Source organism: Paracoccus sp. (in: a-proteobacteria) (genome assembly GCF_030538755.1).
Classification (GTDB): domain Bacteria; phylum Pseudomonadota; class Alphaproteobacteria; order Rhodobacterales; family Rhodobacteraceae; genus Paracoccus.
In genome coordinates, this window is the sequence record NZ_JAUNTJ010000009.1 from 1 (window position 1) to 54,411 (window position 54,411).

Annotated in this window: 61 protein-coding genes and 1 tRNA gene; 44 read left to right on the forward strand and 18 right to left on the reverse strand. The window is 65.0% G+C overall.

The genetic code is table 11. From position 1 onward, the window contains the following. From Q4G14_RS07165 to ccoP, 4 genes are all read left to right on the forward strand, one after another. Positions 1 to 629: cbb3-type cytochrome c oxidase subunit I (locus Q4G14_RS07165; RefSeq protein ID WP_303361053.1), on the forward strand; the 629-nt coding region annotated here is incomplete at its 5' end. Positions 630 to 644: 15 nt separating this feature from the next. After that, positions 645 to 1,370, forward strand: a complete 726-nt coding sequence (ccoO, locus tag Q4G14_RS07170) for a cytochrome-c oxidase, cbb3-type subunit II (RefSeq protein WP_303361054.1) — start codon at positions 645 to 647, stop codon at positions 1,368 to 1,370. Positions 1,371 to 1,379: 9 nt separating this feature from the next. After that, entirely contained in the window at positions 1,380 to 1,568 is a 189-nt protein-coding gene (locus tag Q4G14_RS07175) for a cbb3-type cytochrome c oxidase subunit 3 (protein ID WP_303361055.1), read from the forward strand. Next, positions 1,568 to 2,611, forward strand: a complete 1,044-nt coding sequence (gene ccoP / locus Q4G14_RS07180) for a cytochrome-c oxidase, cbb3-type subunit III (RefSeq protein WP_303361056.1) — start codon at positions 1,568 to 1,570, stop codon at positions 2,609 to 2,611. The genes Q4G14_RS07175 and ccoP overlap by 1 nt, the downstream gene beginning before the upstream one ends. A 198-nt stretch (positions 2,612 to 2,809) precedes the next feature. Here the strand turns inward: ccoP and Q4G14_RS07185 are convergent, their stop codons facing one another. Both Q4G14_RS07185 and Q4G14_RS07190 read right to left on the reverse strand, forming a co-directional pair. Next, positions 2,810 to 3,601, reverse strand: a complete 792-nt coding sequence (locus Q4G14_RS07185; protein WP_303361057.1) for a 23S rRNA (adenine(2030)-N(6))-methyltransferase RlmJ — start codon at positions 3,599 to 3,601, stop codon at positions 2,810 to 2,812. A gap of 600 nt (positions 3,602 to 4,201) precedes the next feature. Further along, positions 4,202 to 4,429: a DUF1127 domain-containing protein gene (locus Q4G14_RS07190; RefSeq protein ID WP_303361058.1), complete on the reverse strand. Its 228-nt coding sequence runs from the start codon at positions 4,427 to 4,429 to the stop codon at positions 4,202 to 4,204. 366 nt (positions 4,430 to 4,795) lie between these two features. Between Q4G14_RS07190 and Q4G14_RS07195 the strand changes: the two genes are divergently transcribed. Beyond that, the gene (locus tag Q4G14_RS07195; protein WP_303361059.1) at positions 4,796 to 5,890 is read left to right on the forward strand and encodes an Mrp/NBP35 family ATP-binding protein; all 1,095 of its coding nucleotides are present in this window, start codon (positions 4,796 to 4,798) and stop codon (positions 5,888 to 5,890) included. A 51-nt stretch (positions 5,891 to 5,941) separates the two neighbouring features. Here Q4G14_RS07195 and Q4G14_RS07200 read toward each other — a convergent pair whose 3' ends face one another. After that, positions 5,942 to 6,631: a ceramidase domain-containing protein gene (locus tag Q4G14_RS07200; protein ID WP_303361060.1), complete on the reverse strand. Its 690-nt coding sequence runs from the start codon at positions 6,629 to 6,631 to the stop codon at positions 5,942 to 5,944. Positions 6,632 to 7,282: 651 nt separating this feature from the next. Here Q4G14_RS07200 and Q4G14_RS07205 point away from each other — a divergent pair. From Q4G14_RS07205 to Q4G14_RS07315, 23 genes are all read left to right on the forward strand, one after another. Beyond that, positions 7,283 to 7,795: a division/cell wall cluster transcriptional repressor MraZ gene (locus Q4G14_RS07205; RefSeq protein WP_303361061.1), complete on the forward strand. Its 513-nt coding sequence runs from the start codon at positions 7,283 to 7,285 to the stop codon at positions 7,793 to 7,795. Positions 7,796 to 7,798: 3 nt separating this feature from the next. Further along, positions 7,799 to 8,767, forward strand: a complete 969-nt coding sequence (rsmH, locus tag Q4G14_RS07210; RefSeq protein WP_303361062.1) for a 16S rRNA (cytosine(1402)-N(4))-methyltransferase RsmH — start codon at positions 7,799 to 7,801, stop codon at positions 8,765 to 8,767. Further along, positions 8,764 to 9,138, forward strand: coding sequence for a cell division protein FtsL (locus tag Q4G14_RS07215; RefSeq protein WP_303361063.1), 375 nt, complete (start codon positions 8,764 to 8,766; stop codon positions 9,136 to 9,138). The genes rsmH and Q4G14_RS07215 overlap by 4 nt, the downstream gene beginning before the upstream one ends. Before the next feature lie 10 nt (positions 9,139 to 9,148). After that, the gene (locus Q4G14_RS07220; RefSeq protein ID WP_303361064.1) at positions 9,149 to 10,978 is read left to right on the forward strand and encodes a penicillin-binding protein 2; all 1,830 of its coding nucleotides are present in this window, start codon (positions 9,149 to 9,151) and stop codon (positions 10,976 to 10,978) included. 12 nt (positions 10,979 to 10,990) lie between these two features. Then, the gene (locus tag Q4G14_RS07225; protein WP_303361065.1) at positions 10,991 to 12,481 is read left to right on the forward strand and encodes a UDP-N-acetylmuramoyl-L-alanyl-D-glutamate--2,6-diaminopimelate ligase; all 1,491 of its coding nucleotides are present in this window, start codon (positions 10,991 to 10,993) and stop codon (positions 12,479 to 12,481) included. Then, positions 12,478 to 13,860, forward strand: a complete 1,383-nt coding sequence (gene murF, locus Q4G14_RS07230; protein WP_303361066.1) for a UDP-N-acetylmuramoyl-tripeptide--D-alanyl-D-alanine ligase — start codon at positions 12,478 to 12,480, stop codon at positions 13,858 to 13,860. The genes Q4G14_RS07225 and murF overlap by 4 nt, the downstream gene beginning before the upstream one ends. Positions 13,861 to 13,862: 2 nt before the next feature. Next, positions 13,863 to 14,945: a phospho-N-acetylmuramoyl-pentapeptide-transferase gene (gene mraY, locus Q4G14_RS07235; protein WP_303361067.1), complete on the forward strand. Its 1,083-nt coding sequence runs from the start codon at positions 13,863 to 13,865 to the stop codon at positions 14,943 to 14,945. A 9-nt stretch (positions 14,946 to 14,954) separates the two neighbouring features. Further along, entirely contained in the window at positions 14,955 to 15,302 is a 348-nt protein-coding gene (locus tag Q4G14_RS07240) for a hypothetical protein (RefSeq protein WP_303361068.1), read from the forward strand. 44 nt (positions 15,303 to 15,346) lie between these two features. Next, on the forward strand, positions 15,347 to 16,819 hold the full coding sequence (gene murD / locus Q4G14_RS07245; protein ID WP_303361069.1) for a UDP-N-acetylmuramoyl-L-alanine--D-glutamate ligase: 1,473 nt from the start codon (positions 15,347 to 15,349) through the stop codon (positions 16,817 to 16,819). 196 nt (positions 16,820 to 17,015) lie between these two features. Continuing rightward, complete coding sequence (locus Q4G14_RS07250; protein WP_303361070.1) at positions 17,016 to 18,176, forward strand: putative peptidoglycan glycosyltransferase FtsW; 1,161 nt, start codon at positions 17,016 to 17,018, stop codon at positions 18,174 to 18,176. Continuing rightward, positions 18,176 to 19,261 (forward strand): UDP-N-acetylglucosamine--N-acetylmuramyl-(pentapeptide) pyrophosphoryl-undecaprenol N-acetylglucosamine transferase, encoded by a 1,086-nt coding sequence (locus Q4G14_RS07255; RefSeq protein ID WP_303361071.1) that lies wholly within the window; start codon positions 18,176 to 18,178, stop codon positions 19,259 to 19,261. Before Q4G14_RS07250 ends, Q4G14_RS07255 begins: the two co-directional genes overlap by 1 nt. Then, positions 19,258 to 20,685, forward strand: coding sequence for a UDP-N-acetylmuramate--L-alanine ligase (murC, locus tag Q4G14_RS07260; RefSeq protein ID WP_303361072.1), 1,428 nt, complete (start codon positions 19,258 to 19,260; stop codon positions 20,683 to 20,685). The genes Q4G14_RS07255 and murC overlap by 4 nt, the downstream gene beginning before the upstream one ends. After that, positions 20,685 to 20,915 carry a DUF2484 family protein gene (locus Q4G14_RS07265; protein WP_303361073.1) on the forward strand — a complete coding sequence of 77 codons (231 nt, stop codon included), beginning with the start codon at positions 20,685 to 20,687 and terminating at the stop codon, positions 20,913 to 20,915. The genes murC and Q4G14_RS07265 overlap by 1 nt, the downstream gene beginning before the upstream one ends. Further along, entirely contained in the window at positions 20,908 to 21,351 is a 444-nt protein-coding gene (locus Q4G14_RS07270; protein WP_303361074.1) for a hypothetical protein, read from the forward strand. The genes Q4G14_RS07265 and Q4G14_RS07270 overlap by 8 nt, the downstream gene beginning before the upstream one ends. A 214-nt stretch (positions 21,352 to 21,565) precedes the next feature. After that, positions 21,566 to 21,895: a hypothetical protein gene (locus tag Q4G14_RS07275; RefSeq protein ID WP_303361075.1), complete on the forward strand. Its 330-nt coding sequence runs from the start codon at positions 21,566 to 21,568 to the stop codon at positions 21,893 to 21,895. Between the two features lie 31 nt (positions 21,896 to 21,926). After that, on the forward strand, positions 21,927 to 22,886 hold the full coding sequence (murB, locus tag Q4G14_RS07280; protein ID WP_303361076.1) for a UDP-N-acetylmuramate dehydrogenase: 960 nt from the start codon (positions 21,927 to 21,929) through the stop codon (positions 22,884 to 22,886). Between the two features lie 254 nt (positions 22,887 to 23,140). After that, the gene (locus Q4G14_RS07285; protein WP_303361077.1) at positions 23,141 to 23,707 is read left to right on the forward strand and encodes a F0F1 ATP synthase subunit delta; all 567 of its coding nucleotides are present in this window, start codon (positions 23,141 to 23,143) and stop codon (positions 23,705 to 23,707) included. Beyond that, on the forward strand, positions 23,707 to 25,242 hold the full coding sequence (gene atpA / locus Q4G14_RS07290; protein ID WP_303361078.1) for a F0F1 ATP synthase subunit alpha: 1,536 nt from the start codon (positions 23,707 to 23,709) through the stop codon (positions 25,240 to 25,242). Before Q4G14_RS07285 ends, atpA begins: the two co-directional genes overlap by 1 nt. Before the next feature lie 75 nt (positions 25,243 to 25,317). Further along, positions 25,318 to 25,536, forward strand: a complete 219-nt coding sequence (locus Q4G14_RS07295; protein WP_303361079.1) for a hypothetical protein — start codon at positions 25,318 to 25,320, stop codon at positions 25,534 to 25,536. Next, positions 25,536 to 26,411: a F0F1 ATP synthase subunit gamma gene (locus tag Q4G14_RS07300; protein ID WP_303361080.1), complete on the forward strand. Its 876-nt coding sequence runs from the start codon at positions 25,536 to 25,538 to the stop codon at positions 26,409 to 26,411. Before Q4G14_RS07295 ends, Q4G14_RS07300 begins: the two co-directional genes overlap by 1 nt. A 23-nt stretch (positions 26,412 to 26,434) precedes the next feature. Then, positions 26,435 to 27,859: a F0F1 ATP synthase subunit beta gene (gene atpD / locus Q4G14_RS07305; RefSeq protein ID WP_303361081.1), complete on the forward strand. Its 1,425-nt coding sequence runs from the start codon at positions 26,435 to 26,437 to the stop codon at positions 27,857 to 27,859. A 9-nt stretch (positions 27,860 to 27,868) separates the two neighbouring features. Beyond that, positions 27,869 to 28,318: an ATP synthase F1 subunit epsilon gene (atpC, locus tag Q4G14_RS07310; protein WP_303361082.1), complete on the forward strand. Its 450-nt coding sequence runs from the start codon at positions 27,869 to 27,871 to the stop codon at positions 28,316 to 28,318. 150 nt (positions 28,319 to 28,468) lie between these two features. Beyond that, positions 28,469 to 28,768 carry an H-type lectin domain-containing protein gene (locus Q4G14_RS07315; RefSeq protein WP_368661331.1) on the forward strand — a complete coding sequence of 100 codons (300 nt, stop codon included), beginning with the start codon at positions 28,469 to 28,471 and terminating at the stop codon, positions 28,766 to 28,768. Between the two features lie 57 nt (positions 28,769 to 28,825). Here Q4G14_RS07315 and Q4G14_RS07320 read toward each other — a convergent pair whose 3' ends face one another. Then, positions 28,826 to 29,578: an alpha/beta fold hydrolase gene (locus Q4G14_RS07320; RefSeq protein ID WP_303361084.1), complete on the reverse strand. Its 753-nt coding sequence runs from the start codon at positions 29,576 to 29,578 to the stop codon at positions 28,826 to 28,828. Further along, entirely contained in the window at positions 29,575 to 30,171 is a 597-nt protein-coding gene (locus Q4G14_RS07325) for a 2-hydroxychromene-2-carboxylate isomerase (RefSeq protein ID WP_303361085.1), read from the reverse strand. Before Q4G14_RS07325 ends, Q4G14_RS07320 begins: the two co-directional genes overlap by 4 nt. A gap of 84 nt (positions 30,172 to 30,255) precedes the next feature. On the opposite strand from Q4G14_RS07325, the gene Q4G14_RS07330 reads away from it, so the two are divergent. Further along, positions 30,256 to 31,275, forward strand: a complete 1,020-nt coding sequence (locus tag Q4G14_RS07330; protein WP_303361086.1) for a ribose-phosphate pyrophosphokinase — start codon at positions 30,256 to 30,258, stop codon at positions 31,273 to 31,275. Between the two features lie 9 nt (positions 31,276 to 31,284). Here the strand turns inward: Q4G14_RS07330 and xseA are convergent, their stop codons facing one another. Both xseA and Q4G14_RS07340 read right to left on the reverse strand, forming a co-directional pair. Next, the gene (gene xseA / locus Q4G14_RS07335) at positions 31,285 to 32,844 is read right to left on the reverse strand and encodes an exodeoxyribonuclease VII large subunit (protein WP_303361087.1); all 1,560 of its coding nucleotides are present in this window, start codon (positions 32,842 to 32,844) and stop codon (positions 31,285 to 31,287) included. 31 nt (positions 32,845 to 32,875) lie between these two features. Next, entirely contained in the window at positions 32,876 to 33,391 is a 516-nt protein-coding gene (locus tag Q4G14_RS07340; protein WP_303361088.1) for a VPLPA-CTERM sorting domain-containing protein, read from the reverse strand. A 317-nt stretch (positions 33,392 to 33,708) separates the two neighbouring features. Here Q4G14_RS07340 and purD point away from each other — a divergent pair, with 317 nt between their 5' ends. Continuing rightward, positions 33,709 to 34,992 carry a phosphoribosylamine--glycine ligase gene (purD, locus tag Q4G14_RS07345; protein ID WP_303361089.1) on the forward strand — a complete coding sequence of 428 codons (1,284 nt, stop codon included), beginning with the start codon at positions 33,709 to 33,711 and terminating at the stop codon, positions 34,990 to 34,992. Positions 34,993 to 35,603: 611 nt separating this feature from the next. On the opposite strand, the gene kdsA is transcribed toward purD, so the two are convergent. The 3 genes from kdsA to Q4G14_RS07360 are packed head-to-tail and all read right to left on the reverse strand — an operon-like array spanning position 35,604 to position 38,867. Then, positions 35,604 to 36,449: a 3-deoxy-8-phosphooctulonate synthase gene (gene kdsA / locus Q4G14_RS07350; RefSeq protein WP_303361090.1), complete on the reverse strand. Its 846-nt coding sequence runs from the start codon at positions 36,447 to 36,449 to the stop codon at positions 35,604 to 35,606. Beyond that, positions 36,446 to 38,230, reverse strand: coding sequence for a capsule biosynthesis protein (locus Q4G14_RS07355; RefSeq protein WP_303361091.1), 1,785 nt, complete (start codon positions 38,228 to 38,230; stop codon positions 36,446 to 36,448). Before Q4G14_RS07355 ends, kdsA begins: the two co-directional genes overlap by 4 nt. After that, on the reverse strand, positions 38,214 to 38,867 hold the full coding sequence (locus Q4G14_RS07360; RefSeq protein ID WP_303361092.1) for an ABC transporter ATP-binding protein: 654 nt from the start codon (positions 38,865 to 38,867) through the stop codon (positions 38,214 to 38,216). Before Q4G14_RS07360 ends, Q4G14_RS07355 begins: the two co-directional genes overlap by 17 nt. Positions 38,868 to 38,981: 114 nt before the next feature. Between Q4G14_RS07360 and Q4G14_RS07365 the strand changes: the two genes are divergently transcribed. The 4 genes from Q4G14_RS07365 to Q4G14_RS07380 are packed head-to-tail and all read left to right on the forward strand — an operon-like array spanning position 38,982 to position 42,543. After that, positions 38,982 to 39,560 (forward strand): uracil-DNA glycosylase family protein, encoded by a 579-nt coding sequence (locus Q4G14_RS07365; RefSeq protein ID WP_303361093.1) that lies wholly within the window; start codon positions 38,982 to 38,984, stop codon positions 39,558 to 39,560. Next, positions 39,557 to 40,285 (forward strand): hypothetical protein, encoded by a 729-nt coding sequence (locus Q4G14_RS07370; RefSeq protein WP_303361094.1) that lies wholly within the window; start codon positions 39,557 to 39,559, stop codon positions 40,283 to 40,285. Before Q4G14_RS07365 ends, Q4G14_RS07370 begins: the two co-directional genes overlap by 4 nt. A gap of 43 nt (positions 40,286 to 40,328) precedes the next feature. Further along, entirely contained in the window at positions 40,329 to 41,021 is a 693-nt protein-coding gene (locus Q4G14_RS07375) for a phosphatidylcholine/phosphatidylserine synthase (protein WP_303361095.1), read from the forward strand. Positions 41,022 to 41,070: 49 nt separating this feature from the next. Continuing rightward, entirely contained in the window at positions 41,071 to 42,543 is a 1,473-nt protein-coding gene (locus Q4G14_RS07380) for an ABC transporter substrate-binding protein (protein WP_303361096.1), read from the forward strand. 177 nt (positions 42,544 to 42,720) lie between these two features. Here the strand turns inward: Q4G14_RS07380 and Q4G14_RS07385 are convergent, their stop codons facing one another. Genes Q4G14_RS07385 through Q4G14_RS07395 form a run of 3 tightly spaced genes read right to left on the reverse strand, consistent with a single transcriptional unit; the run spans position 42,721 to position 44,880 of the window. Then, positions 42,721 to 43,914 (reverse strand): UbiH/UbiF family hydroxylase, encoded by a 1,194-nt coding sequence (locus tag Q4G14_RS07385; RefSeq protein ID WP_303361097.1) that lies wholly within the window; start codon positions 43,912 to 43,914, stop codon positions 42,721 to 42,723. Positions 43,915 to 43,940: 26 nt separating this feature from the next. Further along, entirely contained in the window at positions 43,941 to 44,159 is a 219-nt protein-coding gene (locus Q4G14_RS07390; protein WP_303361098.1) for a hypothetical protein, read from the reverse strand. Between the two features lie 40 nt (positions 44,160 to 44,199). After that, positions 44,200 to 44,880, reverse strand: coding sequence for a pyrimidine 5'-nucleotidase (locus tag Q4G14_RS07395; protein WP_303361099.1), 681 nt, complete (start codon positions 44,878 to 44,880; stop codon positions 44,200 to 44,202). Between the two features lie 64 nt (positions 44,881 to 44,944). On the opposite strand from Q4G14_RS07395, the gene Q4G14_RS07400 reads away from it, so the two are divergent. The 6 genes from Q4G14_RS07400 to Q4G14_RS07425 all read left to right on the forward strand — a co-directional run bounded on the left by Q4G14_RS07400 (position 44,945) and on the right by Q4G14_RS07425 (position 49,629). Beyond that, positions 44,945 to 45,571, forward strand: coding sequence for a GntR family transcriptional regulator (locus tag Q4G14_RS07400; protein WP_303361100.1), 627 nt, complete (start codon positions 44,945 to 44,947; stop codon positions 45,569 to 45,571). Then, positions 45,564 to 45,860 carry a hypothetical protein gene (locus Q4G14_RS07405; RefSeq protein WP_303361101.1) on the forward strand — a complete coding sequence of 99 codons (297 nt, stop codon included), beginning with the start codon at positions 45,564 to 45,566 and terminating at the stop codon, positions 45,858 to 45,860. The genes Q4G14_RS07400 and Q4G14_RS07405 overlap by 8 nt, the downstream gene beginning before the upstream one ends. After that, positions 45,857 to 46,480, forward strand: a complete 624-nt coding sequence (locus Q4G14_RS07410) for a DNA-3-methyladenine glycosylase (RefSeq protein ID WP_303361102.1) — start codon at positions 45,857 to 45,859, stop codon at positions 46,478 to 46,480. The genes Q4G14_RS07405 and Q4G14_RS07410 overlap by 4 nt, the downstream gene beginning before the upstream one ends. Continuing rightward, a complete protein-coding gene (locus Q4G14_RS07415) occupies positions 46,477 to 47,130 on the forward strand; it encodes an alpha/beta hydrolase (RefSeq protein WP_303361103.1) in 654 nt (217 codons plus the stop codon). Before Q4G14_RS07410 ends, Q4G14_RS07415 begins: the two co-directional genes overlap by 4 nt. 122 nt (positions 47,131 to 47,252) lie before the next feature. Next, on the forward strand, positions 47,253 to 49,439 hold the full coding sequence (gene uvrB, locus Q4G14_RS07420) for an excinuclease ABC subunit UvrB (RefSeq protein WP_303361104.1): 2,187 nt from the start codon (positions 47,253 to 47,255) through the stop codon (positions 49,437 to 49,439). A 43-nt stretch (positions 49,440 to 49,482) separates the two neighbouring features. Beyond that, positions 49,483 to 49,629, forward strand: a complete 147-nt coding sequence (locus tag Q4G14_RS07425; protein WP_303361105.1) for a hypothetical protein — start codon at positions 49,483 to 49,485, stop codon at positions 49,627 to 49,629. Between the two features lie 65 nt (positions 49,630 to 49,694). Here Q4G14_RS07425 and Q4G14_RS07430 read toward each other — a convergent pair whose 3' ends face one another. The 3 genes from Q4G14_RS07430 to Q4G14_RS07440 form a co-directional block, all read right to left on the reverse strand. Further along, on the reverse strand, positions 49,695 to 49,970 hold the full coding sequence (locus Q4G14_RS07430) for a hypothetical protein (protein WP_303361106.1): 276 nt from the start codon (positions 49,968 to 49,970) through the stop codon (positions 49,695 to 49,697). A gap of 62 nt (positions 49,971 to 50,032) precedes the next feature. Beyond that, positions 50,033 to 50,332: an I78 family peptidase inhibitor gene (locus Q4G14_RS07435; RefSeq protein ID WP_303361107.1), complete on the reverse strand. Its 300-nt coding sequence runs from the start codon at positions 50,330 to 50,332 to the stop codon at positions 50,033 to 50,035. Positions 50,333 to 50,388: 56 nt separating this feature from the next. Beyond that, positions 50,389 to 50,916, reverse strand: coding sequence for a superoxide dismutase family protein (locus Q4G14_RS07440; protein WP_303361108.1), 528 nt, complete (start codon positions 50,914 to 50,916; stop codon positions 50,389 to 50,391). 128 nt (positions 50,917 to 51,044) lie between these two features. On the opposite strand from Q4G14_RS07440, the gene Q4G14_RS07445 reads away from it, so the two are divergent. From Q4G14_RS07445 to Q4G14_RS07460, 4 genes are all read left to right on the forward strand, one after another. Then, positions 51,045 to 51,356, forward strand: a complete 312-nt coding sequence (locus Q4G14_RS07445) for an ETC complex I subunit (RefSeq protein WP_303361109.1) — start codon at positions 51,045 to 51,047, stop codon at positions 51,354 to 51,356. A gap of 20 nt (positions 51,357 to 51,376) precedes the next feature. Then, the gene (locus Q4G14_RS07450) at positions 51,377 to 51,808 is read left to right on the forward strand and encodes a GNAT family N-acetyltransferase (protein WP_303361165.1); all 432 of its coding nucleotides are present in this window, start codon (positions 51,377 to 51,379) and stop codon (positions 51,806 to 51,808) included. 33 nt (positions 51,809 to 51,841) lie between these two features. Next, entirely contained in the window at positions 51,842 to 52,207 is a 366-nt protein-coding gene (locus Q4G14_RS07455; RefSeq protein WP_303361110.1) for an MliC family protein, read from the forward strand. Positions 52,208 to 52,241: 34 nt separating this feature from the next. Continuing rightward, positions 52,242 to 52,318 (forward strand) — tRNA-Arg (locus Q4G14_RS07460). Positions 52,319 to 52,423: 105 nt separating this feature from the next. Here Q4G14_RS07460 and Q4G14_RS07465 read toward each other — a convergent pair. Then, entirely contained in the window at positions 52,424 to 53,170 is a 747-nt protein-coding gene (locus tag Q4G14_RS07465) for a Bax inhibitor-1/YccA family protein (protein WP_303361111.1), read from the reverse strand. A gap of 113 nt (positions 53,171 to 53,283) precedes the next feature. Beyond that, entirely contained in the window at positions 53,284 to 54,243 is a 960-nt protein-coding gene (locus Q4G14_RS07470) for an NADPH:quinone oxidoreductase family protein (RefSeq protein ID WP_303361112.1), read from the reverse strand. Positions 54,244 to 54,411: the final 168 nt, after the last annotated feature.

A 54,411-nucleotide genomic window follows, 5' to 3' on the forward strand; every position in this document is an offset into this window, starting at 1 on the left:
GGGCCGCGACGCTGGGCATGGTGTTCTCGATCATGCTGTGGATGCCGTCCTGGGGCGGGATGATTAACGGTCTGATGACGCTTTCGGGCGCATGGGACAAGCTGCGCACCGACCCGATCATCCGCATGATGGTGGTGGCCGTCGGCTTCTACGGTATGGCCACGTTCGAAGGGCCGATGATGTCGATCAAGGCCGTGAACAGCCTGTCTCATTACACCGACTGGACCATCGGGCACGTCCATTCCGGTGCGCTTGGCTGGAACGGGATGATTACCTTTGGCGCGCTGTATTACCTGACGCCGCGCCTGTGGGGCCGTGACCGGCTGTATTCGCTGTCGCTGGTGTCGTGGCACTTCTGGCTGGCGACCATCGGGATCGTGCTTTACGCCGCGTCGATGTGGGTCACCGGCATCATGGAGGGCCTGATGTGGCGCGAGGTGGATTCGCAGGGCTATCTGGTCAATGCGTTCATCGACGCGGTTGCGGCCAAACACCCCATGAACGTGGTGCGTGCGCTGGGTGGTGCGCTGTATCTGACCGGCGGCATCATCATGTGCTATAACTTGTGGGCCACTGTCGCCAAACAGCCCAAAGTCAACTCGACGGCCGTTGCCGTCCCGGCCGAGTGACGGGGGGATTGAAAAATGGGTATCCTTGACAAGCACAAGATCATTGAAAAGAACGCGACCCTGCTGCTGGTCGGGTCGTTTCTGGTGGTGACAATCGGCGGCATCGTCGAAATCGCTCCGCTGTTCTATCTGCAAAACACCATCGAGCAGGTGGACGGCGTTCGTCCCTACACGCCGCTGGAGCTGACCGGGCGCGACATCTATGTGCGCGAGGGGTGCTATGTCTGCCACAGCCAGATGATCCGCCCCATGCGCGACGAGGTGGAACGTTACGGTCACTATTCGCTGGCGGCGGAATCCATGTATGACCACCCGTTCCAGTGGGGGTCGAAACGCACCGGGCCGGATCTGGCCCGCGTGGGGGGGCGCTATTCGGACGAATGGCACTATGACCATCTGGTTAACCCGCAGTCGGTGGTGCCGGAATCGATCATGCCGGCCTATGGCTTTCTGGCCAATCGCGTGATCGGCCCGGAACATGTCGCGCAGCGTCTGACCGCAGATTCCCGCGTCGGTGTCCCCTATACCGAGGAAATGATCGCCTCGGCCGCGATGGATTTCCGGGCGCAGGCAGACCCGGATCAGGACGCCAGCGGTTTGCAGGAACGCTATCCGGGGGCGCAGCAGCGCAACTTTGACCGTCAGCCGGAACTGACGGAAATGGACGCGCTGATCGCCTATTTGCAGGTGCTGGGCACGATGGTCGATTTCTCGACCTTCGAACCGGACCCGACGCGGTAAGGGGGCGTCATGGAACGCTATACCTTTCTGCGCCAACTGGCTGACAGCTGGGTGCTGCTGGCACTGACGCTGTTCTTTGTTGGCGTGATCCTGTTCGTGTTCCGTCCCGGCGCGCGGCGGCTGCAACGCGATGCGGCGGAAAGCATCTTCCGTAATGAGAAAAGACCCGCCACGGCGGACAGCAAGGAGGTCAACTGATGGCCGGCGAAAAAGACGACGATCACGAAAGCCCGGCGAACCCGGACAACCAGATCTCGCTGGAGCGTCAGGCTGCCGACGCGGAACACGCCGACAAGATCACCGGCGATCTGCCCCCGCGCCCCGCGCCAGATCATCCCGTGGCCCCCGAACGGGCGCGGCATCAGCGCCGCGCGCCGGGTGGTGCCAGCGTGGCCCGGCTGGAAACGCCCTCGACCGGGCATTCCTGGGACGGGATCACCGAATACGATAACCCGATGCCGCGCTGGTGGCTGTGGACCTTCTATGTCACCATCATCTGGGCCATCGGCTATATGATCGCCTATCCGGCGATTCCGCTGATTAACGGGGCAACGCAGGGTCTGCTGGGCTGGACCGCCCGCAAGGAAGTCGCGGTCGAGATCGAGCGTTTCAATCAGCAGAACGCCGTGATCCAGCAGGAACTGGCCAGCGTCGATCTGTTGTCCATTCCGCAGAACCCCGAATTGCTGGCCTATGCGACCAATGCGGGCGGCGCCGTGTTCCGCACCTGGTGCGCGCAGTGCCATGGTTCGGGCGCGTCGGGTGCGGTTGGCTATCCCAGCCTGATCGACGACAGTTGGCTGTGGGGCGGCTCGCTGGAGGAAATCCACACCACCGTCCAGCACGGTATCCGTGACCCGCAAGACCCCGACACCCGCTATTCGGAAATGCCGCGCTTTGGTGCCGATGGGATGCTGGACAACCAGCAGATCGACGAGGTGGTGCAATATGTGCTGTCTCTGTCGGGGGCCGAACATGATGCGGAACTGGCACAGGCCGGTGAGACGGTTTACGTCGACAACTGCGTGGCCTGCCACATGGAAGACGGCTCGGGCGACCGGATGCAGGGTGCCCCGGCGCTGAACGACCAGATCTGGCTGTATGGCGGCGATGCTGCGACGATTCGCCGGATTACCCATGATGGCCCGTTCGGCGTAATGCCGTCGTGGAACAACCGCCTGTCCGAGGCGGACATCCGTGCGGTTGCCACCTATGTCCATAGTCTGGGCGGCGGTGAATAAACCGCAGCTTTAACCCAAATTCCGCGCCGGTCATGCTGGCGCGGGATGGCACCGGCCCCCCTTCCTGTTCGCGCGTTTCCATGGGGGGCCGGTGATCCGATCTTGCTGCGCAATCGCGGCCAAGACCAGCACAAGAAACGTGCATCAGCCATGCCCAACCGGGCATAAGCTGTGCCGTATTTCCTGCCAATACCTGTGTTACTGCCGCTTTTGTGCGTGCTTGTCAAAGATCGCCCGCAACTGTGACGCGTGGTCAGACAGGCCAAAGGGCGGGTTCACGATGAACATGCCTGACCCGACCATCCCGTGCCCCGCACGCGCCGGGGCAAAGCGAACCTCGGACCGCAGGGCGTCGGGATGGGCGGCGGACAGGGCCTCGGCCATGGCGTGCTGGCGGTTGTCGCTTAGCAGCGGATACCACAGCGCCAGAACGCCGACATTCCACTTGCGCGCGATCCCGGCGATAAAGCCGGGCAGGGCGGTGTAATCGGATTTGACCTCATAGCTGGGGTCGATCAGCATCAGGCCCCGGCGCGGCTCGGGCGGGCAAAGGGCGTGGGCCATGGTCAGCCCGTCTTGCCGGTGAATTTTGGCAAAACCGGCAACCTGCGTCAGCGCGGCATGTTCGGCGGGGTGAAGCTCGGCCAGATGGGCGCGGTCGCCGGGGCGCAGGAAATGGGCCGCCACCAGCGGGCTGCCCGGATAGGCCGTGTCGCCATATTGCCGCCGCACTGCCTGCAAGGCGGCCAGCAGCGGGTGCCCCTTGTCCAGCCAGCCCTGCGCCGTTGCGCGGGTGATGCCTGCCGCAGCCTCGCCCGTGCGCGTCGCTTCGGCGCTGTCCAGCCGATACAGCCCGCGCCCGGCATGGGTTTCCAGATAAGTCAGCGGCTTGTCCTTGCGGGTCAGGTAATCCATCGCCGTCGCAAGCAGCGCGTGCTTGTGCAGATCGGCAAGGTTTCCGGCGTGATAAGCGTGCTGATAGCTGAGCATTGGCGTGGCATAGCGCGCCCGCGCCAAAAATAAAAGCGGCGACGCCCGAGGGGGGAGGAAGGGCGCCGCCGCAATACGCTGGCCCAAAGGGAGGAGGAGGGGCCGCGTTAAAAGTGCAATGGCCCTTGGGAGGAGGACGGGCGCATTGCGATCACGGAAGGCCAGGGGAGGAGGAGAGGCCCGCCGAACTGTTTGCCGGTTTCCCGGCGGAATTCCGGGCGGCGGTCCCCTGGGAGGAGGAGCGGGGACCGCCGCGGGTGATACCGGCCGGGAGGAGGAGGCCGTGTATCGGGTTGCAGCGCGCCCAAGGAGGAGGTGGGGCTGCGCCGCAGGAACGGAGGGCCAGGGGAGGAGGAAGGCCCGCCGATGTCGTTGCCGGTATGCCCGGCGAAATCTCTGGCGACGGCCCCCTAGGGAGGAGGAAAGGGACCGTCGCCGATGCGTTTGCCCGAGGGAGGAGGCCGGGCGCACACGTTTTCGGTAACATCCCCAGGGAGGAGGAAGAGGCTGTTACCAAGACCCGGATCAGAGGGAGGAGGTCGATCCGGTATTCCATGCCGGCGAACCGGCGGTCGCAAACCGGGCCTGTGGCCCCGCCGCTTAGTTCTGCTTGCCGTAGGCCGCTTCGTTCGCGATGTTTTTAATCATCGAACGATGGATGCCCAGATCTTCCAGATCGCGGTTGGTCAGCGCATTCAGCTCGCGCAGGGTCTGCCGGTAAACGGCGGCGCGGGCGCGGTTTTCCTGCATCCGCTCAATCGCGGTCATCAGACGCGCGCCGATGCCGTTCTGGCGGGCGCCGTTCTGGACGTGGTCGATAGCAGACATTTTCATATTCCTTACATTCTTTGCGTCGGGCGGGCCGTATTGCCCTTTCCGAACTGGCAGGGCGTCATGTTGTGCCCGTTGCTGCCTTCGAGACCAAAGATGGGGGAAATGCTGCACTTGCACAATGGCGGGTTTGGTCACGCTGCCTTGCGGCAGATGCATAACTGATGCTGACCTATTTGTGACAAGGCCTCGCAAACTGACGCTCAAATTTGTGATGTGCGGGCTGTTATCGGTAACGGTTTTGTAACGGTTATGCGTTTGACGCAGGGTCACAAGACTTGATCTATGTCAAATTGCGGCTGCGGTTGCCGTTTGTGACGGTTTTCTTATGTTTGAGGGCAAATAGATCACAAAGGTGAAAAAATGAGTTTGTCTCGCGAAGTTGCCCTTAGGGAACTTTCCGAAATCACCAGTCCGCGCGGCGGCACGCTGGTGTCTGACGATCTGATCCGGGCGCTGACGGTCGAAAACGGAACGGTTCGATTCGTCATCGAGGTGGCCGATGCCGCCGAAGCCGCCGCCATGAAACCGGCCGAGGCCGAGGCGCGCCAGCGGCTGGAGGCATTGCCCGGCGTGGACTCGGTGCAGATCGTGATGACGGCGCAGGCCGGGGCGGGCGGCCAGGTGGCACGATCTTCGGGCGGCGGGCAGCCGCCCAGTCTCAAGATCGGGGGGCACCCCACGCCTCAGGCCGGGCCGCAGGCGATCCCCGGTGTGCGCCATATTCTTGCCATCGGTTCGGGCAAAGGCGGGGTCGGCAAATCCACCGTGACTTCGAATCTGGCGGTGGCCCTGGCGCGGGCCGGGCGGCGGGTCGGGGTGCTGGACGCCGATATTCACGGCCCCAGCCAGCCGCGGATGCTGGGTGTCTCGGGCCGCCCCGCCAGCCCCGACGGTCAGCGCATCGACCCGCCGCAGGCGCATGGCGTTACTGTCATGTCGCTGGGGCTGATGATGAAGGAAGGCGAGGCTGTCATCTGGCGCGGCCCGATGCTGATGGGCGCTTTGCAGCAGATGTTGCAGCAGGTGAACTGGGGCGAACTGGACGTTCTGCTGATCGACCTGCCGCCGGGCACGGGCGATGTGCAACTGTCGCTGTGTCAAAAAGCGCCGGTCACGGGGGCGATCATCGTGTCGACCCCTCAGGATGTGGCGCTGATCGACGCCCGCCGCGCGATTGACATGTTCGACAAGCTGAAGACTCCGGTTCTGGGGCTGATCGAGAACATGTCTGTCTATATCTGCCCCAACTGCGGGCATCAGGCGCATCTGTTCGGCCAAGGTGGCGTCCGCGCCGAAGCCGACAAGCTGGGCCTGCCGTTCCTTGGCGAGATCCCGCTGGAGCTGGAGGTTCGGATCGCCGGTGACGAGGGGCGCCCGGTCGCCATGGGGCAGGGGGCGGTGGCTGATGCTTATGCGCGTCTGGCGCAGCGGCTGGTTTCGGGCGGCATGGCCTGATGTTGCGGTGCGGCTGTGCCCGAAGATGCGTATTTGGGCAAACAGGAAGCCCTATGCCGTGTTCGGGCGCGGGCTGCGCAGCAGGATTTGCAGCACGATGCCGATCATCAGCCCGTTCAGCGCGTGCCATATGAAGTGAGTGCCAAGCGGGATCGCGGTGCAGATGTCGCGATCCAGCGTCCGGGCGGTCAGGGATACAAGGAAGACGACAAAGCCGGTCAGCGCCCAGTTGCGCATCGGGTGGCGGCGGATTTGCATCAGCACCACAAAGAACAGGAAGGCGATGACCGCAGGCAGGTATTGCAGCGAGCCGTTGAACGGGTCGGGTTGCGCGGGCTGTGCCGGGCTGGCGGGGCCGCTGTCGCCCATGGCGTTCCAGATCGTGACAGCGGCGATGATGGCGGCGGTGCCAAGTGCGATGCGCCCCGGCCGAAAGCCGCCCAGCCGGTTCAGCGCCACCAGAACGTAAAGTGCCACGAAAATCCAGATCGGCAGCACATCGGCTAAAGCCGACCAGCGGTTGGCGAGTGTGTGGAACAGGAACGACCCCACCCCGATCGCTGCCGCCAGTGCGATCAGCACCCAGATCAGCGGGTTCTGTTCGTTGCGGCGGCGTGCCTCGGACCAGCCCCAGATCGCGGCGAGGATGAAGGAGAGGTTGGTGATCGCGTTTACCGGCTCGGCCCAGAAATGCGGGCCGAGGCGTTCGCAATAGATATTGACGGGGGCGGTCCAGTCCATCGGCGGTCTCCGGCTGTGTGGGGGCAGGTTAGGCGCAGCGGGCTTTTCGGGAAAGAGTGGGTGGTATGGGAATGCACGGGAACGCGGTGCGGGATTTCGTGGGAATGGCGATGACAGCGGTGTGATTCGCTGTGATCTGTGGCTGAATCGGCGTGATATTGCGCCGGGATTGCGTGGGTGCCTTGGCTGGATGCGTTGTCAGGTGGTGGATTGTGGGGAAATTGGCGTTTTTTTGCCGCAGAGCCAGCAGCCCCATATGCGGTGGTTAATGGCCCGTTAACCACCATATAAGTTTTCGTTGTGATACTGTTCTGCGCATGTTCCCGTCGGGTTGGGGTGTGGTAGAGCGGCGGGGGGCAGGTTGGCCCGAATATTTCCGTTGCTTCCCGTGTTTTCCCATGTCACAACCGAATCACGGAAACGGGCAGTGACAGGGGCGACAAGACCCCGACGAAGGCGAAGCAGGCTTCATACAGGCACCCGTTTTCCAACAACGATCCGGCGCGGCGCGGGCAGCACCTTCCCCAGGTGGCGCCAGAGTCGGACGACCCCAAAGTGGGAACGAGGGCGGCGGATCGGGCGTGGCAGCGGCCCGATCCGCCCTTTCTCTTTCGGGCGGGCCGAAAGAGACGGACAGTGAGGACGGGCCGCGTGGCGCGAAAGTTCAGGGGCACAGAGACCGTCAAGGTCGATGGAAAGGGGCGGATGTCCGTTCCCGCCCGGCTGCGCCGTGTGTTCGACGCAGGCGACCCGCAATTCGCCGCCAACACCGCCGGGCGCACCCAGATCGTGGCTGTTTACGGCCCCGACGACTGGAACTGGATCGAGCTTTACACCATCGAGGCCATCGACGAAATCGACGACCAGATCGACCGCCTGGTGCGCGGCAGCCCGGAACGGCGCTGGCTGGAAACGCTGATGAACGGGCAGTCCACCGATCTGGAAATCGACAAGGAAGGCCGTCTGGTGCTGCCGCAAAAGCTGCGGGAAAAGCTGGGCCTGACCGAAAACACCGAAACCATTTTTGAAAGCCGGGGCGATTACGTTCAGGTCTATCACCCCGATTCCCGCCCGCATGATTCGCTGGCGCTGGAGGAATTCACCCATCAGCATGGGTCGGGCTTTGATCCGCGCGCCTTCCTTGCGCAGGCGGCCGAGGGCTAGGCCGTGGCCGGGGCGCCTCATATCCCCGTGCTGCTGGACCCGCTGTTGCGCGCGGTTCAGCCGGTGCGGGGCGTCTGGATCGACGGCACCTTTGGCGCGGGCGGCTATGCCCGCGGTCTGCTGGAGGCCGGGGCGGATCAGGTGATCGGGATCGACCGCGATCCGTCGGTCTTTGACATGGCCGCAGGCTGGGCTGGTGCCTATGGCGACCGGTTGCGGCTGGTTCAGGGGACGTTTTCCGATATGGACGCGCTGGCCGGGCAGGCCGTGGATGGCGTGGTTCTGGATCTGGGCGTGTCCTCGATGCAGCTGGATCAGGCGGATCGCGGCTTTTCCTTTCTGCGCGACGGCCCGCTGGACATGCGGATGAGCGGGCAGGGCGACAGCGCCGCCGATCTGCTGAACAGCGCGCCCGAAGGCCGGATCGCCGATGTGCTGTATCATTACGGCGAGGAACGCGCCTCGCGCCGGATCGCCCGTGCCATCGTTGCCGCGCGCCCGCTGACCCGCACCGCGCAACTGGCCGAGGTGGTGGCATCCCGCCTGCCGCGCCCGAAACCGGGGCAGAGCCACCCGGCCACCCGCGCCTTTCAGGCGATCCGCATCTGGGTGAACGACGAATTCGGTCAGCTTGTCGCCGGGCTGTCTGCCGCCGAACGTGCCTTGCGCCCCGGCGGGCGGCTGGCCGTGGTCAGCTTTCATTCGCTGGAAGATCGCATCGTCAAGCGGTTCCTGCAATCGCGCGCGGGCGGGCAGGGCGGCAGCCGTTACGCCCCCGAGGTGGTGCAGGCCGCGCCCGCCTTTACCCTGCCGTTCCGCCGCGCCATCGGTGCCGATGATGCCGAACTGGCAGCCAATCCGCGCGCGCGTTCGGCCTTTTTGCGGGTGGGGGTTCGCACCGATGCCCCGGCGGCTGCGGTCGATCCGCGTGAGCTGGCGATGCCGTCCTTGCCGCAGGGGGGCGCGCGATGAAAACGCTGTTGTATGTCGTCTGTCTGGCGCTGGTGATGACACTGGCCTTTTGGGCTTATCGCGAAAACTATCGCACGCAATCAGCCATTTCGGAAAAGAACCGCACCGAACGCGAGATCGCGCAACTGCGCGAGGATCTGGGTGTTCTGCGCGCCGAATGGGCGTTTCTGAACCGGCCCGAGCGGTTGCGCGAACTGGTGGCGCTGAATTTCGATCAGCTTGGGCTGGTGCCGCTGCAATCGGAGCAGTTTCTGGACCTGAACCAGATCGACTATCCCGTAAACCCGCCGCCCGCCGCCGCCTCTGGCGCGGATGCGCTGGACCCGACCGCCGACCGCACCGGCCGCCCGCCGCTGCGCCCTGACCGTTAAAGAGGCCGCCATGATCCGCACGCCCCTTCGCCCCTTGGCCCGTATCCTGAACGCCCGTGAAAAGGGCGAAAACCCCGACGCGATCGAGGCCGAAAACCGCGCGCGCCGACATGCCGAAATTCAGGATGGCGCGCGGCGGCGGGCCGAAGGGCGGCTGGTGGTGATGGCGGCCTGCTTTGTCATCGCCTTTGGCACTGTCGGGGTGCGCATGGGGATGCTGGCCGCCTCGCAACCGACCGAGCCGGTTTCGGCGGTCACGGGCACCGACATCATTTCGCAGCGCGCCGATATTACCGACCGCAAGGGGCGGATTCTGGCGACGAACCTGCTGACCCATGCGCTGTATGCCCACCCTCAGCAGATGATCGACCCGATCCGCGCCGCTGACGGGCTGGCCCGCATCTTCCCCGATCTCGACCGCGACAAACTGCGTGCCGATTTCACCGGCGAGCGTAAATTCCTGTGGATTCGCAAGCGGTTGTCACCCGAACAGATGCAGGCGGTTCACGACATCGGCGAACCCGGCCTGCTGTTCGGCCCGCGCGAGATGCGGCTTTACCCGAACGGGCATCTGGCCAGCCATATCCTTGGCGGTTCCGGCTTTGGTCAGGAAGGCGTTGCCAGTGCCGAGGTTCTGGGTGTGGCGGGCGTGGAAAAGGCGTTCGACGGCTGGCTGCGCGATCCGGCCCGCGACGGCGCGCCGCTGCAACTGTCCATCGACCTGACCGCGCAGCAGGCGATGGAGGAAGTGCTGGCATCCGGCATGAAGGTGATGAACGCCAAGGGTGCCACCGCCGTTCTGCTGGAGGTCCAGACCGGCGAGATCGTCGCCATGGCCAGCCTGCCCGACTTTGACCCGAACGACCGCCCGCGCCCGCTGCTGACGGGCGATCCCTCGGACAGCCCGATCTTTAACCGGGCGGTGCAGGGCCAGTATGAGCTGGGGTCCACCTTCAAGATCTTTCCGGTGGCGCAGGCGCTGGATCTGCAACTGATTAACCCCAATTCGGGCATCAACACCACCAGCCCGATGCAGATCGGCAAATATCGCATCCGCGATTTCCACAGCTATGGCCGCGAATTGTCGGCGACCGATGTGATCGTAAAGTCCTCGAACGTCGGCACGGTGCGGATCGCGCAGATTCTGGGGGTCGAACGGCAGCGGGATTTTCTGCAAGATCTGGGCCTGTTCGAGCCGACCCCGATTGAAATGGTCGAGGCGCCGACCGGACGCCCCTTGGTGCCAAGCCGCTGGCCTGCGGTGACGGCGGCGACGGTTTCCTTTGGCCACGGCCTTGCCGCCAGCCCGCTGCATTTGGCAGCCGCCTATGCGACGATTGCCAATGACGGCAAGCGGGTGACGCCGACTCTGGTGCATGGCCGCGCCCGCCCCGAAGGCGAACAGGTGATGTCGCCGCGCGCCGCCAAGATGGCCGTCTCCATGCTGCGTCAGGTGGTGACGCGCGGCACCGCCCGTCAGGCCGAGGTGCCGGGCTATGAAATCGCCGGCAAGACCGGCACCGCCGACAAGCCGCGCCCCGGCGGCGGCTATTACGATAACAAGGTGGTGGCCACCTTTGCTTCGGTTTTCCCGGCAAGCGCGCCGAAATATGTGCTGGTGGTGACGCTGGATGAACCCTCGGTCGGGCGCATGGGCGGCGAAAGCCGCACGGCGGGGGCGACGGCGGTGCCGGTGGCGGCCGAAATGGTGCGGCGTCTGGCCCCTCTGGTCGGGCTGGCCCCGGTGACGGGCGACAAGCTGCCCACGATCGAGCCGCGCCGCGAAGCGCGTGTTGAACCCGGCCCCGCAGGCGGGCTACAGCGCGTGGCAAGCAACTGACGGGGGCACGGGATGGCGGCGCAGCAGATGGAACGTAAACTGTCGGCACTGGGGCTGCGCGCCGCAGGCGGGCGTGATCCGGCTGTCACCGGCCTTGCGCTGGACAGCCGCGCCGTGCGCGATGGCTTTTTGTTTGCCGCGCTGCCCGGTTCGGCGGTTCATGGCGGCGAATTCATCCAATACGCGCTGCGGCAGGGCGCGGCGGCGGTGCTGACCGACCGCACGGGCGCCGATCTGGCCTCTGATGCGCTGGCGGGCTGGGATGGTGCGCTGATCGTGGCCGAAGACCCGCGCGCCGCGCTGGCCGGGGCGGCGGCGCTGTGGTTCGGCGCGCAGCCGGAAACCATGGTGGGCGTCACGGGGACTTCGGGCAAGACTTCGGTCGTCAACTTTACCCGGCAGTTGTGGCAGGCGATGGGGGTTCCGGCGATCAGCCTTGGCACCATGGGCGTTCAGGGTGATTTTCAGGCCAAGCTGGCGCATACCACCCCCGACCCGCTGACCCTGCACCGCCTTTTGGCCGAGGCCGCGGCGGCGGGCGTCACCCATGCCGCGATGGAGGCATCCAGCCACGGCCTTGACCAGCGCCGTCTGGACGGGGTGCGGCTGGTGGCGGGGGCGTTTACCAACTTCAGCCAGGACCATCTGGATTACCACGCAAATTTCGATGAATATTTCGCGGCCAAGGCGCTGTTGTTCACCCGGATTCTGGACGAAGGCGCGGGGGCCGTCATCAACACCGACGACCCGCGCGGCCAGCAGATGGCCGCCATTGCGCTGGAGCGCGGGCTGCGCCTGACCACCGTGGGCCGGGGCGAGGGCGCTGACCTGCGCATTCTGGGCCAGCGGTTTGATGCCACCGGGCAGGATCTGCGCTTTTCCGTCGATGGGCAGGCGCATCTGGCCCGCCTGCCGCTGATCGGCGGCTTTCAGGCCGAAAACGTGCTGGCGGCGCTGGGGCTGGTGATGGCGTCCGGCACGGCTTCGGATGATGTCATCCCGCATCTGCCCGCGATCACCACCGTGCGCGGCCGGATGGAGTTGGCCGCCCTGCGCGACAACGGCGCGGCGGTGTTCGTCGATTACGCGCATAAACCCGGCGCGGTGATCGCGGCGCTGCAAAGCCTGCGCCCGCATGTGCTGGGCCGCATCGTTGTCGTGCTGGGTGCAGGTGGCGACCGCGACAAGGGCAAGCGTCCGCTGATGGGCGAGGCCGCGCGCCAGTTCGCCGATGTGGTCATCATCACCGACGACAACCCCCGCACCGAAGACCCCGCCGCCATCCGCGCCGAGGTGCTGGCCGCTGCCGGTTCCGACGCGACCGAGGTTCCCGACCGGGCCGAGGCGATCCTGCGCGGCGTTGACGCCTTGCAGCCGGGCGACGCGCTGTTGATCGCGGGCAAGGGGCACGAAACCGGGCAGATCATCGGCACCGATGTTTACCCCTTTGACGATGCGGAACAGGCGTCGGTCGCCGTTGCCGCGCTGGATGGCAAGATATGACGCTGTGGACCGCATCCGACGCCGCTGCCGCCACCGGCGGGCGGGTGACTGCTGACTGGGCCGCCACCGGCATCAGCATCGACACCCGCACCATCCGCCCCGGCGATCTGTTCGTCGCCCTGTCCGCCGCGCGCGACGGCCATGATTTCGTCACCGCCGCCCTTGCGCGCGGGGCCGCTGCGGCGCTGGTGTCGCGCGTGCCCGACGGGGTGCCCGCCGATGCGCCGCTGCTGATCGTCGATGACGTCACGGCCGCGCTGGAATCCCTGGGCCGCGCGGGCCGTGCCCGGCTGCGCGGGCGGGTGCTGGCGATCACCGGATCGGTCGGCAAGACCTCGACCAAGGATATGGCCGCCGCCGCTCTGGCCGGGCAGGGCCGTGTTCACGCGGCCGAGGCATCGCTGAACAACCATTGGGGCGTGCCGCTGACGCTGGCGCGGATGCCCGCCGACACCGACTTTGCCATCATCGAGATCGGCATGAACCACCCCGGCGAAATCGCGCCGCTGGCCCGCATCGCCCGCCCACATGTGGCGATGATTACCACCGTAGCCGCCGCCCATCTTGAGGCATTTGCCGATATTCAGGGCATTGCCCGCGAAAAAGCCGCGATCTTTGCCGGGCTGGAGCCTATGGGAAGCGCCATCCTGCCCGAGGATCTGGACGTCACCCCGATCCTGCGCGACGGCGCGGATGCGGCGGGTGCGGTGGTCGTCGGCTTTGGCGCATCCGGCGCGGCGCGGCCCGTCAGCGTGACGCCGGATGGCGACGGCACGCAGGTGCGCGCGCGGGTTCTGGGCGAGACGGTTGATTTCCACCTTGCCAGCATGGGCGCGCATTTCGTGATGAACGCGGTCGGCGTGCTGGCGGCGCTGGTGCAGCTTGGGGCCGACCTTGGCGCGTCGGCGCGCGGTCTGGCCGGCTGGCGACCCTATCACGGACGCGGTGCGGTGGAACGGCTGGGGCCGATCACCCTGCTGGACGACAGCTATAACGCCAACCCCGCCAGCCTTGCCGCCGGTCTGGCCACGCTGGAGCGCCTGCCGCCGGGTCGCCGCGTCGCCATTCTGGGCGACATGCTGGAACTTGGCCCCGACGAGATGACGATCCACCAGCAGATCGCAAGCTGGCCGGTGATGGGCGGAATTTCGCTGGTTCACGCCTGCGGCCCTAGAATGCGCGCGATGTTTGACGCGCTTGCTGTTGAAAAACAAGGAATTTGGGCCGAAACGGCTGATGGCCTGATCGACCGCGCCGATGCGCTGATCCAGCCCGGCGATGTGGTATTCGTCAAAGGCTCCAAATCCTCGCGCGTGGCGGCGGTTGTTGACGCCTTGCGCAAAACTTGGCACAGGCCCGCGCCTGACACAAAGGGTTAACGATGCTTTACTGGCTCAGCGGGCTGTCCGAAGGCGGCGATCTTTTCAACCTGTTCCGCTATATCACCTTCCGGGCGGGTGCGGCCTTTTTCACCGCGCTGCTGTTCGGGTTCATCTTTGGCAAACCGCTGATTAACTATCTGCGCCGGGTGCAGAAAAAGGGCCAGCCGATCCGCGACGACGGCCCCGAGGGGCATTTCGTCAAGGCCGGCACGCCGACCATGGGCGGGCTGCTGATCCTGACGGCGCTGTTCACCTCGACCCTGCTGTGGGCGCGGCTGGATAACGGCTATGTCTGGATCGTGCTGCTGGTGACGCTGGCCTATGCGCTGATCGGCTTTGCCGACGATTATGCCAAGGTCACGAAACAGCACCACGCCGGCCTGTCGGGAAAGGTCAGGCTGGGCCTGGGCGTTCTGATCGGGCTGGCGGCCTCGGTCGCGGCGATGATGCTGCACCCCGCCGGGCTGACCGGGCAACTGGCGCTGCCGGTGTTCAAGGATGCGCTGATTAACCTGTCGTTCTTTTTCCCGGTCTTCGGGATGCTGGTCATCGTCGGTTCGGCCAATGCGGTGAACCTGACCGACGGGCTGGACGGGCTGGCGATCATGCCGGTGATGATCGCCGCCGGAACACTGGGCGTGATCGCCTATACCGTGGGGCGGGTCGATTTCACCAATTATCTGGGCGTCCACCATGTGCCCGGCACCGGGGAAATCCTGATCTTCGTCTCGGCGCTGATCGGCGGAGGGCTGGGGTTCCTGTGGTATAACGCGCCCCCCGCCGCCGTATTCATGGGCGATACCGGCTCGCTGGCCTTGGGCGGTGCCTTGGGCGCGATCGCGGTTGTGACGAAACATGAAATCGTGCTGGCCATCGTCGGCGGGCTGTTCGTGGTCGAGGCGCTGTCGGTCATCATTCAGGTGCTGTATTTCAAACGCACCGGCAAGCGCGTGTTCCTGATGGCCCCCATCCACCACCACTTCGAGAAAAAAGGCTGGGCCGAACCGCAGATCGTGATCCGCTTCTGGATCATCTCGCTGGTGCTGGCGCTGATCGGATTGGCAACGCTGAAACTGCGGTGAGGGCGAAAGTTGCGCGACCCCATACCACCTAACCGCAACATCGCCTTCCTGTCCGGGCTTTTCTCTGCCTGCGGTCTGGCGGCGGGGATGATGGCTTTGGCGGGGCTGTGCCTGCATGTCAGCAAAACGCACGCATGGCTGGGCTGGTGTGGAGCCGTCTTTTTCAGCACCGGCACCGTCGTTGCCCTGCTGCGCCTTGCCGATCTGGTTACGGTGGCGATGATGAACTCGGGCCGCCGGGGCGGCTGGAAATTCGCGGATGCCGAGGCGCTGATGATCGCTTTCGCCGTAACCCTGCTATGGGCCGCCACAATCGCCGTGGCTGTTCTGGGCATCCCCGGCGTGCTTGCGACATGACGCGCCCCTTCCTGATCCTGACAAAGCCATGTTGACAGGCATCTTTGGTCCCTAAATATCCTCGGGGGGTCCGGGGGGCGAAGCGCCCCCGGCCGGGCCGCCGCAATCGGAGCCAGCACATGATCCCCGTCCAAAACGTCACCAACCAGACCATCGCCGTCCTTGGCCTTGGCCGTTCCGGCAAAGCCACCGCAGCCGCTCTGACTGCGGGGGGGGCGAATGTCATCGCATGGGATGACGGTGTTGATACCCGCGAACAGGCGCAGGCGGACGGGCTGACCATCCGCGATCTGACCCGCGATGAGGCGTGGCAAGGGGTCGGCGCGCTGATCGTCAGCCCCGGCATTCCGCATCTTTATCCCCGCCCGCACCCGGTCATCGCCAAGGCGCTGGATCTGGGCATTCCGGTCGATAATGACATCGGCCTGTTCTTCCGCAGCTTTGCGACGGCGGAATGGAACCAGTTCGACCGTATGCCGCAGGTGATCGCCATCACCGGCAGCAACGGCAAATCCACCACCACGGCGCTGATCCATCATATCCTGCGCGAATCCGGGCGTCCTTGCCAGATGGGCGGCAATATCGGCACCGGCGTGCTGTCGCTGGACCCGGCCCATGATGGCGAGGTCGTGGTGTTAGAGTTGTCCAGCTATCAGACCGACCTTGCCCGCGCGCTGACCCCGGATGTGGCGGTGTTCACCAATCTGTCGCCCGACCATCTGGACCGGCACGGCGGGCTGGGCGGTTATTTCGCGGCCAAGCGGCGGCTGTTTTCCGAGGGCGGGCCGGATCGCGCGGTGATCGGCGTGGATGAGGTCGAGGGCCGCTTTCTGGCCGGGCAGATGGCGATGGCCCCGGCGGATGACCGGGTGATCCGGGTTTCCGCCGGGCAAAAGCTGGACGGGCCGGGCTGGTCGGTATTCGCGCGCAAGGGGTTTCTGGCCGAATATCGCAAGGGGCGGCAGGTGGCCTCGGTCGATCTGCGCAGCATCCCCGGCCTGCCGGGCGCGCATAACCACCAGAACGCCTGCGCCGCCTGGGCCGCCTGCCGCGCTGTCGGCCTGTCCCCCCGCGACATCGAAGAGGCGATGCGCAGCTTTGCCGGTTTACCGCATCGCAGCCAGACCGTGGCCGAGATCGGCGGCGTGCGTTACGTCAACGATTCCAAGGCAACCAATGTGGACGCCGCCGCCAAGGCGCTGGCCGCGTTTCCGCGTATCCGCTGGATCGCCGGGGGTTTGGGCAAAGAGGGCGGCATCGCGGCGCTGGCTCCGCATCTGGGATCGGTGGTCAAGGCCTATCTGATCGGCCATTCCGCCCGCGACTTTGCGCTGGACATCGGTGCGGTGCCCTATGAGATCGCCGAAACGATGGAAGCCGCCGTCGCAAGCGCCAGTGCCGAGGCCCAGCCGGGCGAGGTCGTGCTGTTGGCCCCTGCTGCCGCCAGTTTCGACCAATACCCCAATTTCGAAAAGCGCGGCGAGCATTTTGCCGCCTTGGTGCGGGCTTTGGCCTAGCAGGGGGGCTGTCTGCCCCCCATCGCCGTTCCGGCGATTCCCCCCGAGGATATTTTCAAACGAAAGACGGGCGCCGGGCTGACCCTGCGTGAAAAATGCAGATTGGGTGGTAGCGCGGCGGGTTGTTTCGCGCTATGCTGCCCGGCACGAGACCCGGAAAAACGGGCGAGGCAGAGGCAGTGACGGCGGTATTCCCATGACCGAGATGGTCTTTGGTGCTGCGCCCGCGCGGGCGGGCGACCCTATTCTTCCGCGTTGGTGGCGCACGGTGGACCGCTGGGCTTTGGCCTGCGTGTTGGGCCTGTTCGCCATCGGCTTGTTGCTGGGGCTGGCCGCTTCGGTGCCTCTGGCGGAAAAGAACAATCTGCCGCGGTTTTATTACGTCAGCCGGCAGGCGTTCTTTGGCGGCGTTGCCCTGGTGGTGATGGTCGTCATTTCCATGCTGAACCCCAAGCAGGTGCGCCGGATCGGGGTGCTGGGCTTTGTGGCAGCCTTTCTGGCGGTTCTGGCCTTGCCGGTGATCGGCACCGATTTCGGCAAGGGGGCCGTGCGCTGGCTGTCTTTCGCCGGGGTTTCGGTGCAGCCGTCCGAATTTCTAAAGCCCGGCTTTGTCGCCATGGCTGCGTGGTTCATGGCTTCGGCGCAAGAGGTGGGCGGGCCTCCGGGGCGGTTGTATTCCTTTTGCCTGACCGTGTTTATCGTGCTGATGCTGGCATTTCAGCCTGACTTTGGTCAGGCCACGCTGATCCTGTTCGCCTGGGGTGTGATGTATTTCGTCGCCGGTGCGCCGATGATGGTGCTGATGGTGGTGGCCGGGCTGGCGGGTTTGGGCGGCATGTTCGCCTATGGCGCGTCTGAACATTTCGCCCGTCGCATCGACGGCTTTCTGACCGCCGAGGTCGATCCGCGGACTCAGCTTGGCTATGCCACCAATGCCATTCAAGAGGGCGGTTTCTTTGGCGTCGGCGTGGGTGAGGGGACGGTGAAATGGTCGCTGCCCGATGCGCATACCGACTTCATCATCGCCGTTGCCGCCGAGGAATACGGCCTGATTATGGTGCTGGCGATCATCGCGCTGTATGGTGTGATCGTGTCGCGGTCGCTGCTGCGGCTGCTGAAAGAGCGTGACCCCTTTACCCGCATTGCCGGAACCGGGCTGGCCTGTGCCTTTGGCGTGCAGGCGCTGGTGAATATGGGTGTGGCCGTGCGGCTGTTGCCCGCCAAGGGGATGACGCTGCCGTTCGTCAGCTATGGCGGGTCGTCCGTGATTGCCTCGGGCATTGCGATGGGGATGCTGCTGGCGCTGACCCGTTCGCGCCCGCAAGGCGGCATCACCGATATTCTGAGGCATCGCTGATGACCGGCAGGCTGGCCCTGATTGCCGCCGGGGGGACCGGCGGGCATATGTTTCCCGCGCAGGCCTTGGCCGAGGTGTTGCTGGATCACGGCTGGCGGGTGATCCTGTCCACCGATGATCGCGGCGCGCGCTATGCCGGGGCGTTTCCCGATGCGGTGGCGCGGCAGGTGGTGGCCTCGGCCACGACGGCGCGCGGCGGGCTGGCGGGCAAGCTGAGCGCGCCTTTTGTGATTGCGGGCGGTGTGGCGGCGGCGATCCGGCAGTTCCGCGCCGACCGGCCCGATGTGGTGGTCGGCTTTGGCGGCTATCCGACCATCCCGGCGCTGTCGGCGGCGATTGCGCTGGGTATTCCGCGCATGATCCATGAACAGAACGGGGTGATGGGGCGGGTGAACCGCCGCTTTGCCGCGCGCATGAACCGGGTGGCCTGCGGCATCTGGCCGACGGCGCTGCCTGCGGGTGTCAGTGGCATCCATACCGGCAACCCGGTGCGCCGCGCGGTGCTGGATTTCGCGGGCGCGCCCTATACCGCGCCGGGGCAGGGGGGGCTGAACCTGCTGGTCATCGGCGGCAGTCAGGGGGCGCGGGTGCTGTCTGACGTGGTGCCCGCCGCCATCGCCAGCCTGCCCGCTGATCTGCGCGCCCGGCTGCGCGTGGCGCATCAGGCCCGCCCCGAGGATGGGCCGCGCGTCACCGCCGCCTATGCCGAGGCGGGCGTTCAGGCCGAGGTGCAGCCCTTTTTCACCGATGTGCCGCAGCGGCTGGCCGATGCGCAGCTTGTCGTCAGCCGGTCGGGCGCATCCTCGATCGCCGATATGACCGCCATCGGGCGCCCGGCCATCCTGATCCCCTATGCCGCCGCGGCGGGCGATCACCAATCCGCCAATGCGCGGTCTTTGGCCGATGCCGGCGCGGCCGAGGTCTTGCCCGAATCGGTGCTTGACGCAGCCAGCCTTGCGCGCGACATCCATGCCATTCTGACCGACCCCGCCCGCGCCCGCCAGATGGCGGCTGTCGCCCTGTCGCTGGGCCGCCCCGACGCGGCGCTTCGTCTTTACGATCTTGTCACGGAACTCAGCCAATGAACGCAGCCACGAAACTCCCCGGTGAACTTGGGCCGATCCATTTTGTCGGCATCGGCGGCATCGGCATGTCGGGCATTGCCGAGGTGCTGATGACGCTTGGCTATGACGTGCAGGGGTCGGATGCCAAGAAATCCAGGATCACCGACCGGCTGGAATCGCTGGGTGCCCGCATTTTCGAGGGGCAGCGCGCCGAAAACATCGGTGAGGCGGGCGTGGTGGTGGTGTCCACCGCCATCAAAAAGGACAACCCCGAACTGGTCGAGGCCCGCCGTCGTGGTCTGCCCGTCGTCCGCCGGGCCGAGATGCTGGCCGAGCTGATGCGCCTGAAATCCAATGTCGCCATTGCCGGGACGCATGGCAAGACCACCACCACCACCATGGTTGCCACGCTGCTGGATGCGGGCGGGATCGACCCGACGGTGATTAACGGCGGCGTCATCCACGCCTATGGCTCTAACGCGCGGGCCGGGGCGGGGGAATGGATGGTGGTCGAGGCGGATGAAAGCGACGGCAGCTTTAACCGCCTGCCCGCGACCATTGCCATCGTCACCAACATCGACCCCGAACATATGGAGCATTGGGGTTCCTTCGATGCGCTGCGCAAGGGGTTCTACGACTTTACCTCGGGCATTCCGTTCTATGGTCTGGCCGTGCTTTGCACCGACCATGCCGAGGTTCAGGCGCTTGTCGGCAAGCTGACCGACCGCCGCGTGACCACCTTTGGCTTTAACGCGCAGGCCGATGTGCGGGCGCTGAACCTGCGCTATGACAAGGGCGTGGCGCATTTCGACATCGCGCTTCAGGGCGAGGCGGTGCTGCATGACGGCGAGGTGCCGATGATCGAGGGCTGCACCCTGCCGATGCCGGGCGATCACAACGTATCGAACGCGCTGGCCGCTGTCGCGGTCGCCCGCCACCTTGGCATGAAGCGGGCGGAAATCCGCGATGCTCTGGCCAAGTTCGGCGGCGTGGGGCGGCGCTTTACCCGCGTGGGCGAGGTGAACGGCGTCACCATCATCGACGATTACGGCCATCACCCGGTGGAAATCGCCGCCGTGCTGAAAGCCGCGCGTCAGGCGACCGAGGGCCGCGTGATCGCCGTGCATCAGCCGCATCGCTATTCGCGGCTGTCCAGCCTGTTCGACGATTTCTGCACCTGCTTTAACGAAGCCGATGTCGTCGCCATCGCCGAGGTCTATTCCGCCGGCGAAGACCCGATCCCCGGCGCCAGCCGCGATGATCTGGTGGCCGGGCTGATCGCCCATGGCCACCGCCACGCCCGCGCCATCCTGTCGGAAGAAGATCTGGAACGGCTGGTCCGCGAACAGGCCCGCCCCGGCGATATGGTCGTCTGCCTTGGCGCGGGCACGATCAGCGCATGGGCCAACGCCCTGCCGGAACGACTGTCCGAAAAGGCGGCGTAATGCCGCCTGTTGCCGCCCTGCTGGCCAGCGGTCTCTGGCTGCTGATGGCCCTGCTGATCCCGCGGGTGCCGCTGCGTTGGCGCGTGGCGGCGGTCTGGGGGATGGTGCTGACGGGGGTGCCCATGCTGGGCTGGCTGACGCTGCATTGGGGGCCGGGGCCGGGCATCGCGGGTTTCGTGCTGGGGCTGCTGGCGCTTTACCTGCCGCAGCGGCGATGGCGCGATGTCTGATCTGGAAAACCTTTATGTGACATGCGCGGCAGTGCTGCTGGGCTTGGGGGCGCTGACGGCCTTGATTCAGGCGCTTTCCGCGCGGCACTGGCTGGCCGCAGGGTTGATGATAATCCCGCTGCCTCTTGGGTTTTTTCTGGCCAATTTGTCGAGTGACGGGCTGGCGGCGGGGATCGGCTGGGCTGTGTCTGTCTTGACGGCAATGGGCTTTCTTGGCTGGTGGCTGATGCGCGGCGGTCGTTATCGGTGGTTTGCCGCGCTGGTGGCTGTGGCGGCGGCGCTGCTGGTGGCTGGGCTGCTTGGCCCGGAACTCGTGCGCTCGCACGGGTTTTTGCCCAATTTCGGCTGGTTTATGGGGGTGTGGCTGGGCTGTGTGCCTGCGCTGCTGGCGATGATCGTCGGCGGGCTGATCGGCTGGCGCGCAGGCCCGCGTTGACTGGCCCCGCGCCTGTGCCCAAGCTGTTGGCAGCGCAGCGTTTTGCGCGAATCTGACACGAAAGGCCCATGATGGATGTTGAATCTGTCTATTTGCTGTCAGCCGTGGGGTTGGCTGCCTTTGGCCTGCTGGGCGCGCTGAGCAGTGTGCTGACTGCGCCCCCTCGCTGCGGGCGGCGGGGGTCGTGTTTGGCGCATCCTTGCTGTTGCTCGGGGTGATCTGTGCAGCGGCTGTTACTTCCCTCGGCGGAGGGATCAGGCCGGGCGATCTGTGGATTTCGGCCTGGCTGACCGTGGTGGCGCTGGCCTTTGCGCGGCTGGGCTTTCGCTGGTGGGCGGCGCGGCGTGGGGCGGCGCTGTGGTTGTTGGCGGCAGCGGCGCTGCATCTGACGCTGGGCTTGACCCTGCCGGATATTGCACCCGGTCGGGGCGGGTTTCTGGTGAACCTTGGCTATACGCTGGGGCTGATGTTGGCCAGCGTGCCGGCGCTGGTGGGCACGGTTATGGGAATCGCCGCCGCCGCGTGGAGACAGCGCCGGCGTTGATCCCGGCGTGCGACGGCGTTATCAGCCGGGTATGACCCTGAACACGCCAACCGCCGCCGCCCTGCCCGAAGTTTCCGGCACCCTGACGCCGAACCGCCCGCTGGACGGCCTGACATGGCTGCGCGTCGGCGGTCCGGCGGACTGGCTGTTCCAGCCTGCCGATGGCGACGACCTGACCGCGTTCCTGCGCGCGCTGGACCCTGCCGTGCCGGTGTTCGTCATGGGGGTGGGCAGCAACCTGATCGTGCGCGACGGCGGGATTCGGGGCGTGGTCATCCGCCTTGGCCGCGCCTTCAACGGCATCGAGATCGAGGGCGATACCGTCATCGCCGGGGCCGCCGCGCTGGATTCGCATGTCGCGCGCCGCGCCGCCGAAGCGGGGCTGGACCTGACCTTTCTGCGCACTATTCCCGGCAGTATCGGCGGGGCGGTGTGCATGAACGCGGGCTGCTATGGTGCTTATGTCGCGGATTATCTGGTCGAGGTGCGGGCGGTCACGCGCGACGGGCAGGTGCTGACGATTCCCGCCGCCGACCTGCATCTGGCCTATCGCCAGTCCAGCCTGCCGCAGGGCTGCGTGGTGACTCAGGCGGTGTTTCGCGCGCCACGGGGCGACAGCGATGCGCTGCACGAAAAGATGGCCGATCAGATCGCCCGCCGCGATGCCAGCCAGCCGACGCGGGATCGCAGCGCCGGTTCGACGTTCCGCAACCCCGCCGGGTTCAGCTCGACCGGGCAGGCGGATGATACGCATGACCTGAAAGCATGGGCGCTGATCGACGCGGCGGGCCTGCGCGGGCACAGCTGGGGCGGGGCGCAGATGTCGGAAAAGCACCCGAACTTTCTGGTGAACACCGGCGGCGCCACCGCCGAGGATCTGGAATCACTTGGCGAGCTGGTCCGCCGCCGCGTGCTGGAACACAGCGGCCACGATCTGCAATGGGAAGTGATCCGCATCGGCGATCCGCTGCCGGGCCATCAACCCGACTGATTCACCCTTTCGTCTGAATTTCACCGCGCATCGCACCATGTTGCGCCGTCTGATGCCCCACCTTTAGCGCAATCAGGATTTAATCCCTCGCGCAAGCGTGTTCTGGGCGGTTGCGAGGGCTGAATTTCGCTGCTAATGACCCTTCGAGACCGAAGGGGGGCATCCGGTTAAGAGGCCCCGCCCGCGACCCGCTTGCCCGTGTCCCCCCTGCCAGAACCGCAGGTTACGGACCGGACCGGCGCAACGAAAAAAGGATGACCGTGGCACATTCCGCTTCGATTTCCCAAGGTATTGCCGGGCGCTATGCCCAAGCCGTTTTTGACATCGCCCGTGAAGGTGGCGATCTGGACAAGCTGGCGTCGGAAATCGACGATCTCAGCACCGCGCTGAAAGACAGCGGCGAATTGCGTGATCTGATCGCCTCGCCGATGTATTCGCGCGACCAGCAGGGCCGGGCCATCGGCGCGATTGCGCAAAAGATGGGTCTGGGCGCTACGCTGTCGAACACGCTGCAACTGATGGCGCAGAACCGCCGCCTGTTCGTGCTGCCGCAACTGGCTGCCCGCCTGCGCGACATGATCGCCGACGCGCGCGGCGAAGTGACGGCGGATGTCACCAGTGCCGTGGCGCTGACCGATGAACAGAAACAGCGTCTGACCGACACGCTGGCCGAGAAATCGGGCAAGAAGGTCAAATTGAATACGCGCGTCGATGAAACGCTCATCGGCGGTATGATTGTCAGGCTGGGCTCGCAGATGATCGATTCTTCGGTCCGCTCCAAGCTCGCTTCCCTCCAGAATGCTATGAAAGAGGTCGGATAATGGGAATCCAAGCTGCCGAGATTTCGGCGATCCTCAAGGATCAGATCAAGAATTTCGGTCAGGACGCCGAGGTGGCCGAGGTCGGTCAGGTGCTGTCCGTCGGCGACGGGATTGCCCGCGTCTATGGTCTGGACAAGGTTCAGGCCGGCGAGATGGTGGAATTCCCCGGCGGCATCCGCGGCATGGTGCTGAACCTTGAAACCGACAACGTGGGTATCGTTATTTTCGGCGATGACCGCGACATCAAGGAAGGCGACACCGTCAAACGCACCCGCGCCATCGTGGACGTGCCGGTTGGCCGCGAGCTGCTGGGCCGCGTCGTGGACGCCCTTGGCAACCCCATCGACGGCAAAGGCCCGCTGAACGCGACCGAGCGTCGGATCGCCGACGTCAAGGCCCCCGGCATCATGCCGCGCAAATCGGTTCACGAACCGATGGCCACCGGCCTGAAGGCCGTTGACGCGATGATCCCGATTGGCCGTGGCCAGCGCGAACTTATCATCGGCGACCGTCAGACCGGCAAAACCGCCGTGGCGCTGGACACCATTCTGAACCAGGCGAACTATAACGGCCGCGAGGCCGAGGGCATGAAAACCCTGCACTGCATCTATGTCGCCGTGGGTCAGAAACGCTCGACCGTGGCGCAGTTGGTGAAGAAACTGGAAGAAACCGGTGCAATGGCCTATACCACCGTTGTGGCCGCGACCGCATCCGACCCTGCGCCGATGCAGTTCCTTGCGCCCTATTCGGCCACCGCGATGGGCGAATATTTCCGCGACAACGGCATGGACGCGCTGATTATCTATGATGACCTGTCGAAACAGGCCGTCGCCTATCGTCAGATGTCGCTGTTGCTGCGTCGTCCGCCGGGGCGTGAGGCCTATCCGGGTGACGTGTTCTACCTGCATAGCCGCCTGTTGGAGCGTTCGGCCAAGCTGAACGAAAACAACGGTGCCGGTTCGCTGACCGCGCTGCCGATCATCGAAACGCAGGCGGGCGACGTGTCGGCCTATATTCCGACCAACGTGATCTCGATCACCGACGGCCAGATCTTCCTGGAAACCGACCTGTTCTTCCAGGGCATCCGCCCGGCCGTGAACACCGGTCTGTCGGTGTCGCGCGTGGGTTCCGCCGCGCAGACCAACGCGATGAAATCGGTCGCGGGTCCGGTCAAGCTGGAACTGGCGCAGTATCGTGAAATGGCGGCCTTCGCGCAGTTCGGTTCCGACCTTGACGCCGCGACGCAAAAGCTGCTGAACCGCGGTGCACGCCTGACCGAGCTGATGAAGCAGCCGCAATATTCGCCGCTGACCAACGCCGAGATCGTGACCATCATCTATGCTGGCACCCAAGGCTATCTGGACGAGGTTCCGGTCCGCGAGGTCGGCAAATGGGAAGCCGGGCTGCTGTCCTTCCTGCGCAACCAGCATTCCGATGTGCTGGACTGGCTGACCAAGGATGACCCCAAGATCAAGGGCGAGGCCGAATCGCGGCTGAAGGCTGTCCTCGACGCCTACGCCAAAACCGCAGCCTGATGTATGGCGCCCGAACCTTGCTTTCGTTGCGGCGATCCGGTCCTCAGGCAGGACCGGGCGCTGTGCAGCGACTGCGTGGAACGGGACAAATGGCTGATTTTCGGGCTGATCGTCGCCGGATTGTCGGTCGGGGCGGTGCTGGGCTGGCTGGTCTGGAACTGGACCGGCGGACATCCGGGGGTATCGTTCGTCGCCGCCATGTTCGGGTTCGGCACGACGTATCTGGGCACCGCCATCGCCATTCACAAATTCGGGCCGGATCAGGCACAACGAAATCGCAAGGGTGAGGGATAATGCCAAGCCTTAAGGATCTGAAAAACCGGATCGGAAGCGTCAAGAACACGCGGAAGATCACCAAGGCCATGCAGATGGTCGCCGCGGCAAAACTGCGCCGCGCGCAAGAGGCGGCCGAGGCGGCGCGCCCCTATGCCGACCGCATGTCTGCGGTTATGGCAGGGCTGACCGCCGGGGCCAAAGGCTCTGAATCGGCACCGCGCCTGCTGGCCGGAACCGGCAGCGATCAGCGTCACCTGCTGGTGGTGCTGACCTCTGAACGCGGTCTGGCGGGCGGGTTCAACAGCTCGATCGTCAAACTGGCGCGCCAGCATCTGGAACGCCTGCGGGCCGAGGGAAAACAGGCCGAAATCCTGACCGTCGGCAAGAAGGGCCGCGAACAGCTCAAGCGCGATTATGCGGATCGTTTCGTGCATCACGTCGATCTGTCCGAGGTCAAGCGCATCGGCTATGACAACGCGCTGACCATCGCCGATGAGGTGCTGGACCGTTTCGATGCCGGTCAGTTCGACGTGGCGACGCTGTTCTATAACCGCTTTGAATCGGTCATCAGCCAGGTGCCGACCGCGTTGCAGGTCATTCCCGCCGTTGCGCCGGAAACCGAGGCGGGCGGGGCTGCCGCGCAATACGACTATGAGCCGGGCGAGGATGCGATCCTGACCGATCTGCTGCCGCGTTCGGTTGCCACGCAGATCTTTGCCGCTCTGCTGGAAAACGCCGCCTCTGAACAGGGCGCGCGGATGACGGCCATGGACAACGCGACACGCAACGCCGGTGACATGATCGACAAGCTGACCACCGAATATAACCGTTCGCGTCAGGCTGCGATCACCAAGGAACTTATCGAAATCATTTCGGGCGCCGAGGCGCTCTGACCGTAAAAATCAGAGGTGACAACATGGCAGAGGCCAAAGGAAAGATTACCCAGGTCATCGGTGCCGTCGTGGACGTGCAGTTTGATGGCCAGTTGCCGGCGATTCTGAACGCGCTGGAAACCGAAAACAACGGCAAGAAGCTGGTTCTGGAAGTCGCGCAGCATCTGGGCGAAAACACCGTGCGCGCCATCGCCATGGACTCGACCGAAGGTCTGGTCCGCGGCGAGGCGGTCAGCGACACCGGCGGCCCGATCACCGTTCCGGTCGGTAACGCCACGCTGGGCCGCATCCTGAACGTCGTCGGTGAACCCGTTGACGAAGGCGGTGCGGTTTCGGCGCAGGAAACCCGCGCCATCCACCAGCCCGCCCCCGATTTTGCGGCGCAGGCGACCAGCTCGGAAATTCTGGTGACGGGCATCAAGGTTATCGACCTGCTGGCCCCCTATTCCAAGGGCGGCAAGATCGGCCTGTTCGGCGGTGCCGGTGTGGGCAAAACCGTTCTTATCATGGAACTGATCAACAACATCGCCAAGGTGCACAGCGGTTATTCCGTGTTCGCCGGTGTTGGTGAGCGGACCCGTGAGGGCAACGACCTGTATCACGAGATGGTCGAATCCGGCGTTATCAAGCCCGACAATCTGGAAGATTCGCAGGTGGCGCTGGTCTATGGCCAGATGAACGAACCGCCCGGCGCGCGGATGCGCGTGGCGCTGACCGGACTGACGCTGGCCGAACAGTTCCGCGACGCGACCGGCACCGACGTTCTGTTCTTTGTGGACAACATCTTCCGCTTTACGCAGGCGGGTTCCGAGGTGTCGGCGCTGCTGGGCCGTATCCCTTCGGCGGTGGGTTATCAGCCGACGCTGGCCACCGACATGGGCGCGATGCAGGAACGCATCACCTCGACCAAGAACGGCTCGATCACCTCGATCCAGGCCGTTTACGTTCCGGCCGACGACCTCACCGACCCGGCCCCGGCCACGACCTTTGCCCACCTCGACGCGACCACGGTGCTGAGCCGTGCGATCTCGGAACTGGGCATCTACCCGGCCGTGGACCCGCTGGATTCGAACAGCCGTATCCTTGACCCGGCCATCGTCGGCGAAGAACACTATAACGTCGCCCGCGACGTGCAGGGCATCTTGCAGAAATACAAATCGCTGCAAGACATCATCGCCATTCTGGGCATGGACGAACTGTCGGAAGAAGACAAACTGACCGTTGCCCGCGCCCGGAAAATCCAGCGTTTCCTGTCGCAGCCCTTCGACGTGGCGAAAGTGTTCACCGGCTCGGACGGTGTGCAGGTGCCGCTGGAAGACACCATCGCCTCGTTCAAGGCGGTTGTGGCTGGCGAATATGACCACCTGCCCGAAGCGGCCTTCTATATGGTTGGCGGCATCGAGGACGTGAAGGCCAAGGCTCAGCGTCTCGCGGCAGAAGCCGCGTAAGGGGGCGGTATGGCTGACACGATGCAGTTCGATCTCGTCTCGCCCGAACGGAGCCTTGTCTCCGTTCCGGTGCGCGAGGTCCGTATGCCCGGAACCGAGGGCGATCTGACCATCATGCCGGGACATGCGGCCTGCATGGTCAGCCTGCGCCCCGGTATGGTTACGGTTGTCGATGCTCAGGGCAATTCGGTGGAATTCGCTGTCACCGGCGGCTTTGCCGAGGTGAACAACGAATCCGTCTCGCTGCTGGCCGAACGTGGCCATGCGCGGACCGATCTGACGCAGGACATCTATAACGAGATGCTGCGCGATGCCCATCGCAAGCACCGCGCCGCCGAACAAAAGGCCGGTTCCGCTGGCGAAGAATTCGTAACGGCGGCGGCCAAGATGCTGGCCGATATGCAGGCGCTTGGCACGCATGTCGGGCTGGACCCGAATCAGGCGAACTTCCCTGAGTAATCGGGCCGCCGTGCTGGCAGGCCAAGGCAAAGCCCCGGTTCGCCGGGGCTTTTCTCATCGCCCCGGCGGCATCAGGGTCGCGCAGCGGATCAGGAGAAGGGATTGCTAAGGATTTCTCATCACGCGGTCGGGGTCACGCGCGGATCTGCCGTGCTGTTTTCCGCATATGAGGATGGCGGCCTGATGTGGACCGGCGAAGGCCCGCGCATGGAACGGCAGCGGATCAGCTTTGACGAGCCGTTTCTGGCGCCGCCGGTGGTGCATGTGTCCATCGCCATGTGGGACATCGAGGGCGGCACCAATCAACGCGCCGATATTTCCGCCGATCAGATCACGCCCGAGGGCTTTGACATCGTGTTCCGCACATGGGGCGACACCCGCGTCGCCCGCATCCGGGCCGACTGGCTTGCCATCGGGCAGGTGCTGCATGACGAAGACTGGGACATCTGACGCCCGCCGCTGCTGATCGGGTTGGTGCCCTGACCTTGGCCGGCCCCTTGGCGCGGCTCAGGCCCGGTCCAGATTGACGGCAATCAGACCGGCGACCTGATCGGGATGGGTCATCGGTGCCATATGCCCCGCCCCCGGCACGGTGGCCACGCCCACATCCGGCAGCCGCGCTGCCAGATTTTGCGCGATGGTGTGGATGATCGGCGGCGAATCCTGACCCGAGATCAGCATCACCGGCGCGTCGATCGCCTCGATCCCGCCGGGGCGCAGGGTGCGCGCGCTATCGTCGTTCAGCACCGGCGCGGTGTCGGCCACCAGCCAGATTTGCCGTCGCACCGCAGCCTGCGCCGTGGCGGGCAGATTATCGTAAGACTGCGCCCCCCACTCGCCCAGAAAGATGCGGGCGGCGGCGGCTTCATCCTGGGCCGGGTCAATGTCGCGCGCCCATCCACCGGCAGCGGCGAACAGCACCGGCTCGATCAGGGTCAGGCTGCGCACGGCCTCGGGCGCGGCGACGGCGATGCGCAGGGCGACGGTCGCGCCGATGGAATGACCGATCAGGTCCAGCGGACGGTCGATGGCTGCGGCGGCGATACGGGTGATGGTGGTGTGAAAATCCAGCCCGCCCGATTGCCAGTCTGCGCTGCGGCCATGGCCGGGCATGTCAAAGGCGCGCAGATCGACGCGCCCATCCAGCCGCCCCGCCACCGCGCCCCAATATGCGGCGCTGGCCATCATGCAATGCAGCGCCAGAGCGGGGCGGTCGGCATGGCCCGGCCAGTGGCGCCAGTGAACGTCGGGCAGGCTCACAGGCTGGCCAGATGGCTGTCGAGAAACGCCAGCCGATCCTGCCCCCAGAACCGCTGGCCGGTTTCCCGCACGATATAAAAGGGCAGGCCGAACACACCGGCATCGACAGCCTGTTCCAGATTTCGGCCATAGATTTCTGCCCCGACAAACAGCCCGCTGTCGGCCAGCTTGGGGTCAAAGCCCTGCGCGTGCAGGATGTCGCGGATCACGGCGTCATCGGCAATGTCGCGGTTTTCCACCCAGACCGCGCGCAGGAACGCCCGCACCAGCGGCCCGACATCCGCGCCCGATTCCTGCGCCGCGATGATCGCATAGGATGAGGGCGCGCAATTTGCCGGGAAAAAGGTCGGGTGCAGGTTCAGTTCCATATCCAGATGCGCCGACCAGCGCGTCAGTTCCTGAAGCCGGTAATCCTTGCGCGCCTGTGGCCGGTCGGCCAGCGGCTGCCCGCCGCTGCGCTGAAACATCTGCATCGGGTCCAGCGGATGATAGCTGATGCTGGCCCCGTGCCGGGCGGCGATCTGTTCCAGCCGGTCGCCCGCCAGATAGCACCAGGGGCTGATTGTCGCCAGATAATAGTCGATATGCGCCATCGCATCACCCCTTCACAGTTTACGGCCACGCTAACGTGGTGCTAAGCCCTTCGCAATCACACGAATCTGACAAGGCCGCACCCCATGCCCGCCATGACCGAACCCAAGCTGATCGCCGGTAACGCCAACAAGCCGCTTGCGCTGGCGATTGCCCGCCGCATGTCCATGCACCGCGGCATGAACGTCGTGCCGGTGGATGCGCGGGTCGAACGGTTCAACGATCAGGAGATCTTTGTCGAAGTGTTCGAAAATGTGCGTGGCGAGGATATGTATATCATCCAGCCCACATCGAACCCGGCCAACGACAACCTGATGGAACTGCTGATTATGACCGACGCGCTGAAACGCAGCTCGGCGGCGCGGATCACGGCGGTGATCCCCTATTTCGGCTATGCCCGGCAGGATCGCCGTGCCAAGGCCCGCACGCCGATCAGCGCCAAGCTGGTCGCCAACCTGCTGACCGAGGCGGGCATCGACCGGGTGCTGACGCTGGATCTGCATGCGACCCAGATTCAGGGCTTTTTCGATGTGCCGGTCGATAACCTTTATGCCGCGCCGGTCTTTGCGCTGGATGTGCAGCATCATTTCCGGGGGCGGATGGATGATCTGATGGTCGTGTCGCCCGATGTCGGCGGCGTGGCGCGGGCGCGCGAACTGGCGCAGCGGATCGGTGCCCCCCTGTCCATCGTGGACAAGCGCCGCGAAAAGGCGGGCGAGGTCGCAGAGATGACCGTGATCGGCGACGTGACCGGCAAGACCTGCATCATCGTCGATGACATCTGTGACACCGCCGGCACTCTGGTCAAGGCGGCGCAGACCCTGATCGACAGCGGCGCGACCGAGGTTCACGCCTATATCACCCATGGCGTTCTGTCCGGCCCGGCGGTCGGCCGAATCACCAAATCGGTGATGAAATCGCTGGTCATCACCGATTCGATCCAGCCCACCGAAGAGGTCAAGAACGCCGCCAATATCCGCATCGTTCCCACCGCGCCGATGTTTGCGCAGGCAATCCTGAACATCTGGAACGGCACTTCGGTGTCGTCGCTGTTCGAGGTGGACGTGCTGGGGCCGATCTATGAGGGGCTGTATAACGGCGGCTGATCCGCCGCTTTACAGCAAGGTCGGCTGATCCGGTTTTTTCGGCTTGCGCGCCGGTTTCGGTGCGCTGGCCGGGCGGACAGTGGTTTGGCCATCCGCAAATTGCACCTGCATTTCGGGCGTGCGCGCGGCCTCGGTCGCGGTGGTAATCACCCCGTTTGGCCCCTTTACCACGGCAAAGCCGCGCCGCAGCGTTTCCATATAACCCAGCGTTTGCCGGGTCCGGTCCAGCCGGGCCAGAGCTTGGGTGCGCGTGGCGATCATGCGCGCAGGCGCGGCATTCAGGCGGCGGCTCAGGTCATCCAGCCGCCCCGTCTGCTGGGTGATGGCGCGGCGCGTGGTGGCCAGCACCCGCGCCAGCGAGGCGCTCAGCCGTTCGCTCATGCCGGTGATGCGATCCGCGCGCCGCTCGATCCGGCGGATCAGGGCGGGGTGCAGCTTGGCCGCGGTCGATTCCATCCGCTGACGTTTGACGGCCAGAAAGTCGCGCAGGCTGGGCACGGGTGCGGCGGTCAGCCGCTGCCGCGCGGCGGCAATGCGGCCGCGCAGGGCAGGGGCCAGCCGCGCGCCGGTCAGGTCCAGCCGCTGCCCGGCTGTTTCGGTCAGCGTGCCGGGGCGGCCCATGGCGCGCGCCAGATCGCGCAGCCGCTGACGCGGGCGGTCTATCCGCGCGCTGCTGGCGCGCGTCATCCGCGCCCCGGCCTCGGCCAGACGAGCGGCCAGATCGGCGCGCACCGGCACCGCCAGTTCGGCGGCGGCGGTAGGGGTGGGCGCGCGCATATCGGCGGCGTGGTCGATCAGCGTGGTGTCGGTTTCATGGCCGACAGCGGAAATCAGCGGAATGGTGCTGTCCGCCGCTGCGCGCACGACGATTTCTTCGTTAAAGCCCCACAGATCTTCCAGACTGCCGCCGCCGCGCGCGACGATCAGCAGATCAGGGCGCGGCATCGGCGCATCGGGGGGCAGGGCGTTAAAGCCATGAATCGCCGCAGCCACCTGCCGCGCGCAATCCTGCCCCTGCACGGCAACCGGCCAGATCAGCACATGCACCGGAAAACGGTCGCGCAGCCGGTGCAGAATGTCGCGGATCACCGCCCCCGAAGGCGAGGTCACGACACCGATCACGCGCGGCAGATAGGGCAGAGGGCGCTTGCGGGCGGGATCGAACAGCCCCTCGGCGGCCAACGCCTTGCGGCGGCGTTCCAGCATCGCCATCAGCGCGCCTTCGCCTGCCGGTTCGATCTGATCGACGATCAGTTGATATTTCGACTGGCCGGGAAAGGTGGTCATGCGGCCGGTGGAGATCACCTCCAGCCCTTCTTCGGGGCGTTGTGCCAGCCGCGCGGCCTGCCCCTTCCATGCGATGGCGGCCAGAACGGCGCGGTCATCCTTGAGATCGAAATACAGATGCCCCGAAGACGGGCGCGACACGCGGCCAATTTCGCCGCGCACCCGAACACGACCGAACTGGTCCTCTAATGTGCGTTTCACCGCGCCCGAAATCTCGGACACGGTGAATTCATGGGCGTTTGTGCCGGGGGCCTGCTGTGGGCCGTCGTCGATCAGATCCATGGCCCAGCTATGACCGGGCCATGGCGCGGGATCAAGCCTGCGCGTCTTGCTTGCGCTTGCGCGCGATGGCCAGGCCGCCAAGCGCGGTCAGCAGCAGCACACCGCCCGCAGGCAGCGGAATCGGTGCGATGGTGACGGTGGTGGTCAGGTTGGCATATTCGAACGAGATGCGGGGCGTCGAAAAGCGCATCCCGTCAAAGACGCCGCCCGCGATGTTGCTGAACACCGCCAGCGCGGCACCATTGCGGCGGCTGGCCGGTCCCAGATCGTTCCGCGCCGTCAGCTGAAAGCTGTCCACAACCGTGTCGCCCAGCAGGAACTCGACCCGGTTATAGAAATCCGGCGTGCCCCAGACGAACGAAGCGCCGTCCGACAGATCAAAGGCATAGGTCGCGCTGCTGTTGGGGCCAAGGCCGGTGAACCACGCGGTCGGGTCTTTGTTCGGATCGACGCCTGCGGTGGGCCAGGGGTTGGAATACCACGACCAGGTGCGGGTCGCATTCTGACGCGCGGTGCCGGTGGTTTCAACGGCCACGGGGTTCATCATTCGCGTATCGGGCAGATCAAAAAATTGCACCGTTGCAGCATTTGCCACTGGCACGGCAGCAAATGAAAGGGCAATTACGGGCACGAGATGGCGCAGCATTTTTATTCCTCCGTCAAAAGACTTCTCTTTGCGCTGATATGAATTGTCGCACAGCCTGCGGCGCCCTGTCGCACGCGAGTTCTGAGCATTCAATTCAATTTTTACGCGACTTAAGGTCAATTTGCGCAATAAGTCTGAACTGCGTTTTTCTTGCCACAGCCGTTGCGCGGCGCCACGCTGACGCCTAGAACGACCGGAAACACAACCAGAGGTGCGGCGTGAATATCCTGATCCTTGGCAGCGGCGGGCGTGAACATGCGCTGGCCTGGGCCTTCCGGCAGAATCCGAAATGCGATCAACTGTTCGTGGCACCGGGCAATGCGGGCATCGCCGAGATCGCGGAATGCGCCGCCATCGACATCCTGTCGCGCGCCGCTGTGCTGGAATTTGCACAGGAAAACGCCGTTGATTTCGTCGTCATCGGCCCCGAGGCCCCTTTGGCCGCAGGGGTGTCCGACGCGCTGCGCGAGGCCGGTTTTCTGGTGTTCGGCCCGTCACAGGCCGCCGCGCAGCTCGAGGCCAGCAAGGGCTTTACCAAGGAAATCTGCGACGCCTGCGACGCCCCGACGGCGGCTTGGGCGCGCTTTGACGATGGGGCTGCGGCGCGCGACTATGTGCTGGCGCAGGGCGCGCCGATCGTGGTCAAGGCCGATGGCCTTGCGGCGGGCAAGGGGGTGACGGTGGCCGAAACCGTGCCCGAGGCTTTGGCGGCGATTGATGCGATTTTCGATGGTGCCTTTGGGGAACCTTCTGTTGTCATTGAAGAATTCATGTCCGGCGAGGAGGCAAGCTTTTTCGTTCTATGCGACGGCGACACCTGCCTGCCCATCGGCACGGCGCAGGATCACAAGCGCGTGGGCGAGGGCGACACCGGCCCCAATACCGGCGGCATGGGCGCCTACAGCCCCGCGCCGGTGATGACGGATGCGGTTCAGCAGCAGGTCATGGACCAGATCGTGCGCCCGACCATGGCTGAAATGGCCGCGCGGGGCACGCCGTTTCAGGGGGTGCTGTTTGTCGGGCTGATGATCGAAAACGGGCGCGGGCGGCTGGTCGAATACAACGTCCGCTTTGGCGACCCGGAATGTCAGGTGCTGATGATGCGTCTGGGCGCTCAGGCGCTGGATCTGATCCATGCCTGCGTCGAAAATCGGCTGGATGGGATCACCGTCAACTGGGCCGACGATCATGCGCTGACTGTCGTCATGGCCGCCGACGGTTATCCGGGCGACTATCAGAAAGGTAGCCGGATCAACGGGTTGGATGCGCTTCCGGCCGATGGCTTTAACATGGTCTTTCACGCCGGCACCGCCGCGCGCGATGATGCAGTGATCGCCACCGGCGGACGGGTTCTGGCCTGCACCGGACGCGGCGAGACGCTGGAACAGGCCCACGCCCGCGCCTATGCGCTGGTCGATGGGGTGGACTGGCCGCAGGGCTTTTGCCGCCGTGACATTGGCTGGCGCGCGCTTGGGCGGGGCGGTTCGCCTGTTTCGGATTAACAGCCTTATCGGGCCAAGTGCGTTGTGTTTTCAAATGAGCGCATTTGGCCTGAACTGTTCTGTTCTATTTTTGAGGTGCCAGGTTTTTGATCCGTGCGAGTTATTGGCCTCGCTACGCCGCGCTGGTCAGGGTTGATGGGTGCTCTGCCACAATTATTAATGATTGGTTAATTTGCGTTATCTGCAAGCGGGTTTTCTGTGGTCGTGCAGATGTGATTTGCAGACGATTTCTTTAAAATAAGAAAAAAATTGTTTCAGGCGGCGCGATTGCCGATTATTCCCAGACTGCAATGTGTGGCTTGCGGCGGGTTTTAACGGCGCCATACCTTAAGTTGACGCTGCGTTATTTAAACTGGTCATTCTACTGCCCTATAGTAAGGTCCGTGCCCCCGAATGTGTCTTCAGGAACAATCGACCCCGGCACTTGGAACGGCTCTGGCCGTATCAATGCCGCCCGCAGAGCAAGCGCCCCCTTATGCCGGGCTTGGACAGGATGTTGGTCCGACCCGGCTGCCAAGACGATGCCTATTCTTGCGCGGTCTTGCTGGTCAGGTTTGCTTCACCGGGCCGCGATCAGCCTGATGGTGCCACACTGGCAGGGCCAGCGGCGATCAGACCCGCAGCGGATCAGACTTGGCCAGCGCGTCAAAGCGCATCAGCGATTCGATCAGCCGGGGCATCTGGTCCAGCGGGATCATGTTCGGCCCGTCCGAGGGGGCGTTGTCTGGGTCTTGATGCGTTTCGATGAACACCCCGGCAACGCCCAAAGACACGGCGGCGCGGGCCATCACCGGCGCGAATTCGCGCTGACCGCCGGAACTGCCGCCCTGACCGCCGGGCTGCTGCACCGAATGGGTGGCGTCCATGATGACGGGATAGCCGGTGCGCGCCATGATCGGCAGCGACCGCATGTCGGCGACCAGCATGTTATAGCCAAAACTGGCGCCGCGTTCGGTCAGCAGGATCTTGTCATTGCCGGTCGAGGCGACCTTGTCGGCGACGTTGGGCATATCCCACGGTGCCAGAAACTGGCCCTTTTTGACGTTAACCACCGCGCCGGACTGGCCAGCGGCCAGCAGCAGGTCGGTCTGACGGCACAGAAAGGCCGGGATCTGGATCACATCCACCGCCTGCGCCGCCTGCACGGCCTGTTGGGCGTCATGCACATCGGTCAGCACCGGGCAGCCAATGCGGCTGCGGACGGTGGCCAGCATCTCCAGCCCCTCGTCGATGCCGATGCCGCGCCGCCCCTTGAGAGAGGTGCGGTTCGCCTTGTCATAGCTGGCCTTGAACACAAAGCCCGCCCCGGCGGCCTGACAGGCGGCCGCCATGGTTTCCGCGATCATCAGGGCGTGATCCAGCGTTTCAAGCTGGCAGGGACCGGCGATCACCGTCAGCGGCAGATCATTGCCGCAGGTCAGGGGGCCGATGGCGACGTGATGTGGATTCTGGGTCATGAGGATACCTGTTCACGCAGGATCGAGGCCGTCAAGGACAACATCAGATAAATGCCCGCGAAAATCAGAAGGGCGACAAAGGTGTTCTGCACCGCCTTGGGATAGGTCGCCTCGTCCGGGGCGACGGGTTCGACCACCACCGACAGGTAGCGCACTTGCTTGTTCGCCTCGACCCGCGCGACCTCGACCTGTTCGGCGGCGGTCGCCAGCAGGGCCTGCCGCGTGGCCAGATCGCTTTCGGCGATCCGCAACTCGCCCGAGATCGAGGCCAGCGACGCGCGCTGTTCGCTGCCTTGGGTCAGTTGCAGCCGGGTTTCGTCGATCATGGCTTGCAGCCGCGTGATGTCGCCGCGGATCGTTTCGACGCGGCTTTGCTGTGGACGCGGGTTGGCAAGGATCTGCCCCAGTTCCAGTTCGCGTTGCGACAACTGGCTTTCCAGATTGGCGACGCGGCCCATGACGACGCTGCCTTCGGCCTGCGGGTCCAGCACGCCCAGCCGTTCCTGAAGATCCAGCACCCGCTGTTGCGCCAGCAGCACCTTTGCCTCGGCGTCCTCGTAATTGTTGATCGAGCCGCGCATCTGGTCGTCACGCAGCCGGGCGGTCAGCTGATCGACCTGACCTTCGGCATAACCGATCAGCGCCAGCGAAAAATCCTGGCTCAGCTGCGGGTTGGGGGCGATGACCTCCATCTTGATGACGCCCTCGGTCGGGTCATAGCCGATTTTCACCGAATCCTTATAGACGCGATAGGTTGCTTCGTTCGTGGCGTCGGGGGCAAGGCGCTTTACCGGGTCGATTGCGCTGTCCTGATAGGTCTGGCGAAAGCTCATGTCCCGGTCCAGCCGCAGCATCGCATCGCGCGAGGTCAGATAGCTTTGCACCGCCACCGAATCGTTGTTCATCGCCAGTTGTGTGCCGGAAAACAGTCCGCCCAGCCCGCTGCCGCCGCCGGCATCGGCCTGCTGGATCAGGAACTGGGTATAGGTGGCATAGAGCGGCGTGGCGACGCGGAAGTAATACCACCCCATGATCGCCGTGGGCAGAAACACGAACACCATCAGCCGCGCCACCAGCATCACCATGCGGCGGCGGCGGCGGGCGGCGATTTCCTGCTGAATACGACGAATCTCGGCGGCCCGGCGTTCTTCGGTCATTTCCTCGCGCGAGGGCAGCGGCTTTGGCGCTGCCGCCGGGGCGACCGCCGGGCTGGGCAAGGGCGCGCGGGGCAGGGGCACCGGCGTATTGGCGGCGGGGGCGGCCTGCGCCTTGCTCCCCTCGGCTGACAGGATGCGCCCGACAGCGGCCCGGTGCGATGGGTCGATGCCGCGTTCGCGCAGGCGCAGCACGGCCTCTTCGTCCGATGCGACGCTGATCTGGTGCATGGTTGCGATGCGGCGGGCGATGCGCAATTGCCGTTCGGTCAGCTTTTCGGCCCGGATCGCGGCCAGCTTGGCCTCCAGATCATTGCCAGCGGCGGGGGGCGGCGTGTCTGACGGGGCCGGTTTGGGTTCGGCACCGGGAAAGCGCATGTCGCCAAAGCCATCCTCGACCTGATCGGTCTGCATCATCCGGTCGCGCGCCGTCTGATCGTCCGCCACAGGCCCCGCGACGCCCGACAGAGGCCGCGTAAAGCGCGGAGGCTGATCCGTCTTGCGATGCACCTCGACCCGGATGCCCGGGGTGGCGGCGTCTGGCGGCGTTTCCTGCCCCGGCGCCGCGCCAGTTGCAGATTCGCTGCGGGTCAGGTGAAAGCGACGGGCCTTAGGCGGTGTAGTCATAATATTGCTTGGCCTCGTCCAGAGTTTCAAACATATACAGCCGCCCGTCGCGCATGATCGCGGCCGAGCGGCAGAATTTTTCGATCGTCGAAGGCTGGTGTGACACGACGATCACCGTCGATTTGCGCAGCCGTTCATACAGAACGGCCCCGGCCTTGCGGTTGAATTCGGCATCGGTGCTTTGCGGCATCCCTTCGTCGATCAGGTAGATGTCGAATTCCAGCGCCAGCAGCAGCGACAGCGTAAAGCGCGACCGCATCCCCGCCGAATAGGTGCCCACCGGCATGTCGTAATATTCACCAATGTCGGTCAGCCAGCGGCAGAAGGCCGACACATAGTCCGGGTCCAGCCCATAGATGCGGGCGATGTAGCGGGCGTTTTCATGCGCCGAGTGCCGGGCCACCACCCCGCCCATGAACCCCAGCGGAAACGACACCCGGCAGGTGGTGCGGATGTCGCCCTCGTCCGGTTTTTCCAGCCCGCACATCATGTTGATAAGCGTGGTCTTGCCGGTGCCGTTGGGTGCCAGAATCCCCAGCGAGTTCCCCAGTTCCACCCGGAACGAGGCATCGTCGAGAATCACCTTGCGTTGTGTGCCGGTCCAAAAGGATTTGGACACGCTGTCAAATTCCATCATGGACGACAGATTGCCTTTCTTGAATGGTTGCAGCTAGATAAAGCCGGGCCGCGATCCTGTCCACCTTGGCATGATTTTCCTTAGATTTCGTTACCGGCACCCTATCTCGGGATCATGAGTGATCTGACCGATGACATAAGTGCCTGCCGCCTGTGCGCGGATCGCTTTGCGCTGACGGCGACCGCCCATGCGCCGCACCCGGTTGTCTGGTTCCGGCCCGGTGCGCGATTGCTGATCGCCGGGCAGGCGCCGGGGATGCGGGTGCATCTGGCGGGGCGGCCCTTTGCCGACCGCTCGGGTCAGCGGTTGCGCGACTGGATGGGCGTGGACGAGACGACCTTTTACGACCGCGACCGCATCGCCATCGTGCCGATGGCCTTTTGCTTTCCGGGCTATAACGCGCGCGGGGCCGATCTGCCGCCGCCGCCGCTCTGCGCCGCGACATGGCGGGCGCGGGTCATGGCGGAACTGTCGCCGCGCCTGACGCTGCTGGTGGGGGGCGCGGCGATCCGCTGGCATATGGGCGCGCGCGATGTGACGGCGACCGTGGCGGCGTGGCGCGATGCCCCGGCGGGCATGTTTCCCTTGCCTCACCCCAGTTGGCGCAATACGGGCTGGCTGAAACGTAACCCGTGGTTCGGTGCCGATCTGCTGCCGGACCTGCGGCAAGCCATCAAAGAGGTTCTGCGATGACCGCGCTGGATGATCTGTGCCAGACCCCGTTCCACGATGCCGATGCGCCCGCCCGCGCGCGGATTCTGTCGCGCCTGGCCGATACCGAATTATCTGTGGCGCTGATGGCCGAGCCTGCGGGCGATACCGTCGATCTGCGCATCTTCGATCTGCCGGGCGCGCGCGTGGCCTTGGCCGCGGACGAGGAATCGCGGCTGGCCGGGTTTCTGGGCGGCCCGGTGGCCTATGCCGCGCTGCCGGGGCGGGTGCTGGCCGCGATGCTGCGGGCCGAGGGCGTGGGCCTGCTGCTCAACCCCGGCGCGCCTTCGGAAATGCTGTTGGATGCGCAGACGCTGGGTTGGCTGGAAACCGCGCTGGCCAGCGCGCCGGTGCCGGACGAGGCGCGGCTGGCGGCTGGTCCGCCGCGCTCTGACACCGTGGCCGCGCTGGCCGGTCCGCTGGCCGAGCGGCTGGCCGATCTGCGCGGGATGATTGCGGGTGCCGCGCTGGCCGGTGCAGGCGAGGGCCATGTGCTGCTGATCGCCGGGGCCGAGCCTGCGCGCCAGCCAGCCATCGCCAAGGCGCTGTCGGAAACGCTGGCTTTTCTGCCGCCGCAGCCGGGCGGGGTGGACATCGGCTTTGCCGAAACGCCGCCCCCCGCCGGTGCGCTGCTGTTCGATCTGACCCCGCCGCCCGAACCTGCCCCTGCGCCCAAACCGCCCAAAGGGCCGCCGATCCTGCGTTGACGTGCCGCCTTGCAGCGCGGGGCGCAACCTGCGAAAAGGCCGGATGCACCTGCGTTTCAAGGCATTGTCCGTTCACCTGCTGACCGCCACCGGAGCGGTTCTTTCGATGTTGGCCATGCTGGCCGCGGTTCAGGAAAACTGGTCGCTGATGTTCTGGTGGCTGGTCGTGGCGCTGGTCGTGGACGGGATCGACGGCCCTCTGGCGCGCCGATACGAGGTCAAGCAGAACTGGCCGACCTATGACGGCGTGCTGATGGACCTTATCATCGACTATCTGACCTATGTGTTCATCCCGGCCTATGCGCTGTTCAAATCCGGGCTGCTGGATGGCTGGACGGGCTGGGTGGCGATCATCGTGATCGTTTACGGCAGTGTCATATATTTTTCAGATACGCGCATGAAAACGCGGGATAATTCCTTTGCGGGCTTTCCCGCTTGCTGGAATATGGTCGTGTTGGTGCTGTTTGCGCTGCACCCGCATTGGACGATCAGCCTGCTGGTGATCGTGGTGCTGGGCGTGACCATGTTTACCAATGTGAAATTCGTGCATCCGGTCCGCACCGAACGCTGGCGCGCGGTAACGCTGCCGATGGCGATTGCATGGGTCGTGTTTGCGCTGTGGGCGGTGATCGTCGATTTTCACGCCGCAAGCTGGGCGCATTGGGGGCTGATGATAACCTCGCTGTGGCTGACGCTGGCGGGTGCGGTGCAGCAATTCCTGCCTGAAAGGGCTTGATCGACGCTGCGCTGCGGCTAAGGTTCCTCGCATCAGTCAGGGGGGAACCATGCTGGATCTGTTGAAATCTTCGGCGCTTGCGCTGGTGCTGACCGCCGGGGCGGCGCTGGCCGCGCAGGATACAATCACACTGGGCATGGTGCTGGAGCCGCCGAACCTTGACCCCACCAGCGGTGCCGCCGCCGCCGTGGACGAGGTGGTTTACGCCAACCTGTTCGAGGGGTTGACCCGCGTTGGTCCAGATGGCGCCATCCTGCCCGGTCTGGCGACAAGCTGGGATGTGCAGGACGATGGGCGCGTCTATGTGTTTCATCTGGCCGAGGGGGTGAAATTCCACGACGGGGCCGATTTCGACGCCAGCGACGTGGTGTTCACGCTGGATCGCGCCCGTGCCGCCGATTCGACCAATGCGCAAAAGGTGCTGTTCGAAGGGATCGAAAGCGTCGAGGCGGTTGACCCGCTGACCGTGCGCATCACCTTGTCGCAGCCGGACGGGAGCTTTCCGTTCAAGATGTCATGGGGCGATGCGGTGATGCTGGACCCGGCCTCGGTCGATCGGATCGCGACGAATCCGGTCGGGACCGGGCCGTTTCGGCTGGCCGAATGGCGTCAGGGGGATCGGGTCGTTCTGACGGCTTTTGACGATTATTGGGGGGAAAAGCCGGCGCTGCGTCAGGCGACGTTCCGCTTTATCAGCGATCCGACGGCGGCCTATGCCGCGTTGATGGCGGGGGATGTGGATGTGTTCCCCAACTATCCCGCGCCGGAAACTCTGCCGCAGATCGAGGCCGATCCGCGCTTTCAGGTGATCGTCGGCACCACCGAGGGCGAGACGATTCTGGCGATGAACAACGCCAAAGCGCCGCTGGATAATGTGCAGGTGCGCAAGGCGATTGCCCATGCGATCAACCGTCAGGAAATCATCGACGGTGCCATGTTCGGGCGCGGCACGCCCATCGGCAGCCATTTCGCGCCGCATAACCCGGATTATGTCGATCTGACCGACCGTTCCGTCTATGACCCGGATCAGGCCCGCGTGCTGCTGGCTGATGCCGGGGTGGATGGTCTGCGGCTGCGGCTGGCCCTGCCGCCCCCGACCTATGCCCGCCGTGGCGGCGAGATTCTGGCCGCGCAGTTGCGCGCCGTCGGGATCGAGACCGAGATCACCAATATGGAATGGGCGCAATGGCTGGAAACCGTGTTCAAGGGCGGCGACTTTGATCTGACCATCGTCGCCCATACCGAGCCGATGGACATAGATATCTACGCCCGCGAGGATTACTATTTCCGCTATGCCCGGCCCGAGTTCGTGGCGCTGATGGATCAGTTGGCGCAAACCGTGGATGCCGGACAGCGCAGCGCCTTGTTGCGGCAGGCGCAGGAAATGATCGCGGATGATTACGTCAACGCCTTTCTGTTCCAACTGGGCAAGACCGGCGTGGCCGATGCCCGCATTCAGGGGCTGTGGGCGAACAGTCCGAACCAGTCGAACGATCTGACCGCCGTGCGCTGGACTGATTGAGCGGCGCTTTTGGTTTGATGTGACGCGGCGTGGAAAGCCCGGTTCGCGCCGGGCTTTTTGCTGTTTGGGCGGCGCTGCGGGGGCGGCATGGGATCGTGCCCAAAGGTGCGTATTTGGGCAAACAGGAAGCGGGGCGGTTGTGCTGTCGGGCGGCGGCGCGCGTTTACCGGGGGCGTGTCAGCGCACGCCCAGACCGGCGCGCATCATCATCCGCCGCACCGGGGCGATGCCATACAGCCCGCCCAAGGCGGCTGCGCGCAGGTCGCGCAGGGGGCGCAGGCTGACCATGCTGGCGCGGTTCAGCGCGTCGATGCCGGTCAGGCGGGCCAGTGCCTCGGGGCGGCGGCTGCGGTGATAGCGGGTCAGGCTGTCGGGGCTGCCGGGGTCGTTGCGCGACAGCTCGATCAGTGCGGCCAGATCGGCAAGGCTCATGTTCAGGCCCTGTGCGCCGATGGGCGGGACGACATGTGCCGCTTCGGCGATCAGGGCGGTGCGCGGGGCGCTGAAGCGGTCGGCGATCTGGCTGATGATCGGCCATTCGGTCAGTCGCGTGGCCTGGCGCAGGTGCCCCAGAACCCCGGCAGAACGGGCGTTCAGTTCTGCCTCGAAATCGGCGGCGGGCAGGGCGCGCAGGCGGGCGGTTTCGCTGCCGTGTTCCATCCAGACCACGGCCGAGCAGGGTTTGCCCTCGCGGTCGGGCAGGGGGACCAGCGTGAAGGGGCCGCCCCAGCGGTGGATCTCGGTCGAGACGTTGTTGTGCGGGGTGTCGTGGGTGACGGCAAAGGCCAGTGCCTTTTGGCCATAGCGGATGGTGCGCACGCCGATGCCCATGGCCTGACGCACCGGCGAGTTGCGGCCGTCGGCGGCGATCACCAGCCGGGCGCGGGCGCGGCTGCCGTCGGTCAGGGTGGCAAAGGCCGCTTCGTCGCGGACGGTCAGTGCGGCGGTGCCGGTGCCGGGCAGAAAGCGGGTGTTCTGCAACTGATCCAGCCGGGCGACGATTTCGCGCCGGATCAGCCAGTTGGGCAGGTTCCAGCCGAACGGCGCATCGCCCAGTTCCGCAGCATCGAAATCGCGGGTCAGCCGGGCGTCGGGATGGGTGCCGCCGGCATCGACGATCCGCATCACCTGAAGCGGCATGGCATGAGGGGCAAGGCGCGGCCACAGCCCGACACGGTTCAGCAGATCGACCGAGGGCGTCAGAAAGGCGGTGGTGCGCAGGTCGGACCCCTGCGTGCCCTCGTCTGTGATCGGTGGAGCGGGATCGACGCAGAGCACCGAAAACCCCTCGGCCCCAAAGGCGGTGGCGGCGATCAGCCCGGCTGGGCCGCCGCCGGATACCAGAATGTCAACGTCGTGATCTGTCTGCATCGCGCACCTTGCCTGTGACGCCCGCCCTATTTCCCGGCGGTAAAGGCCAGCATCACGATAAAGAACAGCACCGTCCCGGCCAGACCGATAAAGCCCAGCATCTGCGGCCCGACGATGAACACCAGCAACGCCAGCACGATCACGATGCCCGCGATGCAGGCGAAGATGACGGCGGCCAGACGGTTTTCGGCGCGGTTCTGCGCGGCCAGTTCTGCGGGGGTCATCGTGGTTTCGTTATCGCTCATTCCTTGGTCCTTTCCTTGGTGTGGCGTGGTGGCCGCCCGGTTATCGTTCGGGCATCGTTGCGCCGATGGCCAGCAAAAAGGCGGTCAGATCCTGTGTCTGATGCTGCACATGTTTGCCGTGGATCGTGCCGGGGGTCAACTCGTCCGGGCCGTGGCGGCCGTTGCCGACCAGCACGGTTGCCATGCCCAATTCGTGCGGAATCATCAGATTCCGGGGGTCGTCCTCGAAAAAGGCGGCTTTGGCGGGGTCGATCCCATGCGTTTCCAGAACTGCGGCATAAGCGCGCGGGTCGGGCTTGGGGTGAAAGCCGGTTTCGGCGACGCCGTAGATCGCCTCGAACACGGGCAGGTCGCGGTGGGCCAGCACGCGCCCGGCATAGGCGGCGTCGGCGTTGGTATGCACGATCTTGCGCCCCGGCAGCGCGGCGATGGCGGCGGCAAGGCCGGGATCGGGCGACAGGCCGGAAAAGTCGATGTCATGCACCTCGTCCAGATAGGCGTGCGGGTCGATGCCATGTTCGGCCATCAGCCCGGCCAGCGTGGTGCCGTGATGGCGCCAGTAATCCTGCCGCAACTGGCTGGCCTGATGTTCGGGCAGGTTCAGCAGCCGCATGACATAGGCCGTCATCCGCTGTTCGATCTGGCTGAACAGGCGGACATCGGGGTGATACAGGGTGTTGTCCAGATCAAAGATCCAGAACTCGACGCGGGCGAAATCCATGCCTTGTGCTTAGGCGGGTGGACGGCGGGTTGCAATCGCGGTTGTTCGGGCGGAATGTGCCGGGATGAAAGATGCTTACACTCTGATCCTGTCCGCGATTGATGCGGGGCATTACCGGCCCGGCGACCGGCTGGTGGAATCGGAACTGGCCGAGCGGTTTGGCGTGTCGCGGACCCCCGTGCGCGAGGCGCTGCAACGGCTGGAAACGCAGGCGATGCTGGTGCGCGACGGGCGTAGCCTGATCGTGGCGACGCTGGATCACAACCAATTGGCCGAGCTTTATACCGTCCGCGCCGAATTAGAGGCGCTGGCCGCGCGTCTGGCCGCCCGCCACGCCACCCCGGAAGAAGTCCGGGTGCTGGCGCAGATGGTGGCCGAAGATCACGCCGCGGTCGATAACCCCGAGGCGCTGGCGCGGGCCAACCGGCGGTTTCACCGGCAGATTCATCTGGCCTCGCATAACCGTTATCTGGTGCAGCAGCTTGATCTGGTGCATCGGTCGATGGCGCTGATGGCGCGCACGTCGCTGGCGGCGGCGGGGCGCGGCATTGCGGCGCTGGATGAACATCAGGCCGTTGTCGATGCGATTGCGGCGGGGGATGCGGCGGGGGCCGATGCGGCGATCCGCGCGCATATTTCGAGCGCATGGGAAACGCGGCTGCGGCTGGAGGCGACGGAATATCATGGCTGAACCGCTTGATCTGATGCGTGCCGACCCAAAGGGGCTGATCCGCGAAAGTTTCCGCATCGAGGGGATCACCGCAGCCGAATGCCGGTCGATCTTTGTCGATTGGGCGCTGTCGTTGCCGGATGGTGTCGATGCCGCGGCGGCGATGCGGCTGGTCATCGACAGCTATGCCCCCAAGGCCCGGCCTGCCGCTGCGGCGCATCCCATGGTTGCCGTGCTGACCGAAGGCGTGGCGGCCAAAGCGGCCCCGCCGCAACGGCGCGGCGGACGGGCCGGGCGGTTCCGCCGATGAGGATCATCGCCGCGCAGGCTGATCTGGACGAGGGTTGCGCATATCTGGCGAGGGTTTGCCCGGTCTGGGCGCGGGTGTTGCTGCAGCTTGGCGCTTTGCCGTTGCGGCGGCGGGCCGATGGGTTCGGGGCGATTTGCGATGCGGTGGTCGGCCAGCAGATTTCTGTTGCCGCTGCGGCAGCGATCACCGCGCGGATGCAGGCGGCGGGCTTGCTGGATCAGGCCGCGATTGCGGTGGCGACCGAGGATGAGCTGCGCGCCGCCGGCCTGTCGCGGCCCAAGGCGCGTTATCTGAAAGGGATCGCGGCGGCGGGGGTGGATTGGCGCAGCTTGCGCGATCTGCCCGACGATCAGGTGATGGCTGCGCTGGTCGCCTTGCCGGGTGTCGGACGCTGGACGGCCGAGATTTACCTGAAATTCGCGCTTGGCCGGGCGGATGTGATCGCCTCGGGCGATCTGGCGCTGCAAGAGGCGGCGCGGCTGATGTATGACCTGGCCGCCCGCCCGACGCCTGCGGCGCTGATCGCCATGGCCGAACCATGGCGCCCGTGGCGCGCGGTTGCGGCGCGGGGGCTGTGGGCCTATTACCGGCTGGCAAAAGGCCGCGAGGGGGTGACATGAGCCGGGATCTGAAATTTGCGCGCAAGGGACCGGCGGATGCCGATGCCGTGGTGGTGTTCCTGCATGGTTACGGCGCGGATGGTGCCGATCTGCTGGGGCTGGCCGATCCGCTGTCGCCGCATCTGCCGGGCGTGGCCTTTTATGCCCCTGACGCGCCGGAACCCTGTGCCAACAACCCGATGGGCTATCAGTGGTTTCCGATCCCGTGGCTGGACGGATCGTCCGAAGATCAGGCCCGCGCGTCGATGGAACAGTCTGTCGCCGATCTGAATGCCTTTCTGGACAAGGTGCTGGCCGATGAGGGGGTGACGGCAGATCGCATGGCGATCATCGGCTTTTCTCAGGGCACGATGATGGCGCTGCATGTGCTGCCGCGCCGCGATCAGGCGGTGGCCGGGATCGTCGGCTTTTCCGGGCGGCTGCTGGTGCCCGAGCAACTGGGTGACGTGATGGTGAAGCCGCCGGTTCTGCTGGTCCACGGCGATCAGGACCCGGTGGTGCCCTTTGCCGATATGGGATTGGCGGGGGATGCGCTGACCGGGGCGGGCTTCACGGTTTACGGCCATGTGATGAAGGGCACCGGGCATGGTATTGCGCCCGACGGGCTGTCGGTGGCGCTGTCGTTTCTGAAGGATGTGCTGGGGAAATAAGGGGGCCAGCCCCCTCGCGCCGTTCCGGCGCTCACCCCCGGGATATTTGCGGACCAAAGATGCCGGCGGGTTTTGTCGGGGGTGGGCGTTGACTTTTCGTGATGCGCGCACACCTTTGCGCCATGGGACATAACAACACCAACGCGCCTGTCGCCCGCTTTGCCGAAGTCACCCGCCCGAAACTGGAAGGCGGGCGGCGCTTTGTCATGCAGAGCGAGTTTCAGGCGGCGGGCGACCAGCCTACGGCGATTGCCGAACTGTCCGCAGGCGTTCTGGCGGGCGAGCGGGATCAGGTTTTGCTGGGCGCGACCGGCACCGGCAAGACCTTTACCATGGCCAAGGTGATCGAGGAAACGCAGCGCCCGGCGATCATTCTGGCCCCGAACAAGACGCTGGCGGCGCAATTATATGGCGAATTCAAGGGGTTTTTCCCCGATAACGCCGTGGAGTATTTCGTCAGCTATTATGACTATTACCAGCCCGAAGCCTATGTGGCGCGGTCGGACACCTATATCGAGAAGGAATCGCAGATCAACGAGGCCATCGACCGGATGCGCCATTCCGCGACGCGCGCCTTGCTGGAACGCGATGATGTCATCATCGTGGCCTCGGTGTCGTGCATCTACGGTATCGGCTCGGTCGAGACCTATTCGGCGATGACGCAGGATATGGTCGTCGGGCAGTCCTATGATGTGCGCGAGTTCATCGGGCAGTTGGTGGCGCAGCAATACCGGCGGCTGGATGCCAGTTTTCAGCGCGGCGGGTTTCGGGTGCGCGGCGATGTGATCGAGGTCTGGCCCGCCCACCTCGAAGATCGCGCGTGGCGGTTCGATTTCTTTGGCAATGAGCTGGAAGGGATCGTCGAGTTCGACCCGCTGACCGGGCAAAAGACCGACACCTTTCGGCAGATCAGGATTTACGCCAACAGCCACTATGTAACGCCGCGCCCGACCTTGCAGCAGGCGATCAAGGGGATTCGCGCCGAACTGGTCAAGCGGCTGGAACAGTTCAATGCCGAGGGCAAGCTGTTAGAGGCGCAGCGGCTGGAACAGCGCACCAACTTTGACCTCGAAATGCTGGAGGCCACCGGCGTTTGCAACGGGATCGAGAACTACAGCCGCTATCTGACCGGGCGTGCGCCGGGTGAGCCGCCGCCGACCCTGTTCGAGTTCATCCCCGACAATGCCATCGTGTTTGCCGATGAATCGCATGTTTCCGTGCCTCAGATCGGCGGCATGTATCGGGGCGACTATCGCCGCAAGGCCACGCTGGCCGAACATGGTTTCCGCCTGCCGTCCTGCATGGACAACCGCCCGCTGAAGTTCGAGGAATGGGACGCCATGCGCTCGCAGTCGGTGTTCGTATCGGCCACGCCGCAGCGGTGGGAACTGGATCAGACCGGCGGGGTTTTCACCGAACAGGTGATCCGCCCCACCGGCCTGCTGGACCCGGTGATCGAAATCCGCCCGGTCGAAATGCAGGTGGATGATCTGCTGGACGAGGTGCGCAAGGTTTCGGCCGCCGGGATGCGCACGCTGGTCACGACCCTGACCAAGCGCATGGCCGAGGATCTGACCGAATATCTGCACGAACAGGGCATCCGCGTGCGCTATATGCACAGCGACATCGACACGATCGAGCGCATTGAAATCCTGCGCGATCTGCGATTGGGGGCCTTTGACGTGCTGATCGGCATCAACCTGCTGCGCGAGGGGCTGGATATTCCCGAATGCGGGCTGGTGGCCATTCTGGATGCCGATAAAGAGGGGTTTCTGCGGTCGGAAACCAGTCTGATCCAGACGATTGGCCGGGCGGCGCGGAATGCCGATGGCCGGGTTATCATGTATGCCGACAAGATCACCGGCAGCATGGAACGCGCCCTGGCCGAGACCGAGCGTCGGCGGGCCAAGCAGATGGCCTATAATCAGGAACACGGCATCACGCCGCAGACGGTGCGCAAGAATGTCGATGACGTGCTGGCGGGGCTGTGGCAGGGCGATACCGATCAGTCGCGGGTGACGGCCAAGGTGGACAGGCCCATGGTCGGCGCCAACCTTGCCGCGCATCTGGATGCGCTGCGCGGGCAGATGCGCAAGGCGGCAGAGAATCTGGAATTCGAAGAGGCCGCCCGGCTGCGCGATGAGGTCAAGCGGCTGGAGGCCGTCGAACTGGCGGTTTCCGATGACCCGCTGGCGCGCCAGTCCGCCATCGAGCAAGCAGCCGAAGATGCCGTCCGTGCCGGTGGTCGCAGCAGTGCAGGGCGCGCCGGGCAGCGCGGCGGGAACAAGCGGTCAAAGCGGCGCGGATAAGGGAAATCTGGCCGCAGATCATTCCTGATGTGAAAGGTTTCACATGGGGTTCATCGGCGATGTGGGGCTGGTTCTGCCGATCCGGCGGTGGCGGCAGGAACTGGTGTGCAACGTGGTTTTCGCGTGGCTGCGCCTTGGCGGCGGGGTCGCAGGCGGGCTGTTGCGGCCATGGCCGCCGACCGATCCATGAACGGGGCAGCGGCTGCGGTGCTGCCTCGGGCAATCTGCCCCCTGCTGATGCCGGTCTGATGCGCCTCAGCGGCACTCGGCGCGGCCGATCCAGCCTTTGTCATCGACAAAGACGACCAGACGGCCCGGCCTGTAATCTGTCGGGGCATTCTGGCCCGGCGACACGATGACCATGCGCTGGCCGGTGCCTGCAAAGACTTCGCCGACATTCATGCCGGTGACGGCGGGCGGCGCGCCGGTGTTGCAGGTGTCGGCTGACAGGGTGATGCGCGGCGGCCCCGAGGGGGCGGCGCAAGCGCCAGCGATCATGACAAGGGGCAGGGCGCGCAAGGCCGGGTGCATTGGGTTTCCTTTATCCTGGGGGCAGGGCGGGCAAAGGCTGCCCGCCCCGGTTCAGATCATCATCAGCCGCATGTCACGGCGGTCAGCACGCCCCGGCGGTCGTATTCAAAGTTCAGCCGGGTCGGCACGTTGTCCATCGTCACCGGATCGCCCGAGCGATAATGCCGGAACTCGGTCCCCGCAGGCAGGCTGACGGCAGGCGACCGCTGGCCGACGAAGGCCTGATAGGCGGCGGCATTGCAGGTGTCGCCCGCAGGCGTAACGGTAACGGGAACCACCACCGGCTCGACCGGCTGGACCACGGTGCAGGCGGCCAGCAGGGCAGGGGCAGCGATGAGGGGCAGCAGCTTGGCGGTCTTCATGTCTTACTCCCTTTCAGATGTTTCACAGCGGCCTAACGCGCAAACCGCGTCAGAGTTCAATTTTCCACCGCAGCAAATACGCCGCAGCCGATCCGGTCGCCCGCATTACCGGCAGGCTGGCCGCTGTAATCATCCGCCTGCGCATGGATGACAAAGGCGGCCCCGTCGGCATCGGTCAGCATCTCGGTGGTGATGCCGGGGGCGAACAGCTCCAGCCGGACCTCGCCACTGTCGGGGACATGGATGTTGGGCAGATCGCCGGGATGCGGGCCTGCCTCGGCCATGATGCCGTGGTCATGGCCATTGGCCAGATGCCCGCCGGCGGATTGGAAATCGGGGCCGTCGCAGGCGCCGGTTTCATGGATGTGGATCGCGCGGATGCCCGGCTCCAGCCCTTTCAGAAAGACGGTCAGCAGCATGGTGCCAGACGGGGTGGGCGCGGCGGTGACGCTGCCCATATCGGTGCCGTCAGCCGATGCGACCTGCGCCACCAGACCTTGCGGTTCTGACGGGGTATCCGACTGGGCAAGGGCGGGGGTGGCCAGCAGCAGGGCAGCGGGGATGGCAAGGAATGTGCGTTTCATGGTCTCCTCGGGGTTCGGCTGTGGGTTGTGCCAAGGCAACGACTGGCGCGGCAAATTGTTCCGGGGGCTTGATCCGCGTGCCCGCTTTGGCGATAAACTGCGGGTCCGCAAGCCAAGGGAATATCGCCATGCGCGTTCGCATCTATCAGCCCGCCCGCAATGCCATGCAATCGGGCACTGCCCGCACCAAAGGGTGGGTGCTGGAATTTCCCCATGCCGATGCGCGCGACATCGACCCGCTGATGGGCTGGACCAGCAGCGACGATACCCAAAGCCAGGTGCGGCTGAAATTCGAAACCCGCAAGCAGGCCGAAGATTATGCCCGCGAACACGGGCTGGATTATGTTGTGCGCAATTCGCATCCGCGCGCGGCCAATGTGCGCCCGCGCGGCTATGGCGAAAACTTCGCCACCGACCGGCGCGCGCCTTGGACGCACTGACGATCACGCGCGAGGACCCTTTGGCCGGGGATCTGGCGCTGCTGTTCGACCGGCATCATCTGGCCTGCACGGCAGACACGCCGCCCGAATCGAATCACATGCTGGATCGTGGTGAACTGGTTGCGCCGGACATCGCCTTTTATGTGCTGCGCGATGCCGGGCAGCCGCTGGGCATGGGCGCGATCAAGCGGATCGCCCCCACCCATGGCGAGATCAAATCCATGCACATTCTGGCCGAGGCGCGCGGGCGCGGCCTGTCGCATCGCCTGCTGGCCCATCTGATGGATCAGGCGCGCGCCGCCGGTCTGCTGCGCCTGTCGCTGGAAACCGGGGTGCAGCCCACCTTTGACGCGGCGCGGGTGCTGTATGCGCGGGCCGGTTTTCAGGAATGTGATCCCTTTGGCGATTACCGGGCCGACCCGAACAGCGTATTCATGACGCGGGCGCTGTGACCGATGCAGCAGCTTGCCAGAAGGACGCAACACATGACCGCACGCTTTTTCCTTGCTGTCGCCTTGTTGGGCGCGGCCCCCGCGCTGGCGCAACAACAGACCAACCGGCCCGAGGACGGGGCGTTTATATCGCAGGTCACGTTCACATGCGAACGCGGGGTGCAGGTGCCGGTGGCCTATGTGACGGTGCCGACAGGCGAATCCTTTGCCGTTGCCCATATCGACGGCCAGCAGATCGCCATGATTCAGGTCGTGTCGGGGTCAGGCACCCGCTATCGCTCGGTCGATGAGGCGCGCCCGTATGAACTGCACGCCAAAGGCAGCGACGGGATGTTCTTTTACGGCCCTGACGGCGATGCGGCTGATCTGCTGTCGGATTGCACCGTAAGCGACACTTGATCCCGCCCCGCGCTTGGCGCAAAAGCGGCACAGCGGTCCCGTAGCTCAACTGGATAGAGCAGCCGACTTCTAATCGGCAGGTTGAGGGTTCGATTCCTTCCGGGATCGCCATATTCCATTATTAATCAAAGGCTTGCCGGGGCGCTTGCAGCCTGCATTAACCAACGAAAAAGGCCGGGCATGTGGCCCGGCCTTTTGGTCTGTATGGGGCGGCGATTATTCGCGGTTGCCCATGAATTGCAGCAGGAACATGAACAGGTTCAGGAAATCCAGATACAGTTTCAGCGCACCCATGATCGCGGTCTTGCCTACGAATTCATCGCCGCTGTCGCGCATTTGCAGATAGGTGTTTTTGATGTTCTGGGTGTCATAGGCGGTCAGACCGGCAAAGATCAGCACGCCCAAAATCGAGATGGCGAACTGCATCCCCGACGATTGCAGGAAGATGTTCACGATCGAGGCGACGATCAGGCCGATCACGCCCATAATCAGGAAGCTGCCCCAGCCCGAGATGTCTTTCTTGGTGGTATAGCCCCACAGCGACAGGCCGGCAAAGGCGATGGCCGTCACAAGGAAGGTCTGCACGATGGACGTGCCGGTGAACACCAGAAAGATCGAGCTGATCGACACGCCCATGATGGCGGCGAAGGCATAGAACAGCACGGTTGCGCCCTGAACCGACAGCCGGTTCAGCGCCGCGCCAAAGGCAAAGACCATAATCAGCGGCGCGAACATCACCAGCCATTTCAGCGGGCTGGTATACAGCGCGACACCCAGCGGCGACAGCGTGCCGTTGGCCGACACCGCAGCCTGCGAAATGCCATAGGCGGCCACTGCGGTCACGCCCATGCCCACCGACATCAGCCCATAGACGCGGTTCATGTAGGAACGCAGGCCCTCGTCGATTGCGGCCTGTTGTGCCACACCGCTCTGGGCCGTGCGGAAGGTGTTGTATTCTGCCATATGACTCTCCCGTAAATCCGTATCGGCGTAGGGGGATGCCCCCGTTCGTTGCAAGGCAATATTGTCCGGCCGGGCCATTTTTTCAATGCCGTAACTGCGTAAAATGCCGCATCTCACAGGGTAATGACCACCTTTCCGGTCGAGGCGCGGTCGCGCAGCCGGGCAAAGCCGTCGGCCACGCGGTCAAGGGGCAGGGTTTCCTGCGTCAGCGGCGGCAGGCGTCCGTCGGCGGCCATGGCGAACAGCTCGGTCAGGCTGGCGCGCAGGGCGGTGCTGTCCAGCTTGCGATAGCCGCCCCAGTAAAAGCCGTGGATGGCGATGTTCTTGACCAGCGCGTGGTTCAGCGGCAGGGCAGGCGGCCTGCCCCCGGCAAAGCCGATGACCAGATGCCGCCCGCCCGGACGCAGCGCGCCAAAGGCCGCCAGCCCCGGCGCATCGCCGACCGGATCATAGACGACATCGACCCCGCCCAGATCGCGCAGCGCCTGTTTCAGATCACCGGTGCTGCTGCTGTCGATAACCTCATGCGCACCGGCGGCGCGCACCGCCGCCAGCCGGTCGGCACCACGGGCGATGCCGATGACCCGCGCGCCCATGGCCGCGCCGATCTGCACCGCCGTCAGCCCCACACCACCTGCCGCGCCCAGAACCGCCAGCGTTTCGCCCGCCCGCAGGTCGCCGCGCAGGGTCAGGGCCAGATGGCTGGTGCCATAGGCGATCTGGAACCCGGCGGCCTGCTCATCGCTGACCGCATCGGGGATCGGAACGCAGGCACTGGCCGGTGCCAGCATCTGCTGCGCCAGCGTGCCGGGAAAGTTCACCGCAACCCGCATCCCCGGCGTCAGCCCGCTGTCACCCGGCGCGCTGATGACCACGCCCGCGCCCTCCAGCCCCGGCGTAAAGGGGAACGGCTCGGCTTCCTGATAGCGGCCCTGCGCCTTGAGAAGATCGGCAAAGTTGAGCGCGGCGGCTTTCATCTGCACCAGAACGTCACCGGGACCGGGAACCGGGGCGGCAATCGCAATCAGGCGTGGAGCGGCGCCCTGTGATTCTATCTCGGCTGCCTTGAGCATGGTTTATTTCCTGCCTTTGTTTCCAGACGGATAGTAACGGACCGGCCGATCCGCTGCAAATTTGCATGATGTGCAGTAAATGACCTGTCTTTTTGGTCAGGATGGGGCTTATTAACCATATTGGCGCTCGAAAATTGCAATTTGCTGGGGTAGGCCGATTATAGATTG

Coding starts and splice junctions, on each gene's coding strand:
- murB (WP_303361076.1), top strand. CDS start 21,927: ATGACCCTGAACACGCCAACCGCCGCCGCCCTGCCCGAAGTTTCCGGC.
- Q4G14_RS07385 (WP_303361097.1), bottom strand. CDS start 43,914: ATGCAGACAGATCACGACGTTGACATTCTGGTATCCGGCGGCGGCCCA.
- Q4G14_RS07215 (WP_303361063.1), top strand. CDS start 8,764: ATGAAAACGCTGTTGTATGTCGTCTGTCTGGCGCTGGTGATGACACTG.
- Q4G14_RS07220 (WP_303361064.1), top strand. CDS start 9,149: ATGATCCGCACGCCCCTTCGCCCCTTGGCCCGTATCCTGAACGCCCGT.
- Q4G14_RS07410 (WP_303361102.1), top strand. CDS start 45,857: ATGAGGATCATCGCCGCGCAGGCTGATCTGGACGAGGGTTGCGCATAT.
- Q4G14_RS07370 (WP_303361094.1), top strand. CDS start 39,557: ATGACCGCGCTGGATGATCTGTGCCAGACCCCGTTCCACGATGCCGAT.
- Q4G14_RS07415 (WP_303361103.1), top strand. CDS start 46,477: ATGAGCCGGGATCTGAAATTTGCGCGCAAGGGACCGGCGGATGCCGAT.
- Q4G14_RS07285 (WP_303361077.1), top strand. CDS start 23,141: ATGACCGTGGCACATTCCGCTTCGATTTCCCAAGGTATTGCCGGGCGC.
- Q4G14_RS07430 (WP_303361106.1), bottom strand. CDS start 49,970: ATGCACCCGGCCTTGCGCGCCCTGCCCCTTGTCATGATCGCTGGCGCT.
- murF (WP_303361066.1), top strand. CDS start 12,478: ATGACGCTGTGGACCGCATCCGACGCCGCTGCCGCCACCGGCGGGCGG.
- Q4G14_RS07365 (WP_303361093.1), top strand. CDS start 38,982: ATGAGTGATCTGACCGATGACATAAGTGCCTGCCGCCTGTGCGCGGAT.
- Q4G14_RS07270 (WP_303361074.1), top strand. CDS start 20,908: ATGTCTGATCTGGAAAACCTTTATGTGACATGCGCGGCAGTGCTGCTG.
- Q4G14_RS07400 (WP_303361100.1), top strand. CDS start 44,945: ATGAAAGATGCTTACACTCTGATCCTGTCCGCGATTGATGCGGGGCAT.
- Q4G14_RS07360 (WP_303361092.1), bottom strand. CDS start 38,867: ATGATGGAATTTGACAGCGTGTCCAAATCCTTTTGGACCGGCACACAA.
- Q4G14_RS07445 (WP_303361109.1), top strand. CDS start 51,045: ATGCGCGTTCGCATCTATCAGCCCGCCCGCAATGCCATGCAATCGGGC.
- Q4G14_RS07405 (WP_303361101.1), top strand. CDS start 45,564: ATGGCTGAACCGCTTGATCTGATGCGTGCCGACCCAAAGGGGCTGATC.
- Q4G14_RS07395 (WP_303361099.1), bottom strand. CDS start 44,880: ATGGATTTCGCCCGCGTCGAGTTCTGGATCTTTGATCTGGACAACACC.
- Q4G14_RS07190 (WP_303361058.1), bottom strand. CDS start 4,429: ATGTCTGCTATCGACCACGTCCAGAACGGCGCCCGCCAGAACGGCATC.
- Q4G14_RS07300 (WP_303361080.1), top strand. CDS start 25,536: ATGCCAAGCCTTAAGGATCTGAAAAACCGGATCGGAAGCGTCAAGAAC.
- Q4G14_RS07425 (WP_303361105.1), top strand. CDS start 49,483: ATGGGGTTCATCGGCGATGTGGGGCTGGTTCTGCCGATCCGGCGGTGG.
- Q4G14_RS07175 (WP_303361055.1), top strand. CDS start 1,380: ATGGAACGCTATACCTTTCTGCGCCAACTGGCTGACAGCTGGGTGCTG.
- uvrB (WP_303361104.1), top strand. CDS start 47,253: ATGGGACATAACAACACCAACGCGCCTGTCGCCCGCTTTGCCGAAGTC.
- xseA (WP_303361087.1), bottom strand. CDS start 32,844: ATGGATCTGATCGACGACGGCCCACAGCAGGCCCCCGGCACAAACGCC.
- Q4G14_RS07440 (WP_303361108.1), bottom strand. CDS start 50,916: ATGAAACGCACATTCCTTGCCATCCCCGCTGCCCTGCTGCTGGCCACC.
- ccoP (WP_303361056.1), top strand. CDS start 1,568: ATGGCCGGCGAAAAAGACGACGATCACGAAAGCCCGGCGAACCCGGAC.
- Q4G14_RS07255 (WP_303361071.1), top strand. CDS start 18,176: ATGACCGGCAGGCTGGCCCTGATTGCCGCCGGGGGGACCGGCGGGCAT.
- atpD (WP_303361081.1), top strand. CDS start 26,435: ATGGCAGAGGCCAAAGGAAAGATTACCCAGGTCATCGGTGCCGTCGTG.
- atpA (WP_303361078.1), top strand. CDS start 23,707: ATGGGAATCCAAGCTGCCGAGATTTCGGCGATCCTCAAGGATCAGATC.
- mraY (WP_303361067.1), top strand. CDS start 13,863: ATGCTTTACTGGCTCAGCGGGCTGTCCGAAGGCGGCGATCTTTTCAAC.
- Q4G14_RS07455 (WP_303361110.1), top strand. CDS start 51,842: ATGACCGCACGCTTTTTCCTTGCTGTCGCCTTGTTGGGCGCGGCCCCC.
- Q4G14_RS07375 (WP_303361095.1), top strand. CDS start 40,329: ATGCACCTGCGTTTCAAGGCATTGTCCGTTCACCTGCTGACCGCCACC.
- Q4G14_RS07435 (WP_303361107.1), bottom strand. CDS start 50,332: ATGAAGACCGCCAAGCTGCTGCCCCTCATCGCTGCCCCTGCCCTGCTG.
- Q4G14_RS07225 (WP_303361065.1), top strand. CDS start 10,991: ATGGCGGCGCAGCAGATGGAACGTAAACTGTCGGCACTGGGGCTGCGC.
- Q4G14_RS07185 (WP_303361057.1), bottom strand. CDS start 3,601: ATGCTCAGCTATCAGCACGCTTATCACGCCGGAAACCTTGCCGATCTG.
- ccoO (WP_303361054.1), top strand. CDS start 645: ATGGGTATCCTTGACAAGCACAAGATCATTGAAAAGAACGCGACCCTG.
- Q4G14_RS07380 (WP_303361096.1), top strand. CDS start 41,071: ATGCTGGATCTGTTGAAATCTTCGGCGCTTGCGCTGGTGCTGACCGCC.
- Q4G14_RS07340 (WP_303361088.1), bottom strand. CDS start 33,391: ATGATGAACCCCGTGGCCGTTGAAACCACCGGCACCGCGCGTCAGAAT.
- murC (WP_303361072.1), top strand. CDS start 19,258: ATGAACGCAGCCACGAAACTCCCCGGTGAACTTGGGCCGATCCATTTT.
- Q4G14_RS07265 (WP_303361073.1), top strand. CDS start 20,685: ATGCCGCCTGTTGCCGCCCTGCTGGCCAGCGGTCTCTGGCTGCTGATG.
- Q4G14_RS07250 (WP_303361070.1), top strand. CDS start 17,016: ATGACCGAGATGGTCTTTGGTGCTGCGCCCGCGCGGGCGGGCGACCCT.
- Q4G14_RS07390 (WP_303361098.1), bottom strand. CDS start 44,159: ATGAGCGATAACGAAACCACGATGACCCCCGCAGAACTGGCCGCGCAG.
- Q4G14_RS07355 (WP_303361091.1), bottom strand. CDS start 38,230: ATGACTACACCGCCTAAGGCCCGTCGCTTTCACCTGACCCGCAGCGAA.
- Q4G14_RS07325 (WP_303361085.1), bottom strand. CDS start 30,171: ATGGCGCATATCGACTATTATCTGGCGACAATCAGCCCCTGGTGCTAT.
- Q4G14_RS07195 (WP_303361059.1), top strand. CDS start 4,796: ATGAGTTTGTCTCGCGAAGTTGCCCTTAGGGAACTTTCCGAAATCACC.
- Q4G14_RS07465 (WP_303361111.1), bottom strand. CDS start 53,170: ATGGCAGAATACAACACCTTCCGCACGGCCCAGAGCGGTGTGGCACAA.
- Q4G14_RS07470 (WP_303361112.1), bottom strand. CDS start 54,243: ATGCTCAAGGCAGCCGAGATAGAATCACAGGGCGCCGCTCCACGCCTG.
- atpC (WP_303361082.1), top strand. CDS start 27,869: ATGGCTGACACGATGCAGTTCGATCTCGTCTCGCCCGAACGGAGCCTT.
- Q4G14_RS07330 (WP_303361086.1), top strand. CDS start 30,256: ATGCCCGCCATGACCGAACCCAAGCTGATCGCCGGTAACGCCAACAAG.
- Q4G14_RS07200 (WP_303361060.1), bottom strand. CDS start 6,631: ATGGACTGGACCGCCCCCGTCAATATCTATTGCGAACGCCTCGGCCCG.
- kdsA (WP_303361090.1), bottom strand. CDS start 36,449: ATGACCCAGAATCCACATCACGTCGCCATCGGCCCCCTGACCTGCGGC.